This is a genomic window from Candidatus Blastococcus massiliensis AP3, from assembly GCF_000582785.1.
GTDB classification, from domain to species: domain Bacteria; phylum Actinomycetota; class Actinomycetes; order Mycobacteriales; family Geodermatophilaceae; genus Blastococcus; species Blastococcus massiliensis.
Map to the genome: position 1 here is coordinate 805,865 of NZ_HG931173.1, position 54,529 is coordinate 860,393.

59 protein-coding genes, 2 tRNA genes, 1 pseudogene and 1 riboswitch are annotated in these 54,529 nt (G+C 74.7%); of the genes and pseudogenes, 33 read left to right on the forward strand and 29 right to left on the reverse strand.

What is annotated here, in order from left to right:
- The first annotated feature begins 67 nt into the window (after window positions 1–67).
- On the forward strand, window positions 68–1,576 hold the full coding sequence (locus tag BN344_RS20115) for a cobyric acid synthase (RefSeq protein WP_040337916.1): 1,509 nt from the start codon (window positions 68–70) through the stop codon (window positions 1,574–1,576).
- A gap of 12 nt (window positions 1,577–1,588) precedes the next feature.
- Here the strand turns inward: BN344_RS20115 and BN344_RS03895 are convergent, their stop codons facing one another.
- Together BN344_RS03895 and BN344_RS03900 are read right to left on the reverse strand one after the other, a co-directional pair.
- Window positions 1,589–2,344 carry a maleylpyruvate isomerase family mycothiol-dependent enzyme gene (locus BN344_RS03895; protein WP_040337053.1) on the reverse strand — a complete coding sequence of 252 codons (756 nt, stop codon included), beginning with the start codon at window positions 2,342–2,344 and terminating at the stop codon, window positions 1,589–1,591.
- 16 nt (window positions 2,345–2,360) lie between these two features.
- On the reverse strand, window positions 2,361–3,005 hold the full coding sequence (locus BN344_RS03900) for a TetR/AcrR family transcriptional regulator (RefSeq protein ID WP_051515527.1): 645 nt from the start codon (window positions 3,003–3,005) through the stop codon (window positions 2,361–2,363).
- Window positions 3,006–3,122: 117 nt separating this feature from the next.
- A riboswitch (adenosylcobalamin (AdoCbl) riboswitch) is annotated at window positions 3,123–3,215 on the forward strand.
- Window positions 3,216–3,280: 65 nt separating this feature from the next.
- Here BN344_RS03900 and BN344_RS03905 point away from each other — a divergent pair.
- From BN344_RS03905 to cobA, 12 genes and pseudogenes are all read left to right on the forward strand, one after another.
- On the forward strand, window positions 3,281–4,756 hold the full coding sequence (locus BN344_RS03905) for an ATP-binding protein (RefSeq protein WP_231486483.1): 1,476 nt from the start codon (window positions 3,281–3,283) through the stop codon (window positions 4,754–4,756).
- Window positions 4,757–4,814: 58 nt separating this feature from the next.
- Window positions 4,815–5,066, forward strand: a pseudogene (locus BN344_RS20570) (VWA domain-containing protein); the annotation flags it as partial.
- A 64-nt stretch (window positions 5,067–5,130) separates the two neighbouring features.
- Window positions 5,131–5,319 (forward strand): vWA domain-containing protein, encoded by a 189-nt coding sequence (locus tag BN344_RS20575; protein WP_231486639.1) that lies wholly within the window; start codon window positions 5,131–5,133, stop codon window positions 5,317–5,319.
- A 1-nt stretch (window position 5,320) separates the two neighbouring features.
- Window positions 5,321–5,935 carry a cob(I)yrinic acid a,c-diamide adenosyltransferase gene (gene cobO / locus BN344_RS03910; protein ID WP_040337054.1) on the forward strand — a complete coding sequence of 205 codons (615 nt, stop codon included), beginning with the start codon at window positions 5,321–5,323 and terminating at the stop codon, window positions 5,933–5,935.
- Window positions 5,932–7,323, forward strand: a complete 1,392-nt coding sequence (locus BN344_RS03915; RefSeq protein WP_040337918.1) for a cobyrinate a,c-diamide synthase — start codon at window positions 5,932–5,934, stop codon at window positions 7,321–7,323. Before cobO ends, BN344_RS03915 begins: the two co-directional genes overlap by 4 nt.
- On the forward strand, window positions 7,310–8,002 hold the full coding sequence (locus tag BN344_RS03920) for an energy-coupling factor ABC transporter permease (RefSeq protein ID WP_040337055.1): 693 nt from the start codon (window positions 7,310–7,312) through the stop codon (window positions 8,000–8,002). Before BN344_RS03915 ends, BN344_RS03920 begins: the two co-directional genes overlap by 14 nt.
- A complete protein-coding gene (locus tag BN344_RS03925) occupies window positions 7,999–8,307 on the forward strand; it encodes an energy-coupling factor ABC transporter substrate-binding protein (RefSeq protein WP_051515528.1) in 309 nt (102 codons plus the stop codon). The genes BN344_RS03920 and BN344_RS03925 overlap by 4 nt, the downstream gene beginning before the upstream one ends.
- A complete protein-coding gene (gene cbiQ, locus BN344_RS03930; RefSeq protein ID WP_051515529.1) occupies window positions 8,304–9,041 on the forward strand; it encodes a cobalt ECF transporter T component CbiQ in 738 nt (245 codons plus the stop codon). Before BN344_RS03925 ends, cbiQ begins: the two co-directional genes overlap by 4 nt.
- Window positions 9,038–9,883 carry an energy-coupling factor ABC transporter ATP-binding protein gene (locus BN344_RS03935; RefSeq protein ID WP_040337056.1) on the forward strand — a complete coding sequence of 282 codons (846 nt, stop codon included), beginning with the start codon at window positions 9,038–9,040 and terminating at the stop codon, window positions 9,881–9,883. The genes cbiQ and BN344_RS03935 overlap by 4 nt, the downstream gene beginning before the upstream one ends.
- Window positions 9,880–10,245 carry a cobalamin biosynthesis protein gene (locus BN344_RS03940; protein WP_040337057.1) on the forward strand — a complete coding sequence of 122 codons (366 nt, stop codon included), beginning with the start codon at window positions 9,880–9,882 and terminating at the stop codon, window positions 10,243–10,245. Before BN344_RS03935 ends, BN344_RS03940 begins: the two co-directional genes overlap by 4 nt.
- Window positions 10,242–11,285 (forward strand): Rv2231c family pyridoxal phosphate-dependent protein CobC, encoded by a 1,044-nt coding sequence (gene cobC, locus BN344_RS03945; protein WP_040337058.1) that lies wholly within the window; start codon window positions 10,242–10,244, stop codon window positions 11,283–11,285. The genes BN344_RS03940 and cobC overlap by 4 nt, the downstream gene beginning before the upstream one ends.
- Window positions 11,282–12,472, forward strand: coding sequence for a uroporphyrinogen-III C-methyltransferase (cobA, locus tag BN344_RS03950; protein WP_051515530.1), 1,191 nt, complete (start codon window positions 11,282–11,284; stop codon window positions 12,470–12,472). Before cobC ends, cobA begins: the two co-directional genes overlap by 4 nt.
- On the opposite strand, the gene BN344_RS03955 is transcribed toward cobA, so the two are convergent.
- Together BN344_RS03955 and BN344_RS03960 are read right to left on the reverse strand one after the other, a co-directional pair.
- Entirely contained in the window at window positions 12,462–13,022 is a 561-nt protein-coding gene (locus tag BN344_RS03955; protein ID WP_081788344.1) for an FKBP-type peptidyl-prolyl cis-trans isomerase, read from the reverse strand. The genes cobA and BN344_RS03955 overlap by 11 nt on opposite strands.
- 91 nt (window positions 13,023–13,113) lie before the next feature.
- Window positions 13,114–14,439 carry a methyl-accepting chemotaxis protein gene (locus tag BN344_RS03960; RefSeq protein WP_040337059.1) on the reverse strand — a complete coding sequence of 442 codons (1,326 nt, stop codon included), beginning with the start codon at window positions 14,437–14,439 and terminating at the stop codon, window positions 13,114–13,116.
- A gap of 110 nt (window positions 14,440–14,549) precedes the next feature.
- On the opposite strand from BN344_RS03960, the gene BN344_RS03965 reads away from it, so the two are divergent.
- Window positions 14,550–14,771, forward strand: a complete 222-nt coding sequence (locus BN344_RS03965; RefSeq protein ID WP_040337060.1) for a hypothetical protein — start codon at window positions 14,550–14,552, stop codon at window positions 14,769–14,771.
- Here BN344_RS03965 and BN344_RS03970 read toward each other — a convergent pair.
- The 9 genes from BN344_RS03970 to BN344_RS04010 form a co-directional block, all read right to left on the reverse strand.
- Entirely contained in the window at window positions 14,768–15,385 is a 618-nt protein-coding gene (locus BN344_RS03970; RefSeq protein WP_081788345.1) for an ABC transporter ATP-binding protein, read from the reverse strand. The genes BN344_RS03965 and BN344_RS03970 overlap by 4 nt on opposite strands.
- Window positions 15,385–16,185, reverse strand: a complete 801-nt coding sequence (locus BN344_RS03975; protein WP_051515531.1) for an ATP-binding cassette domain-containing protein — start codon at window positions 16,183–16,185, stop codon at window positions 15,385–15,387. Before BN344_RS03975 ends, BN344_RS03970 begins: the two co-directional genes overlap by 1 nt.
- On the reverse strand, window positions 16,182–17,036 hold the full coding sequence (locus BN344_RS03980; protein WP_040337062.1) for an ABC transporter permease: 855 nt from the start codon (window positions 17,034–17,036) through the stop codon (window positions 16,182–16,184). Before BN344_RS03980 ends, BN344_RS03975 begins: the two co-directional genes overlap by 4 nt.
- Complete coding sequence (locus tag BN344_RS03985) at window positions 17,033–18,124, reverse strand: ABC transporter permease (RefSeq protein WP_197022223.1); 1,092 nt, start codon at window positions 18,122–18,124, stop codon at window positions 17,033–17,035. Before BN344_RS03985 ends, BN344_RS03980 begins: the two co-directional genes overlap by 4 nt.
- Window positions 18,112–19,719 (reverse strand): ABC transporter substrate-binding protein, encoded by a 1,608-nt coding sequence (locus tag BN344_RS03990; protein ID WP_040337063.1) that lies wholly within the window; start codon window positions 19,717–19,719, stop codon window positions 18,112–18,114. Before BN344_RS03990 ends, BN344_RS03985 begins: the two co-directional genes overlap by 13 nt.
- A 98-nt stretch (window positions 19,720–19,817) precedes the next feature.
- Window positions 19,818–21,407 (reverse strand): GTPase, encoded by a 1,590-nt coding sequence (locus tag BN344_RS03995; RefSeq protein ID WP_040337064.1) that lies wholly within the window; start codon window positions 21,405–21,407, stop codon window positions 19,818–19,820.
- Window positions 21,404–23,107: a P-loop NTPase family protein gene (locus BN344_RS04000; RefSeq protein ID WP_040337065.1), complete on the reverse strand. Its 1,704-nt coding sequence runs from the start codon at window positions 23,105–23,107 to the stop codon at window positions 21,404–21,406. Before BN344_RS04000 ends, BN344_RS03995 begins: the two co-directional genes overlap by 4 nt.
- 92 nt (window positions 23,108–23,199) lie before the next feature.
- The gene (locus tag BN344_RS04005) at window positions 23,200–24,003 is read right to left on the reverse strand and encodes a crotonase/enoyl-CoA hydratase family protein (RefSeq protein WP_040337066.1); all 804 of its coding nucleotides are present in this window, start codon (window positions 24,001–24,003) and stop codon (window positions 23,200–23,202) included.
- 49 nt (window positions 24,004–24,052) lie between these two features.
- On the reverse strand, window positions 24,053–25,201 hold the full coding sequence (locus tag BN344_RS04010; protein WP_243736166.1) for an acyl-CoA dehydrogenase family protein: 1,149 nt from the start codon (window positions 25,199–25,201) through the stop codon (window positions 24,053–24,055).
- 109 nt (window positions 25,202–25,310) lie between these two features.
- Here BN344_RS04010 and dapA point away from each other — a divergent pair, with 109 nt between their 5' ends.
- Together dapA and BN344_RS04020 are read left to right on the forward strand one after the other, a co-directional pair.
- Window positions 25,311–26,213: a 4-hydroxy-tetrahydrodipicolinate synthase gene (gene dapA / locus BN344_RS04015; protein ID WP_040337067.1), complete on the forward strand. Its 903-nt coding sequence runs from the start codon at window positions 25,311–25,313 to the stop codon at window positions 26,211–26,213.
- A gap of 107 nt (window positions 26,214–26,320) precedes the next feature.
- Complete coding sequence (locus BN344_RS04020) at window positions 26,321–26,563, forward strand: hypothetical protein (RefSeq protein WP_040337926.1); 243 nt, start codon at window positions 26,321–26,323, stop codon at window positions 26,561–26,563.
- A 10-nt stretch (window positions 26,564–26,573) separates the two neighbouring features.
- Here the strand turns inward: BN344_RS04020 and BN344_RS04025 are convergent, their stop codons facing one another.
- From BN344_RS04025 to BN344_RS04045, 5 genes are all read right to left on the reverse strand, one after another.
- Window positions 26,574–27,086, reverse strand: a complete 513-nt coding sequence (locus BN344_RS04025; RefSeq protein ID WP_040337068.1) for a hypothetical protein — start codon at window positions 27,084–27,086, stop codon at window positions 26,574–26,576.
- 74 nt (window positions 27,087–27,160) lie between these two features.
- Entirely contained in the window at window positions 27,161–27,442 is a 282-nt protein-coding gene (locus BN344_RS04030; RefSeq protein ID WP_040337069.1) for a ubiquitin-like small modifier protein 1, read from the reverse strand.
- A 10-nt stretch (window positions 27,443–27,452) separates the two neighbouring features.
- Window positions 27,453–28,532, reverse strand: coding sequence for a sialidase family protein (locus BN344_RS04035; protein ID WP_040337070.1), 1,080 nt, complete (start codon window positions 28,530–28,532; stop codon window positions 27,453–27,455).
- Window positions 28,533–28,588: 56 nt separating this feature from the next.
- On the reverse strand, window positions 28,589–29,062 hold the full coding sequence (locus BN344_RS04040) for a hypothetical protein (protein ID WP_040337071.1): 474 nt from the start codon (window positions 29,060–29,062) through the stop codon (window positions 28,589–28,591).
- 88 nt (window positions 29,063–29,150) lie between these two features.
- Window positions 29,151–30,323, reverse strand: a complete 1,173-nt coding sequence (locus tag BN344_RS04045) for a L,D-transpeptidase (protein ID WP_040337072.1) — start codon at window positions 30,321–30,323, stop codon at window positions 29,151–29,153.
- 208 nt (window positions 30,324–30,531) lie between these two features.
- Between BN344_RS04045 and BN344_RS04050 the strand changes: the two genes are divergently transcribed.
- The 5 genes from BN344_RS04050 to BN344_RS04070 all read left to right on the forward strand — a co-directional run bounded on the left by BN344_RS04050 (window position 30,532) and on the right by BN344_RS04070 (window position 34,104).
- Window positions 30,532–30,607 (forward strand) — tRNA-Lys (locus tag BN344_RS04050).
- Window positions 30,608–30,731: 124 nt separating this feature from the next.
- Window positions 30,732–31,835 carry an NAD(P)-binding domain-containing protein gene (locus BN344_RS04055; RefSeq protein ID WP_040337073.1) on the forward strand — a complete coding sequence of 368 codons (1,104 nt, stop codon included), beginning with the start codon at window positions 30,732–30,734 and terminating at the stop codon, window positions 31,833–31,835.
- Between the two features lie 123 nt (window positions 31,836–31,958).
- Window positions 31,959–32,885 (forward strand): ABC transporter ATP-binding protein, encoded by a 927-nt coding sequence (locus BN344_RS04060; protein ID WP_040337074.1) that lies wholly within the window; start codon window positions 31,959–31,961, stop codon window positions 32,883–32,885.
- Entirely contained in the window at window positions 32,882–33,712 is an 831-nt protein-coding gene (locus BN344_RS04065; RefSeq protein ID WP_040337075.1) for an ABC transporter permease subunit, read from the forward strand. Before BN344_RS04060 ends, BN344_RS04065 begins: the two co-directional genes overlap by 4 nt.
- 50 nt (window positions 33,713–33,762) lie before the next feature.
- Window positions 33,763–34,104 carry a hypothetical protein gene (locus BN344_RS04070; RefSeq protein WP_040337076.1) on the forward strand — a complete coding sequence of 114 codons (342 nt, stop codon included), beginning with the start codon at window positions 33,763–33,765 and terminating at the stop codon, window positions 34,102–34,104.
- Here BN344_RS04070 and BN344_RS04075 read toward each other — a convergent pair.
- Window positions 34,064–35,269 (reverse strand): MFS transporter, encoded by a 1,206-nt coding sequence (locus BN344_RS04075; RefSeq protein ID WP_231486485.1) that lies wholly within the window; start codon window positions 35,267–35,269, stop codon window positions 34,064–34,066. The two genes, BN344_RS04070 and BN344_RS04075, sit on opposite strands and share 41 nt — an antisense overlap.
- 54 nt (window positions 35,270–35,323) lie before the next feature.
- Here BN344_RS04075 and BN344_RS04080 point away from each other — a divergent pair, with 54 nt between their 5' ends.
- The 3 genes from BN344_RS04080 to BN344_RS04090 are packed head-to-tail and all read left to right on the forward strand — an operon-like array spanning window position 35,324 to window position 38,788.
- Complete coding sequence (locus BN344_RS04080; RefSeq protein WP_040337077.1) at window positions 35,324–35,860, forward strand: DUF488 domain-containing protein; 537 nt, start codon at window positions 35,324–35,326, stop codon at window positions 35,858–35,860.
- A 10-nt stretch (window positions 35,861–35,870) separates the two neighbouring features.
- A complete protein-coding gene (locus tag BN344_RS04085) occupies window positions 35,871–36,470 on the forward strand; it encodes a biliverdin-producing heme oxygenase (RefSeq protein WP_040337078.1) in 600 nt (199 codons plus the stop codon).
- A complete protein-coding gene (locus BN344_RS04090; protein WP_040337928.1) occupies window positions 36,467–38,788 on the forward strand; it encodes a SpoIIE family protein phosphatase in 2,322 nt (773 codons plus the stop codon). The genes BN344_RS04085 and BN344_RS04090 overlap by 4 nt, the downstream gene beginning before the upstream one ends.
- Before the next feature lie 31 nt (window positions 38,789–38,819).
- Here BN344_RS04090 and BN344_RS04095 read toward each other — a convergent pair whose 3' ends face one another.
- From BN344_RS04095 to BN344_RS04105, 3 genes are all read right to left on the reverse strand, one after another.
- Window positions 38,820–39,083 (reverse strand): hypothetical protein, encoded by a 264-nt coding sequence (locus BN344_RS04095; protein WP_040337079.1) that lies wholly within the window; start codon window positions 39,081–39,083, stop codon window positions 38,820–38,822.
- 11 nt (window positions 39,084–39,094) lie between these two features.
- The gene (locus BN344_RS04100) at window positions 39,095–39,868 is read right to left on the reverse strand and encodes an SDR family NAD(P)-dependent oxidoreductase (RefSeq protein WP_040337080.1); all 774 of its coding nucleotides are present in this window, start codon (window positions 39,866–39,868) and stop codon (window positions 39,095–39,097) included.
- A gap of 80 nt (window positions 39,869–39,948) precedes the next feature.
- Window positions 39,949–40,785 carry a polysaccharide deacetylase family protein gene (locus BN344_RS04105; RefSeq protein ID WP_051515534.1) on the reverse strand — a complete coding sequence of 279 codons (837 nt, stop codon included), beginning with the start codon at window positions 40,783–40,785 and terminating at the stop codon, window positions 39,949–39,951.
- A gap of 267 nt (window positions 40,786–41,052) precedes the next feature.
- Between BN344_RS04105 and BN344_RS20980 the strand changes: the two genes are divergently transcribed.
- Window positions 41,053–42,843, forward strand: a complete 1,791-nt coding sequence (locus tag BN344_RS20980) for a sensor domain-containing diguanylate cyclase (RefSeq protein ID WP_155858740.1) — start codon at window positions 41,053–41,055, stop codon at window positions 42,841–42,843.
- A gap of 34 nt (window positions 42,844–42,877) precedes the next feature.
- Here BN344_RS20980 and idi read toward each other — a convergent pair whose 3' ends face one another.
- The gene (gene idi / locus BN344_RS04115; RefSeq protein ID WP_040337081.1) at window positions 42,878–43,405 is read right to left on the reverse strand and encodes an isopentenyl-diphosphate Delta-isomerase; all 528 of its coding nucleotides are present in this window, start codon (window positions 43,403–43,405) and stop codon (window positions 42,878–42,880) included.
- Window positions 43,406–43,485: 80 nt separating this feature from the next.
- Here idi and BN344_RS04120 point away from each other — a divergent pair, with 80 nt between their 5' ends.
- Genes BN344_RS04120 through BN344_RS04135 form a run of 4 tightly spaced genes read left to right on the forward strand, consistent with a single transcriptional unit; the run spans window position 43,486 to window position 47,054 of the window.
- Window positions 43,486–44,331, forward strand: a complete 846-nt coding sequence (locus BN344_RS04120) for an alpha/beta fold hydrolase (protein ID WP_040337931.1) — start codon at window positions 43,486–43,488, stop codon at window positions 44,329–44,331.
- A gap of 4 nt (window positions 44,332–44,335) precedes the next feature.
- Complete coding sequence (locus BN344_RS04125) at window positions 44,336–45,703, forward strand: MFS transporter (RefSeq protein ID WP_040337082.1); 1,368 nt, start codon at window positions 44,336–44,338, stop codon at window positions 45,701–45,703.
- Window positions 45,700–45,891, forward strand: coding sequence for a helix-hairpin-helix domain-containing protein (locus BN344_RS04130; RefSeq protein WP_040337083.1), 192 nt, complete (start codon window positions 45,700–45,702; stop codon window positions 45,889–45,891). Before BN344_RS04125 ends, BN344_RS04130 begins: the two co-directional genes overlap by 4 nt.
- 44 nt (window positions 45,892–45,935) lie before the next feature.
- Complete coding sequence (locus BN344_RS04135; RefSeq protein ID WP_040337084.1) at window positions 45,936–47,054, forward strand: NAD-dependent epimerase/dehydratase family protein; 1,119 nt, start codon at window positions 45,936–45,938, stop codon at window positions 47,052–47,054.
- A gap of 5 nt (window positions 47,055–47,059) precedes the next feature.
- On the opposite strand, the gene BN344_RS04140 is transcribed toward BN344_RS04135, so the two are convergent.
- Both BN344_RS04140 and BN344_RS04145 read right to left on the reverse strand, forming a co-directional pair.
- Entirely contained in the window at window positions 47,060–47,770 is a 711-nt protein-coding gene (locus tag BN344_RS04140) for a PaaI family thioesterase (protein WP_051515536.1), read from the reverse strand.
- Window positions 47,763–48,917, reverse strand: a complete 1,155-nt coding sequence (locus BN344_RS04145) for an acyl-CoA dehydrogenase family protein (RefSeq protein WP_040337085.1) — start codon at window positions 48,915–48,917, stop codon at window positions 47,763–47,765. The genes BN344_RS04140 and BN344_RS04145 overlap by 8 nt, the downstream gene beginning before the upstream one ends.
- A 163-nt stretch (window positions 48,918–49,080) precedes the next feature.
- On the opposite strand from BN344_RS04145, the gene BN344_RS04150 reads away from it, so the two are divergent.
- Window positions 49,081–49,962: a DUF559 domain-containing protein gene (locus BN344_RS04150; protein WP_166518182.1), complete on the forward strand. Its 882-nt coding sequence runs from the start codon at window positions 49,081–49,083 to the stop codon at window positions 49,960–49,962.
- A gap of 73 nt (window positions 49,963–50,035) precedes the next feature.
- On the opposite strand, the gene BN344_RS04155 is transcribed toward BN344_RS04150, so the two are convergent.
- Window positions 50,036–50,890, reverse strand: a complete 855-nt coding sequence (locus BN344_RS04155; RefSeq protein WP_040337934.1) for an aldo/keto reductase — start codon at window positions 50,888–50,890, stop codon at window positions 50,036–50,038.
- A 59-nt stretch (window positions 50,891–50,949) separates the two neighbouring features.
- Between BN344_RS04155 and BN344_RS04160 the strand changes: the two genes are divergently transcribed.
- Window positions 50,950–51,525 (forward strand): histidine phosphatase family protein, encoded by a 576-nt coding sequence (locus tag BN344_RS04160; RefSeq protein WP_040337086.1) that lies wholly within the window; start codon window positions 50,950–50,952, stop codon window positions 51,523–51,525.
- A gap of 13 nt (window positions 51,526–51,538) precedes the next feature.
- Here the strand turns inward: BN344_RS04160 and BN344_RS04165 are convergent, their stop codons facing one another.
- Window positions 51,539–52,654, reverse strand: a complete 1,116-nt coding sequence (locus BN344_RS04165) for an EAL domain-containing protein (protein ID WP_040337087.1) — start codon at window positions 52,652–52,654, stop codon at window positions 51,539–51,541.
- 127 nt (window positions 52,655–52,781) lie between these two features.
- On the opposite strand from BN344_RS04165, the gene BN344_RS04170 reads away from it, so the two are divergent.
- Window positions 52,782–53,402, forward strand: a complete 621-nt coding sequence (locus BN344_RS04170; RefSeq protein WP_040337088.1) for a TetR/AcrR family transcriptional regulator — start codon at window positions 52,782–52,784, stop codon at window positions 53,400–53,402.
- A gap of 12 nt (window positions 53,403–53,414) precedes the next feature.
- Here BN344_RS04170 and BN344_RS04175 read toward each other — a convergent pair whose 3' ends face one another.
- Window positions 53,415–53,909: a DUF427 domain-containing protein gene (locus tag BN344_RS04175; protein WP_040337089.1), complete on the reverse strand. Its 495-nt coding sequence runs from the start codon at window positions 53,907–53,909 to the stop codon at window positions 53,415–53,417.
- A 3-nt stretch (window positions 53,910–53,912) separates the two neighbouring features.
- A complete protein-coding gene (locus tag BN344_RS04180) occupies window positions 53,913–54,143 on the reverse strand; it encodes a DUF3618 domain-containing protein (protein WP_040337090.1) in 231 nt (76 codons plus the stop codon).
- Window positions 54,144–54,232: 89 nt separating this feature from the next.
- Between BN344_RS04180 and BN344_RS04185 the strand changes: the two genes are divergently transcribed.
- Window positions 54,233–54,313: transfer RNA gene (locus tag BN344_RS04185), tRNA-Leu, on the forward strand.
- The last annotated feature ends 216 nt before the right edge of the window (window positions 54,314–54,529 follow it).

Below are 54,529 nucleotides of genomic sequence, written 5' to 3' on the forward strand. Positions count from 1 at the left end.
TCTCCCGCGCGGTCTGGCTCGGCGCGGCGGCGCTCGCGGTGGCCGCCCGCCTGACCCGGAGCCGGTCGTGAGCGGGTCGCTGCTGGTCGCCGGGACGACGTCGGACGCCGGCAAATCGGTCGTCACCGCGGGCATCTGCCGCTGGCTGGTGCGCCAGGGAGTCTCGGTGGCGCCGTTCAAGGCGCAGAACATGAGCAACAACTCGATGGTCACCCCGGACGGCGCGGAGATCGGGCGGGCCCAGGTCATGCAGGCGGCCGCGGCACGGGTGGAGCCCGAGGCGGCCATGAACCCGGTCCTGCTCAAGCCCGGCGGCGACAACTCGAGCCAGGTCGTCGTCCTCGGCCGGGCTGTCGCCGACGTGACCGCGCTGTCCTACCGGCCGATGAAGGCCGCGCTGCTCGAGCAGGTGCTCAGCAGCCTGGCCGACCTGCGCTCGCGGTTCGACGTGGTGGTCTGCGAGGGCGCGGGCTCCCCCACCGAGATCAACCTGCGCGCCGACGACATCGCCAACATGGGCCTGGCCACCGCTGCCGGGCTGCCCGTCCTGGTGGTCGGCGACATCGACCGGGGCGGGTTGTTCCCCGCCCTCTACGGCACCGTCGCGCTCATGCCGCCGGCCGACCAGCGCCTGGTCGCCGGGTTCCTGGTCAACAAGTTCCGCGGCGACGTCCGCCTGCTCGAACCGGGACTGGTCGAGCTCGAGCGGCTCACCGGCCGCCCGACCCTGGGCGTGCTGCCCTGGCTGGGCGGGCTGGAGCTGGACGTCGAGGACTCCCTCGGCGTGCCCCGGGGCGGCACCCTCACCGCGCCGCCGCACGGCGAGGACGTGCTGCGCGTGGCGGTCGCCCGGCTGCCCCGGCTGTCGAACTTCACCGACCTCGACGCGCTCGCCGCCGAACCCGGCGTCCTGGTCCGCTACGTCACCCGGGCCGAGGAGCTCGCCGACGCGGACCTGGTCGTGCTCCCGGGCACCCGGTCGACGGTCGCCGACCTGGCCTGGCTGCGGGAGACCGGCCTGGCCGAGGCGGTCCGCCGGCACGCCGCCGCCGGCGGCCCCGTGCTCGGCATCTGCGGAGGGCACCAGATGCTGGCGCGCTCCATCACCGACGACGTGGAGTCCCGGGCCGGCACCGTCGACGGGCTGGGTCTGCTGCCCACCGACGTCCGCTTCGCCCCGGAGAAGACGCTCGGCCGCCCCTCGGGGTCGGCACTCGGGCAGCCGGTGCGTGGCTACGAGATCCACCACGGGGTGGTCACCGTCGACTGGGACTCCGGCGCCCCGGCCGCCGAGCCGTTCCTGGACGGCGCCCGCGCCGGGTCCGTGGCCGGGACGACCTGGCACGGGGCGCTGGAGAACGACGGGTTCCGCCGCGCCTTCCTGACCGAGGTCGCCGGCACCACCGGCCGCCGGTTCGTGCCCGCCCCGGACACCGACTTCGCCGCGGTCCGCGAGGCCCGGCTGGACCGGCTCGGCGACCTCGTCGCCGAGCACGCCGACACCGCGGCGCTGTGGCGGCTGATCGAGACCGGCGCCCCGCCGGACCTGCCGCTGCTGCCGCCCGGCCGGAGCTGAGAGCGGACGAGGTCAGAAGGGGACCTGCTGCGCGAGCAGCCCGGTCCCGCTCCCCCGACCCGACAGCACCCGGCAGAACTCGACCGCGTCGAGCTCCAGCTCCTCTCCGCCCGTTCCCGACGACCACCGGCCGCCGGCCGGGCCGGTGAGGACCAGCCGGTAGGGCCGGCCGTGGCGCTGGGCCCACTCGGCGACGACGTCGGCGACCAGGACCCCGTCGTGCTCGGGGGTGAGCTCCAGCTCGCGGCCGGTTGCGCGGCACACGTCGACGCGGTGCATCCAGACGTCGCGGGTCAGGACCACGTCGAGCAGGAAGCCGATCCGCCAGTACTCGCGGATGTCCCCCATGACCTGCTCCTCGGGCAGCTTCGCGCGGCCCACGAGCCGGGACATCCGGCGCCGGCCACGCACGGCGCGGGGCGTGGTGGCCTCGAGGGCGGCCACGATCGCCGGCCCGTCGAGACCGGCGTGCATGCGCACCTGCACGTCGGTCAGGGCGTCGATGCCGCCGCCGGCCTTGCCGGCCAGCCGCTGCTGGCGGGCCATCTCGCGCACCGAAGCGGCCATCTCCGCCATCCCGAGCACGTGCGCGGCCATCGCCGCGACGTCCCAGCCGGGACAGTCCGTGGACCGGTTCCAGTCGTCCGCCGACAGGTTCCGGAGGACGGCATGAATGCGTGCGTACTCGGTGGCGGCGAGCCGGTAGGCGGTGTCCCCGTCCAGGGCGGCGGTCCGCGGGCGGGAACGGGCAGGAGCAGGAGCGGTCACGACGGACCTCCTCGGATCAGCTGGCGGATGGGTTCTCTCGGTGATGGCGCAGCCACATGTCCATGACGTCGGGCAGGACCGTGGTGAAGGTGCCGGTCTCGAACGGTTCGCCGGGCGCGTTCGACAACTGCTGGGAGATCACCCCGCCGACCAGCGCGGTCCAGGTGCGGTAGGCGCGGTCGATGTCCACGTCCGCGGCGAGGTGCCCGGCGTCCCGCAGCCGGACCAGGAGCGCGCGGGAGTCGGCGTCCAGTTCGAGGGCCGGCGCGTACGCGCGCGCCGAGGGCGCGAACCCCGGCACCGGACGCCAGAACATGAGCGCCGAGTGGGCCGGGTGCTCGACGGCCCAGCGGACCAGGGCGGCCGTGCCGCCACGCAGGGCGGCGATCGGGTCGGCGTCCTCCCCGGTCGCCCCGGCCTCCTGCAGCGTCTCCCGCAGGGCGCGCCACCCGCGCTCGAAGAGGGCGTCGTAGAGAGCTTGCTTGCCGTCGAAGTATCCGTAGAGGGACGGCGGGCGGACGCCCATCCGGCGGGCCACCTCGACGAGCGTCAGCCCGGCGGCGCCGTGCTCCGCCATCACCTCGACCGCGACCTCGAGGACCTGCTCGATCGTCTCCTGCCGTCGCCGCTGCCGGCGGTCCAGGGGTGCCACTCCGGTCATGGCATCGACCTTCTCCTAATGCCATTAGGAAGTCAACAGGGTCTTAGGTGATCGTCGGCCGGACCCGGCCCGGTCGTTGCCGCCGCCAACGCCTCGTGGTCTCATTGCGCCGCCACACGCGACGGCAGTGGAGGAAGCCCGGTGAGATTCCGGCGCGGTCCCGCCACTGTGAGCCGGTTCTCCGGTTAGTCAGGAACTCCCGCCGTCGCGCTCCTGCCACCTCCGGGCGTGGACACCCGGGGAGAGGACGCGTGACCCGTGCGCCGTGTTCGCACTTGACCTACCCCTTCAGCGCCGTCGTCGGCATGGACGACATGCGGCTGGCCCTGCTGCTCAACGCCGTCTCCCCCGCCGTCGGCGGCGTGCTGGTGCGCGGCGAGAAGGGCACAGCGAAGTCGACGGCGGTCCGCGCGCTGGCCGCCGTGCTGCCGCCGGTCGCCGTCGTGCCGGGCTGCGGCTTCGCCTGCGACCCGGCCGCACCTGACCCGGCCTGCCCCGACGGGCCGCACGAGCCGACCGTGGACGGCCCGGTCCGCCCCGCACGGCTGGTCGAGCTGCCCGTCGGCGCCTCCGAGGACCGGGTCGTCGGCTCGCTGGACCTCGAGCGCGCGCTCACCGAGGGCGTGAAGGCGTTCGAGCCCGGCCTGCTGGCCGCCGCCCACCGCGGCGTGCTCTACGTCGACGAGGTCAACCTGCTGCACGACCACCTGGTCGACCTGCTGCTGGACGCCGCCGCGATGGGCACCGCCTACGTCGAGCGCGAGGGGATCTCCGTCCGGCACGCCGCCCGCTTCCTGCTCGTCGGGACGATGAACCCCGAGGAGGGCGAGCTGCGCCCGCAGCTGCTCGACCGGTTCGGGCTCACCGTCGAGGTGGCCGCGCCGCGCGACCCCGCCGAGCGCGCCGAGGTGGTGCGCCGGCGGTTCGCCTCCGACGCCGACCCGGCCGGGTTCGCCGCGGCGTGGTCGGCCGAGGAGGGCGGGCTGGCCACCCGGATCGCCGACGCCCGCGCCCGCCTGCCGCACGTCGTCCTCTCCGACGCCGCGCTGCAACAGGTCACCGCGGTGTGCGCCGCCTTCGACGTGGACGGCCTGCGGGCCGACCTGGTCACCGCCCGCGCGGCCATCGCGCACGCCGCCTGGTGTGGCCGCGTCGAGGTGACCGAGGACGACGTGCGGGTGGCCGCCCGGCTCGCCCTGCCGCACCGTCGCCGGCGCAACCCGTTCGACGCCCCGGGGCTCGACGAGGAGACGCTGGAGCAGGCGCTGTCCGACAGCCGTCCGGACGACGACCCCGACCCCGACGGCGACGGCCCCGACGGCGACGGCCCCGACGGCGGCCCCCCTGAGGGCGGCCCCCCTCAGGGCCAAAGTGGCCATTTTGGCCCCTCCTCGGAGGAGGACGGCGGCGGCGGCGGCGAGCCGACGATGGCGCCACGCGGCGAGGGCGGCGGCCACGCCGACGCCTGCCCCCGCACCGGACCGGGCCGCGGCCGCTCCATCGGAGACGTTCCGGGCCCGGCGGCTCGAGGTGCCGGGCATCGGCGCGGGCGCGGCCGGCCGGCGGTCGCGCGCCCGGTCCGAGCGCGGGCGGGTCGTCGGCTCCACGCGCCCGAGCGGCAGCGTCACGAAGCTGCACCTGGCCTCCACCGTCCTGGCCGCTGCGCCGCACCAGCGGGCGCGCGGCCGCACCGGCCCGGGCCTGCGGCTCGCCCGCGAGGACCTGCGGCAGTCCGCGGTGGAGGGCCGTGAGGGCAACCTCGTGCTCTTCGTGGTCGACGCCAGCGGCTCGATGGGGTCGCGGGCGCGGATGGGCGCGGTCAAGGGCGCCGTCCTGTCGCTGCTGATGGACGCCTACCAGCGCCGCGACAAGGTCGGGCTGATCACCTTCCGCGGCGCCACGGCCGACCTCGTCCTCCCGCCCACGTGGTCGGTCGACGCCGCCGCGGCACGGCTCGCCGAGGTGCCCACCGGAGGCCGGACGCCGCTCGCGGCCGGGTTGCTCCGAGCGCACGAGGTGCTGCGCATCGAGCGCATCCGCGACCCGCAGCGCCGCCCGCTGCTCGTCGTCGTCACCGACGGCCGCGCCACCGGGGGGCGTGGCGGCGCCTCCCTCGCCGAGGCGCATGCCGCGGCGCGGCTGCTCGCTGCCGCGGGGGCTGGCCGGCGTCGTCGTCGACTGCGAGTCGGGGCCGGTGCGGCTCGGGCTGGCCGCCGGACTGGGCGCCGTCCTGGGCGGGCCGACGATCCCGATGGGCGAGCTGGCGGCCGACGGCCTCGCGGCGACGGTCCGCGACGCGCGGAAGGTGGCCTGAGGTGCCCCGAGGGCAGGTCGAGAGCGTCCCTGCGGACGGCCTGACCACACGGCAGCGGCGCAACCGGGCACTCCTCGTGGTGCACACCGGCGAGATGAAGGGCAAGTCCACCGCCGCGTTCGGCATGGCGATGCGCGCCTGGAACCAGGGCTGGTCGATCGCGGTCTACCAGTTCGTCAAGAGCGCCAAGTGGAAGGTCGGCGAGGAGAACGCGCTGACCGCGCTCGGCCGGCTGCACGAGCAGACCGGCGACGGCGGTCCGGTCGTCTGGCACAAGATGGGTTCCGGCTGGAGCTGGTCGCGCCGCGCCGGCACCGAGACCGATCACGCCGCCGACGCCGCCGAGGGCTGGGCACAGATCAAGCGCGACCTGGCCGCCGAGGCACACCGGTTCTACGTGCTCGACGAGTTCACCTACCCCATGAAGTGGGGCTGGGTGGACATCGACGACGTGGTCGAGACCCTCACCAACCGCCCCGGGACCCAGCACCTGGTGATCACCGGGCGGGACGCGCACCCGGCGTTGGTCGAGGCCGCTGACCTGGTGGTCGAGATGACCAAGGTCAAGCACCCGATGGACGCCGGCCAGAAGGGCCAACGGGGGATCGAGTGGTGACCGTGCCGCGGATCGTCGTCGCGGCACCCACCAGCAACGCCGGCAAGACCTCCGTCGCCACCGGGCTCATCGCGGCGCTCGCCGCCCGCGGGCTCACCGTCTCGCCGCACAAGGTCGGCCCCGACTACATCGACCCGGGCTACCACGGGCTGGCCGCGGGCCGGCCCGGCCGGAACGTCGACCCCTGGATGGTCGGCGAGGAGCGCATCGCCCCGCTGTTCCTGCGCGGAGCGCTGCACCCGCGGCCGGCCGACCTCGCCGTCGTCGAGGGCGTCATGGGCCTGTTCGACGGCGCCAGCCACCCCTCGGTCGAACCGGGCTTCTCCTCCACCGCGCACGTCGCCCGGCTGCTGCGGGCACCGGTCGTGCTCGTCGTGGACGGCTCGTCGCAGGCGCGGTCGGTGGCGGCGCTCGTGCACGGGTTCGCGACCTTCGACCCCGGCGTCCGGCTCGGCGGCGTCGTCCTCAACCGGGTCGGCAGCGACCGGCACGAGGCGATCCTCCGGGAGGCGCTGGCCGCCGCCGGCGTGCCGGTGCTGGGGGCGGTCCGCCGGATGGAGCAGCTGCACACCCCGTCACGGCACCTCGGGCTGATCCCGGCGGCGGAGCGGTCGGACGCCGCGCTGGCCACGGTCCGCCGGCTGGGCGAGGTGGTCGCCGCCTCGGTCGACCTGGACGCCGTCCTGGCCCTGGCCCGCTCCGCTCCCCCGCTGGACGCCCGCCCATGGGACCCCTCGGCCGAGGTGACGCCCGTTCCCGGCCGGCCCCGGATAGCCGTTGCCGGAGGGCCGGCCTTCACCTTCGGCTACGCCGAGAACACCGAGCTGCTGGAGGCGGCCGGCGCCGAGGTCGTGACCGTGGACCCGCTCCGCGAGGAGTCGCTGCCTGCGGGCACCGCCGGCCTGGTCGTCGGCGGCGGCTTCCCGGAGCTGCACGCCGCCGAGCTGTCGGCGAACGAGTCCCTGCGCGCCGACGTCGCCGCGCTCGCCGCCCGCGGCGCCCCGGTCGCCGCCGAGTGCGCCGGGCTGCTCTACCTGGCCCGCGACCTGGAGGGCCTGCCGATGTGCGGCGTGCTGGACGTGGCGACGGCGATGTCGCCCCGGCTCACCCTCGGCTACCGGGCCGCGGTCGCCGTCACCGACTCGGTGCTCGCCGCGGCCGGCACCCGGGTGCGCGGCCACGAGTTCCACCGCACGCACGCCGACCCACCGTCCGGCGCGGCCGGCGCCTGGCGGTGGTCGGGAGACGGCGCGGAGGGCTTCGTCGCCGGCGCCGTGCACGCGTCCTACCTGCACCTCCACTGGGCCGGCAGCCCGCAGCTCGCCCAGCGCTTCGTCGCCTCCTGCGTCACCGCCGAACGATCGGAGAACGTCCGTGCACATCGCTGAAGGTTTCCTGCCGGCGGGTCACGCGGCCGGCTGGACGATCGCCGCCGCCCCGTTCGTCGTGCACGGCGCCCGGGCCGTGGTGAAGGAGGTGCGGGAGAACCCGGAGTCGACGCTGCTGCTCGGCGCAGCCGGCGCGTTCACCTTCGTGCTGAGCGCCATCAAGCTGCCCTCCGTCACGGGCAGCTCCAGCCACCCGACCGGCACCGGTCCCGGGGCCATCCTGTTCCGGCCACCGGTGATGGCACTGCTGGGAACGGTCGTCCTGCTGTTCCAGGCCCTGCTGCTGGCGCACGGCGGGCTGACCACGCTGGGCGCCAACGCGTTCGCGTTCGCGGTGGTCGGCCCGTGGGCCGGGTACGGCGCCTACCGGCTGACCCGGGCCGCCGGAGCCGGGCTGCTTCCGGCTGTCTTCGTCGGCGTCGCCCTCGCCGACCTCGCCACGTACGTCACCACCTCGGCGCAGCTGGCGCTGGCATTCCCGGACGCGGAGAGCGGCCTGGCCGGCGCCCTGGTCAAGTTCCTCGGCGTCTTCGCGGTCACGCAGGTCCCGCTGGCCATAGGGGAGGGACTGCTCGGCGTCCTGCTCTTCCGCGTGCTCACCGTCAACGCCCGCCCGGAGCTCGAGCGGCTCGGCATCCTGAAGTCCGCTCCCCTCGTCCCTTCCGGAGGTGCGGCATGACGCGCCGCACGCTGGTCAACGCGCTGCTCGTCTTCGCCGTCGTCGCGCTCTTCGCCGTTCCGCTGCTGGTCGACGGCGGCACCTCCGAGTACGGCGGCACCGACGCCGCCGTCACCGAGGAGCTCGAGGCCGACGGCTACACCCCCTGGTTCGACTCGTTGTTCTCCCCCGCAGGTGAGGTCGAGTCCGGGCTCTTCGCCCTGCAGGCCGCCCTCGGCGCCGGCGTGCTCGGCTACGTGCTCGGCCGGCTGCGCGGCCGGCGGGCGGCGACCCCGGCGATCCCCACAGGAGCCGGCGCGCAGTGACCGGGCTGGCCGTCGACGACGCGGCGTGGGCCAGCGCGTGGCGCCGGCGCGCGCCCGGCGACAAGCTGCTGCTCTGCGGCGGGCTCGTCGTCAGCGCCCTCGTGCTGCCGGCCTGGCCGGGCAGCGTGCTGGTCGGCGTCGTCGCGGTCCTGCTCGCCGTCGGCCCGGCGCAGGTGCCCGCGCGGATCTTCTTCCGGGCGGCGCGCTGGCCGCTGGCGTTCATCGCCCTCGGCGCGGTCACCGCCGTGGTGCAGATCGGCAGCGGCGGGCCCGGCTGGGCGCCGGACGCCGCGGCGCGCGCCGGCTCGCTCGTCGGGCACGCGCTGGCCGGGAGTGCCGCTGTGCTCCTGCTCGCGACGACCACACCGATGTCCGATCTGCTGCCGGCGCTGCGCCGTGCCCGGGTGCCCGACGCCGTCGTCGACGTGGCCTCGGTCGTCTACCGGCTGCTCTTCGTGCTGCTCGGCAGCCTGCACACCATCCGCGAGGCGCAGGCGGCGCGGATGGGGTACTCGTCGGTGCGCCGGTCCTACCGCTCCTCGGGAGCCCTCGCCGCTGCCGTGCTCACCCGTTCCTGGGACCGGGCCCGGAGGATGCAGGAGGGCCTGGCCGGTCGCGGCATGGAGACCGGGCTCCGGGTGCTCCCCGAGGTGCTGCCGTCGTCGCGGGTCTTCCTCAGCTGCTCGCTCACCGGTCTCGCCTCCATCGCCGCCACCTCCGCGGTGATGGCATGAGCCACCGGACGCTCGCCGCCACCGGGCTCGTGGCCGGGTACGAGCGAGGCCGTCCCGTGCTCGACGGCGCCTCGCTGACCGTGCCGGCCGGCCGGCGGCTGGCGCTGCTCGGCGCCAACGGCTCGGGCAAGACCACCCTGCTGCGGTGCCTGTCCGGCGCGCTGCGCCCGACGGCCGGCGCGGTGACCGTGGACGGCAGCCCCGTGGCGTACTCCCGCGGGGGGCTGCGCACGCACCGGCAGACCGTCCAGCTGGTCCTGCAGGACCCCGACGACCAGCTGTTCAGCGCCTCGGTGGCCCAGGACGTCTCGTTCGGTCCGCTCAACCTGGGTCTCGACGAGGCGGAGGTGCGCGCCCGGGTGGCCGAGGCGCTGCACCTGCTCGCCGTCGACCGGCTGGCGGGGCGGCCGACGCACCAGCTGTCCTACGGCGAGCGCAAGCGGGTGGCGATCGCCGGCGCGGTCGCGATGCGCCCCTGCGTGCTGCTGCTCGACGAGCCCACCGCCGGCCTCGATCCCTCCGCCGTCGCCGGGACGCTCGCGGCGCTCGCGCGGCTGCAGGACAACGACTCCACCGTGGCCATGAGCACCCACGACGTCGACCTGGCGTTGCGGTGGGCCGACGAGGTCGCGGTCGTGGTCGACGGGCGCGTCGTCCAGGGGACCCCCGAGCTGCTGCTCGCCGACGACGACCTGCTCGCCCGCGCCCGGCTCGACCGGCCCTGGGCGCTGACCGTGGGCACCCGGCTGCGCGACCTCGGTCTGCTGCCGGCCGGGCCCCTGCCCCGGGACGCCGCGGGCCTGCTCGCGGTGCTGCCCGACCGCCCCGGGGTGCCGACGTGATCACGGTCGGGATCGGTGCGCGGTCGGGGGTGAGCGCCGGGGAGGTGCTCGCCGCGGTCGACGCGGTGCTGCCCGCCGGCGCCGGCGCCGGCGACGTGCGGGTGGCGACCCTCGACGCACGGGCGCAGGAGCCCGGCCTGCGGGAGGCGGCCGCCGCGCGTGGCTGGCCGCTGGCCGGCCACACGGCGACCGCGCTCGCCCGGGTCCGGACCCCGACGGTGTCGGCCCGGGTGGCGGCCGAGGTGGGCACCGGTTCGGTGGCCGAGGCCGCAGCCCTGGTGCACGGCGGCTCGCTCGTGGTCCCCAGGACGGTGTGCGGCCGGGTGACCGTCGCGGTGGCCTCCGGTGCGCCGGCCCCATGACCGACCTCCACCACCACGGTGACGCCGAGCTGGGCCCCGGCCTGGTCGACCTGGCCGTCAACGTGCGCGCCGACGCCCCGCCGCCCTGGCTGCGCGCAGTCCTGCACGAGTCGATCGACGCCGTGGCGGCGTACCCCGATCCCGGCCCGGCCCGGACGGCGGTCGCCGCCGCGCACGGCCGCCCGGTCGACGAGGTGCTCCTGACCGCGGGCGCGGCCGAGGCCTTCGTCCTGATCGCCCGTGCGGTGCGCCCCCGCCTCGCAGCCGTCGTCCACCCCTCGTTCACCGAGCCGGAGGCGGCGCTGCGCGCGGCCGGGCACCCGGTCGTCCGGGTGGGGCTGCGCGCCGAGGACGGCTGGCGGCTCGACCCGGCCGCCGTGCCCGAGGAGGCCGACCTCGTCGTGCTCGGCAACCCGACGAACCCCACCTCCGTGCTGCACCCGGCAGCCGATGTCGCCGCCCTCGCCCGTCCGGGCCGTGTGCTCGTGGTCGACGAGGCCTTCGCCGACACGGTCCCGGGGGAACCGGAGAGCCTCGCCGCCCGGCGAGACGTCCCCGGGTTGCTCGTCGTCCGCAGCCTGACCAAGACGTGGGGGCTGGCCGGCCTGCGAGTGGGCTACGCGCTGGCCGACGCGGCGCTCGTCGCGCGCCTGGCGGCCGCGCAGCCCCACTGGCCCGTGTCCACGCCGGCGCTCGCCACGCTGACCGCTTGCACCACCCCCGCGGCGCGGGCCGAGGCCGAGGCAGCCGCGCGCGACCTCGACCGCTGGCGGGCCGCCCTGGTGGCCGGCCTGCCGCCCTCCGTCGTCCTCGAGGGCCGACCGCGCTCGTCGTTCGTCCTGCTCCGCGTCCCCGACGGGGCGCGGGTGCGGGCGCTGCTCCGGGACCGGGGCTGGGCGGTGCGCCGCGGCGACACCTTCCCCGGCCTCGGCCCCGACCACCTGCGGGTCGCGGTGCGCCCACCCGAGGTCTCCGCGGCCTTCACCGCCGCCCTCGCCGACGTCCTCCCGCCCGCCCCGCTCCCCGAGGAGGTGCCATGAGCACCGCGCCCCTCCCCTCCACCTCCGCGACGCTCCACCCGGTCGGTCTCCGGCTGCAGGGCCGCCGGGTGGTCGTCGTCGGCGGCGGGTCCGCCGGGTACCGGGCGACCGCCGGGCTGGTGCACGCCGGTGCGTCCGTGACCGTCGTCAGCCCCGCCGTCGTCCCCGCGCTCGAGGCGATGGCCGGCTCCGGCGCGCTGTCGTGGGTCCGCCGTCCCTACGCAGCCGGCGACCTCGCGGACGCCTGGTACGCCGTCGCCGCGACCGGGGATCCGGCGGTGGACGGGGCCGTCGCCGACGACGCCGAGCGGGCCCGGGTCTTCTGCACCCGCCCCGGCGCCCCGGAGACGTCCAGCGCCCAGCCCGCGCCCACGGACGCGGAGGACCCGCCTCGGCCCGAGCGCGGGGCCGGCCGGGTGGTGCTCGTCGGCGGTGGCCCGGGCGACCCGGGGCTGATCACGGTGCGCGGCCAGCAGGCGCTGTCGAGGGCCGACGTCGTCGTCGTCGACAACCTCGGCCCGCGCGCCCTGGTGGCCGGGCTCCGGCCCGGCGTCGGGATCGTCGACGCCTCGAAGCTGCCGCGCGGCCGCGCGATGCCCCAGGAGGAGATCAACGCCCGGCTGGTCGAGCACGCGCGGGCCGGCCGGCTCGTGGTCCGCCTCAAGGGCGGCGACCCGTTCGTGTTCGGGCGGGGCATGGAGGAGCTGGTGGCCTGCACGGCCGCGGGCGTGCCCGTCGAGATCGTCCCGGGCGTGACCAGCGCCGTGGCCGTCCCGGGCCTCGCCGGTGTCCCCGTGACACACCGGGGGCTCACCCACGAGTTCGTCGTCGTCTCGGGTCACGTGCCGCCGGGACACCCCCTGTCACTCGTGGACTGGTCCGCGATCGGCCGCCTGCGCGGCACGGTCGTCGTCCTCATGGGCGTCGAGAACGCCGCGGCGATCGCGGCCGCCCTCGTCGAGCACGGCAGGCCACCCGGCACCCCCGTCGCCGTGGTGACCGACGGGACGACGGCGACGCAGCGCACGGTGCGGACGACCCTCGAGCACCTCGGCACCACGATGCGCGACGAGGACGTCCGCCCACCCGCCGTCTGGGTGGTCGGCGAGGTCGTCCGGCTGGCCGCACAGGACGTGCCGGCCCCTGCCGACGCGTCCTGTGCGGCTCAGCGGACCGTCAGGGGCTGACCTCGACCAGGTCCAGTACGAACACCAGGGTCGAGCCGCCGGGGATCGGGCCGCGGTCCTGGTCGCCGTAGCCGAGCTCGCTGGGGATCGTGACGATCCGCCGGCCGCCGACCTGCATGCCGGTGATCGCCTGCTCGAAGCCGGGGATGACCATGCCCTGCCCCACCGGCACGGGCAGCGGGCGGCCGGGCGCGCCGCCGCTCCAGGACGCGTCGAACTCCTCGCCGGTCTCGTAGAAGGTGCCGACGTACTGGACCGCGGCGGTCGTCCCCGCGACGGCCTCCGCGCCGGTCCCGACCACGACGTCGCTGATCACCAGGCCGCAGGGCGGCGGCGCGTCGGACCCGGGAACCTCGGGCTTCACCGCGAGGTCGGCGGAGACCCCCGGTGCCGGCTCGGCGGTCGCCGGCCTCTCCTCGCAGGCCTGCGTGGTGGGCGCGGCCGTGCTGTCCGCGGGCGACTCCGCGTCGTCGTCGCTCCCGCCGCAGGCGGCCAGGGAGACGGACATCGCGACGGCGAGCAACGCCCGCGAGGCGGTACGGCGGAACATCGGGTCACTCCTGGCGAGCAGCGCTCGGGTAGGGCTCTGGAGCCGGTTGGGGGGCGGCCGGTCGCACCGCCCCGGCCATCGTCCCAGGCGGTCACATCTCGCTGACGATGCGCTGCAGGTCGTCGGCCATCGCGGTGGCCGCCCGGGAGGCACCGGAGATCGCGTCCTGCGCCTGCATGGTCGAGGCGCTCTGCTCCTCGACCGCGGCCGCGATCGTCGCCTGCGTCTCGACCACGCCCGCGATGACCTCCTGCACCTGGGCCAGCGCGCTGCCCGCGGCCTCGACGTCGCCCCGCACGGCGTCGACGACGCGCCGGATCCGCTCGGTGGCCTCCGCCGTCTCCGACGCCAGGTCCTTCACCTCGCCGGCCACGACGGCGAACCCCTTCCCGGCCTCACCGGCGCGGGCGGACTCGATGGTGGCGTTGAGCGCCAGCAGGTTGGTCTGGTCGGCGATGGTGGAGATGCTGCCGGCGATCTGGTCGATCTCGGCCATGGTCGTGGCGAGCCGGGCGACGGTCTCGGCCCCTTCCCGCGAACCGGCGCTCGCCGCGTGCGCGGTGCTCGTCGCGGTGCCGGCCGCGGTGGCGATCTCGTCGATGGCCGCGCTGAGGGCGGCCATCACGTCGGTCGCCGTCCCGACGTTCTCGTCCAGGCGCCGTCCGGCCTCCAGCAGGGAGGCGAGCTTCTCCTCGACCATCGCGGCCCGCTCCTCGCGGTGCGCCAGGGCAGCGGCCGCCTCGTCCGCGGCGCGGGCACGCTCCTCGGCCAGTTCGCCCTGGGCCCGCGCCTGCGCGACGGCCTGCTCCTCGGCGCGACGCTGCTCGGCGCGGCGGCCGCGGTCGGCCTCCTCGGTGAACTTCCAGCCGTAGGCGAGGAAGACCGCCTCGGCCAGCAGGAAGACGGCGTGGAGCAGGGCGAACGCGATCGGGTTCTCGTGCGCCTCGTGGGTCGAGAAGACCGACTCGGGCATGGCCAGGCTCATGACGGCGTGGTGCACGGCCACGAAGAGCACGGCGAGGATGAACGGCGTCCACTGCTGGTAGAGCGCGACGAGGGCCAGCAGCGCGTAGAACCAGATGTGCAGGTCGGTGAGCCCACCACCGACGTGCACGAGCACGTCCGCGCCGATCATCAGCCCGAGGCTGACGGCGCTGGCTCGTGCCACCTGGGGTCGGAGGGTGAACCCCAGGACGAGCAGGAGCACGATCACGGCGAGCTGGCCCCACAGCAGCCAGCCGCCCACCCCCCGGTACAGCCCCAGGGCGGCCAGCACCGGCGGATGCACCGCCAGGACGCCGGAGATGACGCGGTGCCTGGGGAGGAAGGCGCGCTCGTCGAGACGGGCGCCGCGCGGGATGGCGGCCCAGAAGCCGGTGCGCCCGCGGTCCGTCGGTGCTGCGAGGGAGGTCGTCACTGATGGACTATCGGCGCTCCGGCGGATGAATTGACCACAACCGATGTAGTCGTTCCATCGTTTCCGTCGTCCGGTGCATCCGGACGCACCGGTCCGCACGAACACCGGTCGTGGACCCGCGCCAGTGGATCCTGCAGCCCCTCGTGGATGCCGGACTGCCTCCCCAGACCATCGCCGATCTGCTGTTCCGCCTGAGCTTCGAGGCCGTGGCGTCGGACGGCACACTGGCCGGCGGAGCGCATGCCGTCGTCGACGGCCGGCCCGCTCCGGTCCGTGCCGCCTGGGTGGAGACGCTCAGCCGGATGATCGCGGCGGCGGAGCTGACCTCCTAGGAGGGTCGCTCCTCCACCGGCGACGGCGTCCAGTCCAGAACCCGGCCGGCGACGGCGTCCAGCAGCGGCCGGTCGTGCGAGACGGCCAGGACGCCGATGCCCGCCTCGCGGCAGCGCTCGAGGAGCAGCGTCCAGATCCGCGCCTGGGTGACCGCGTCGAGGCTCGCGCTGATCTCGTCGGCCACCAGGTAGCGGGGTCGTGCGAGCAGCGCCCGGGCGAGGTTGACGCGCTGCAGCTCGCCGCCGCTGATCTCGTGGGGGTACCGGTCCAGCCAGGCCGCGGGCACGAGCCGCTCGTCGGCCGCTCCGGCGTCCGCGGCGGCCAGGATCCGGCGCACCGTCCAGCGGGGATCCATGGCGCGCTCGGGGTGCTGGAGCACCAGTTGCACCGGGTGCGGCGCCCGGCGCGAGCGCGGCACCTCGCCGTCGACGGTGACCCGGCCCCGGTCGGGCCGCGCGTGACCGGCGAGCAGCCGGCCGAGGGTGCTCTTGCCACCACCGCTGGGCCCGCACAGCCCGACCACCTCGCCGGCCTCGACCCGCAGGTCCACGCCCGCGAGCACCCACGGCCGGTCGGCGGCGTAGCGGAACCAGAGCTCCTCGGCCTGGAGCATCAGACGCCCTCCACCACACGGAAGCCGTTGCCCGGGAGCGCCTGCCAGAGCGCTCGGGTGTACGGGTGGCTGAGCGCGGCGCCGTCGCCGGTGAAGGCGGCAGGGTCGGCGACGTCGACGGTGCGCCCGTCGCGGGCGATCACCACCCGGTCGGCCACCTCGAGCGCCGCACTCAACTCGTGGGTGATGAGCACGACGGCGCTCCCGGCGTCGGCCATGCCGCGGAACCCCTCGAGCGTCGCGCGGACGTCGGCGGGCGGCAGCCCGGTGGTGGGTTCGTCGGCGAACAGCACCCGTGGATCGGCCATGGTGGCCATCGCGACCAGCACCCGTCGCGCCATGCCGCCGGAGAGCTCGTGCGGGTAGCGGCGCAGCACCTCGGGCCCGAGGCCCCGCCGTTCGAGGGCCTCGGCGGCCCCGCGCCGCGGATCGCGGTGCCCGGTCAGTCGCGCCGAGCGCCGCACCTGGCTGCCGACGGTGCGGAGCGGGTCGAGGAAGCTCGCTGCCTGCGGCAGCAGCGACATGCCTCGGCCCGCGTGCCGGCGGCGGCCGGCGGGGTCCAGCGGGTCGCCGTCGAGCAGCACCTCCCCGCGCTCCAGGGCGTTGGGCGGCAGCAGCCCGAGGACGGCGTGGGCGAGCAGGCTCTTGCCCGCGCCGCTGGCACCCACCAGGGCGACGACCTCGCCGGCCGCCACGGTGAGATCCATGCCGGTCAGGGCGTGCACGGTGCGCCGCCGCAGCCCCCGCTCGTACTGGAGGAAGTCGACCTCCAGCCCCCGCACCTCCAGCACCGCGCTCACAGGTGGTGGCTCCGCGGATCGAGCAGGGCCCGGGTGTTGTTGCCGATCGTGTCGACGAGCTTGACGACGACCAGCAGGCACAGCCCCGGCAGGACGGCGAGCCACCACGCGCCGGCGGTGAGGTAGCGCATCGACTCGGCCAGCAGGATGCCGATCGAGGGCTCCCCCGGGTCGACGCCCAGGCCGAGGAACGACAGCGCCGCCTCGTGCAGGATCGCGTGCGGGAAGAGCAGCACCGTGCCGACGAGGAAGTGCCCGGTGAGATGACCGGCCAGGTGCCTGCGGGCGATCCAGGCCCGGCCGTGGCCCTGCTGCCGCGAGATCGCGACGTAGTCCGACGACATGACCTCGCGCGCCCGGCCGCGCAGCACGCGGGTGAGCGTGGGCCAGTGCGTCAGCGCGACGGCCACGATCACGGCGTCGGTCCCGCCGCCCAGGGCGAAGGCGAGCAGGATCAGCAGCACCAGGTGCGGCAGGGCGAGGAAGAGGTCGACCAGCCAGCCGACGGCCCGGTCGACGACGCCGCCGAACACCGCCGCCAGGCATGCCAGCACCAGGGCGATGGCCGCGGAGACCACCGCGGCGGTCACGCCGACCACCAGGCTCAGCCGCAGGCCGGCCAGCGTGCGCGCGAGCATGTCCCGGCCCAGCCGGTCGGTGCCGAACCAGTGCTGGGCCGAGGGCCCGAGGTTGCGGTCGGTGAGGCTCGTGGTCTGGGCCGGGTCGGCGGCCAGCCCACCGGCCACGACCACGCCCACCACGACGGCGAGCGCGACGCCGACGTACCAGAGGGTGCGGCGGCGCCGGTCGAACCGCGGCCCGCGCCGCACCGGCTCGAGGACGGCGGTCATCGGGTGCCCTGACCGGCGGGCTGCGGGGCGGGCAGGGGGTCCGGTGCCAGCAGCGGTTCGGCCGGCTCGCCGCGGCCCCAGCGGGGGCGGCGGGCCCGACCGAGGTCGCGGGTGACCCGGGGGTCCAGGCGCGCGTGCACCAGGTCACCCGTCTGGTTGCCGACGAAGACGAACACCGTCGTGAACAGCGCGATGCCCAGCAGCAGCGGCACGTCCTGGCCGAGCGCGGCCTGCGTCGTGGCCGCGCCGAGGCCGGGATAGGAGAACACCTGCTCGGCCAGCACCGACCCGCCGAACAGCTCCCCCAGCGAGGCGAACTGCAGCAGGACCGCCGGCGCCGCGGCGTTGCGCAGCACCGAGTGCACGACCACGCCGCGGGTCGACTCCCCCTGGGCGCGGGCGAAGGCGACGTGGTCGCTGGCCATCGCCTCGATGACGGCGTGGCGCGTGTGCAGGACGACGGGCGCGACGCCCACGACCGAGAGGGTGAGCGCGGGCAGGACCAGGTGGTGCAGCCGGTCCAGCAGCGTGACGTCGTCGGCCAGCACGCCGACCGGCGCCGCGCAGCAGACCGGCGTCCAGCCGAGCGACACGGAGAAGACGTAGAGCAGCAGCAGGCCGACCCAGAACGTCGGCGCCGAGGCCAGGGTGTACGCCCACCAGCAGACCGCACGGTCGGTGAACCGCCCCTGACGGACACCGGCGAGCACCCCCAGCGCGAAACCGACGATCCCCGAGAGGACCCAGGCGGTCGCCATGAGTGCCAGGCTGGTCAGGAAGCGCTCGCCGATGACCTCGGTGACCGGCTGGTTGACCGTGAGCGAGCGGCCGAGATCGCCCTGGGCGACGTTGCCGAGCCACGCGGTGAAGCGCTCCAGCGGGGGGTCGCCCAGCCCCCACCGCTCGGCGATCTGCGCCCGCTGCTCGGGCCCGATCGCGGCGACGTCACCACCCACGTAGGCGTCGACCGGGTCCACCGGCGAGTTCACCATCAGGGCGAAGGACGCCGTCGCCACGGCCGCCAGCAGCAGGACCAGCCGGACCAGGCGCCCGGCCAGCCCCCGCATCGCGCGGGTCAGCAGCTCCACTGCCAGCCGGCGATCCCCGCCGTGATCGGCCAGCCGTGGCCGTGCGGCTCGATCCGCGGCTCACCGATGTCCAGGCACTCGTCGACGAAATAGGTGTGGTCGAGGTTGACCAGCCACGCCCACGCGGCGTCCCCGGAGGGCCCGAAGCCCGTGTCCTCGCCGTCGTACTGGGCGGCCCGCCAGTGCCGGTTCGCCTCGTCGGGGTCGGTCGCCGTCATGGCCGCCTCGAGCTCGGCGTCGACGTCCGGGTTCGCGTAGAAGCCGGGGTTCCAGGACTCCACCCCGGCCTGGCTCGAGGAGTAGAGGTTGTACATCTCGGTCGGGTCGAGGCTGCCCCAGCCGAAGAGGACCGCGTCGGAGTGCATGCGCGCGTAGATCGCGTCCCAGCTCTCGCCCTGCGGCGTGATGTCGACGCCGATGGGGGCGACCATGTCGGCCACCGAGAGCGCCAGGTCCTGGCGCAGCGAGTCCGACGCCGGGTAGAGCAGCGCGAACGACGCGCGGACGCCGTCCTTCTCCCGCACGCCGTCGCCGTCGGAGTCGGTCCAGCCGGCCTCCTCCAGGAGCTCCTCGGCGGCCTCCGGGTCGGCGTCCTCGATGGCGGACTCCGGCTCGTGCCAGGGCAGGCCGTCGACGGGACCGGTGGCGGGTGAGCCGTGGCCCTCCAGGACGCCGTCGACCAGTGCCTGCCGGTCGACGGCGAGGTTGATCGCCTGCCGGACGGCGAGGTCGGAGGTGACGTCGTTGCCGATCGGCGCACCGTCGTCGGTGGTCTCCCCGGTGTCGGGGACGTACGGGAAGGTGATGCCGCGGTTGTCCACCGACTGCACCGGGACCAGCCGCATGCCGGGCACCTGGGTGCCGGCGAGCTGGGCCGGCACGGCGGCCATGTCGAGCTGGCCGGCCGATGCCGCGGCGATCGAGGCGTCCTCGCCGGTGAACTGGAAGACGATCCGCTCGAAGGCGGGTGCCGCGCCGTAGTAGTCGTCGTTGCGCTCGACGATGAGCTGCTGGCCCTGGTCCCACTGCACCAGCTCGAACGGTCCGGAGCCCACCGGGTTGCGCGCGTAGTCGGGCCCGTGCGCGTGCTCGGGGACGATGCCGAGGCCGATCAGCCGGTTCACGAAGGTGCTCTGCGGACGCTCGAGCCGGAGCTCGACGGTGTCGTCGTCCACGACCACGGCCTCGCGCAGGGCGGTGACGTCGGTGAGGCCGCCGCTCTCGCTCGCCGTCGTGAACGTGTAGGCGACGTCGGAGGCGGTCACCGGCTCGCCGTCGCTGAACCGGGCGTCGGTCCGGAGGTCGACGGTCCACACCAGCCCGTCGTCGCTGATGGACCACCCGGTGGCCAGGTCGGGCACGACGTCGAGGTTCGCGTCCCGGGTGAGCAGCGTGGACTGGAACAGCGGTGACCCGTACCGGCCCCAACCCAGCGTCGGGTCGAAGCCGTCCTCCGGCTCGCCGCCGATCGCCAGGCGCAGTTCGCTGGGAGCTGCCGCGACCGTCTCCGGGCCGGCGTCGGCGCACGCGGTGAGGGCGACGGCCAGCACGGCGGCGACCGCGACCGGCCGGCCGTACGTCGTGGCTGCGCGCATGCGGGATCCCTCCGTCGACCTGGGATCCCGACTCTATTGCAAACCACTTGCAACAAGCCGGGCCGGTGCTCCCGGACTGCGCAGACAGGGCGCGCGGATCAGCCGCCGGCGCGGGCGACGGCGGCGCAGAAGGTCCGCACGTCCTCGACCGTCTCGTCCAGCGGCGCCAGCACCTCGACCCGGGCCACCTCCGCCACGCGCGCGGTGAGCCGCGCCTCCGCCCGGCGTCGTCGTCGCCGCGCACCCGCGCGCACGAAGGGCCGGGCCAGGACGGCGAGCAGCGCTCCCCCGAGCAGGCCCGCCACCAGCAGCAGCGTGGGCACCGGGATGCCCTCGACGTCCGGCAGCGGCAGGACGTCGCCGAGCTGCAGCCAGCCGAGGACACCCAGCACGAGCAGCCAGACCGCGCCGACCAGCGCACCGGCGAGCAGCAGCCACTGCAGTCCGCCGACCGCGCGCTGCCACAGCGGCACGCGGCCCGGACCGAGGTCCGTGCCGGTCACCGCCTGGTCCAGCCGGTCGGCCAGACCCGACTCCGCCCGGTCCGCGGTACGCCGCAGCTCGTCCCGCCAGGCCTGCGGCAGCCCCTCGCCGGCTGCGGCGCGGACGCGGCGCAGCGCCGCGGTCATGGCGGCCTGCTGCACCGCGCCCGCGGCCGGCAGGGAGGAGCGCGCCCGCTCGTCCCCCAGGTGCAGTCGGCCCAGCGGGTCAGGGCGCAGCTTGCGGACCCAGCGCAGCGGCGGCCACCCGGTGCGCGCCGAGCCGTCCCGCCGGGCGGAGCGCTCGACCGCCGCAGCGACCACCGGCACGCCTGCCGCGTCCGCGAGGGCACCGGCGAGCTCGGCCTCGGCGGCGCCCCCCGCCGGCGAACCGGCGTCACCGTCGGGGCAGTGGACGGCGAGCGCCGCGGCCGTCGCCCGCACGTCGGCGGTGAGGCGCTCGGTCGCGGCCTTCCGTGCGGTGACGCGACGGGTCAGCTCGGCCTGCAGGTCGAAGAGGCCCGCGCCGGTGCGGGCCGAGGTCGCGACGATCGGGGTGTCGGCGAGCCCCTCGCCGTCGAGCAGCCGGCGCAGATCGGCCAGACACGTGGCGGCCGCCTGCTCGTCGAGTCGGTCGATCTGGTTGAGCACCACGACGAGCACCCCGGCGTGTCCGGCCATCGGCGCCAGGTACCGGTCGTGCACCGCGGCATCGGCGTACTTCTGTGGATCGAGCACCCACACCAGCACGTCGACGAGCTCGACCAGCCGATCGACCTCCAGCCGGTGCTCGAGCCGGACGCTGTCGTGGTCGGGCAGGTCCAGCAGCACGAGCCCGTCCAGCCCCGGGTCGGCGTCGGCCACCCGGTGCCGCCGCGGCACCTCCAGCCAGTCCAGCAGCCGGTCGGCGTCGGCCTCGCCCCAGACCGAGGCGTGCGCCACCCCGGTGGTCGGCCGGCGCACCCCCGGCGTGCTCACCTCGGCGCCGGACAGCGCGTTGAAGAGCGTGGACTTGCCGCTCCCGGTCGCGCCGGCGAGCGCGACGACCGTGGCGTCGCCCAGGGCCTCCCGCGCGCCGGCCTTGGCCAGCAGCGTGCGGGCGTGGGCGATGTCGGGCACGTCCAGCCGCTCCTCGGCCACCTCGACCGCCTCGCGCAGCGCGGCCAGCCGCTCCCCCAGCGGCGCTCCGCCGCGATCCCGCCGCCTCATCGCTGCGCCCGCCGGGCGGCGTCCAGCTCGGCGGTCGCGGCGCGGAGCTCCTCGACGTCGCCCGGCTGCGGTGCGGCGGCGTCGACCAGCTCGTCGAACCGTGCCCGTTCGAAGGTGAGCAACCGGTCCGCCCGCTGCTCGAGGTCCGCCCGCGCACGGGCGGCGAGGGCCCGCACCGCGGAGTCGCCGAACACCGCCTCGAGCACCCGCTGGCCCACCGCCGTCGTCCCGCCGGCCACGGCCACCTCGCCACCGGTGAGCCCGCCGGTCGAGGCGAACACCGCGACCATCACCACGGCTCCGGCGCCGTTGACGCCCCACGAGTAGGCCCGTGCGCGGGTGCGTTTGTCGGCACCCTCGCTGCGCACGAGGTCCAGGACCGCCCCCTGCCAGTCGCGCACCTCGGCGGCGGCCGCGTCCGGGAAGTCCGGGGAGGCCGCCTCCAGCTCCTGCTGCCGGCCGGTCAGCAGAGCCGGTCCACCGGCGGTGGCACGCCACGCCGTGACGGTCCGCTCCGCCGCCTCGTCGGCGGCGTCCCGCAGGAGCACCTCCACCCCGGACTCCAGCGCCTGCTGCACCCCGACACCGGCCGACGGGCGGCCGGTGAGCGTCGCCGTGAGCCGGTCGCGCAGCCGCCCGACCTGCCCCTGCAGAGTGCGCATCCACTCCCCGGTGCCGACGAACTCCTGCCACCGGGCGAGCACCTCGCCCCGCAGCAGCGCACCACTGGCGACGCCGTCGGACACCGTCGTGCCCGCCTGCGCGTAGGCCGCCTCCGCGGTCTCGCGCAGGGCGGTCGCGGCGGCTGCCTGCCGGGCCACGCCCTCGGCCACCCCGTCGACCCGCGCGCCGAGGCTGTCCAGCGCGCCGGCGAGCGTCTGCCGGACGACGGCGGCACGTTGCTCCTGGTCGGCCGCCAGGCCGTGCAGCCACGTGCGCAGCGGGCCGACCTGGTCCTCGGGCAGGTAGCCGTCGACGAGCGGCCGTTCCTCGACGACGAACAGCCGGGCCGCCTCCAGCCCCGCGCTGCGCAGCATGCCGCCCAGATCGGCGGCGATCTCGCCGGCCGCCTCCGGGGGCACCCGGTCGAGGACGACGGCCAGCGCGGTGCCTCGCTCCTGCGCCGTGCGCAGCAGCTCCCACGGAACGGCGTCGGCGTAGCGGGCCGCCGTCGTCACGAACACCCACAGGTCGGCCGCCGCGAGCAGCTGGCCGGCGAGCTCGCGGTTGGTCTCGACCACGGAGTCGACGTCGGGGGCGTCGAGGACCGCCAACCCGGCCGGCAGCGCGTCGCTGACCACGAGCCGCAGGCCGCCGGTGACCTCGCCCTCCCCGGTGGTCCGCGCCAGGCCGGGCAGCACGCGGTCGCCGGCGAACGCGGCTCGGTCGGCCGGCGAGCAGACGAGCACCGGTGCGCGGGTGGTCGGCCGGAGCACGCCGGCGGTGGTGACCGGCGTGCCGAGCAGGCTGTTGACCAAGGTGGACTTGCCGGCCCCCGTCGAACCCCCGACCACCGCGAGCAACGGGGCATCGAGGTCACGCAGCCGCGGCAGCAGGTAGTCGTCGATCTGGTCGACGACGGCGCGGGCCGACCGGCTCGCCTCGTCCCGGCCGGGGACGTCGAGGTGCAGGGGTGCGGCGGCCAGGAGGTCGCGGAGCGCCTGCAGAGCGTCGGGCAGCCGCAGCGCAGAGGTGCTCATGACCGGCATACCTGCCCCCGGGAAGGCGCGCTCACCCGTGGGTGGACCACCCCTGCTCTATCGAGGCTGGAGGCTGGACCCGGCGGCCGACGTCAGCCGGCCGTCCACTGCGGGGGCCGCTTCTCCGCGAACGCCCGCATGCCCTCGGCGGCGTCGTTCGAGGTGAACAGGCGCCCCATCTCCTCGCCCGAGCGCTCCCACAGCTCGGCCTCCGCCGGCCGGTCGCCGTCGAAGAGCCCGAGCGCGAGCCGCTTGCTGGCCTGCACCGCGAGCGGGGCGTTGGCCGCGATGACCTCGGCGAGCCTCATCGCCGTCGGCACCACGTCCGCGGCCGGGACGACCTCGTTGACCAGACCCCAGCGGAGCGCCTCCGCGGCGCTCATCGGTTCGCCGGTGAGGACCAGCCGCATGGCCACCTTGCGGGGCAGCTGTTCGGGCAGCCGGAAGACGCCACCGGCCGCGGCGAGCAGGCCACGCTTGACCTCCGGCACGCCGAAGGTGGCGTGCTCGGCGGCGACGACCAGGTCCGCGGCGAGCGCCAACTCGGTGCCTCCGCCCAGCGCCGCACCGTTGACCGCGGCGATCACGGGGGTGCTCGTCGGGTGGCGCACGACGCCGGCGAAGCCGTAGTGCTCGCGGCCCGGGACGATCGCCCGCTCGCCGCGCGCGAGTGCCTTGAGGTCGGCCCCGGCGGAGAACGCCTGGTCCCCCGCCCCGGTGAGCACGACGCAGCGGATCTCCGGCTCGGACTCCGCCGCGTCGAAGGCATCGGCGAGCCGGGTGGCGACGTCGAGGTCCAGGGCGTTGCGTGCCTGCGGCCGGTTGATCGTGACGAGCAGGACGTTGCCGGCCCGCTCGGTGAGGACGGTCGGAGCGGGCTGATCGGGGGTGCTCAACTGCTGGCCTCCAGGGCGGGACGACGGGGGCGAGGTGCGGCGCGCGACCTCAGACACCCAGCGAGCGGCCGACGATCTCCTTCATGATCTCGGTCGTCCCGCCGTAGATGGTCTGGATGCGCGAATCGAGATACGCCTTGGCGACCGGGTACTCCAGCATGTAGCCGTAGCCGCCGTGCAACTGCAGACACCGGTCGATGACCCGCTTCTGCAGTTCCGTCGTCCACCACTTGGCCATGGCGGCGTCCTCGGCGGTGAACCGGCGAGCGTTGTGCTCGAGGATCGCCTTCTCGAGGTAGGTCTCGGCGATGGAGACCTCGGTGTGCATCTCGGCGAGTTCGAAACGGGTGTTCTGGAATTTCCCGATCGGCTTGCCGAACGCGGTGCGGTCCTTGCAGTACTGGACAGTGAGGTCCAGCAGGATGCGGGCGGAGGCGACCGCGCCCGCGGCGATGGACAGCCGCTCCTGGGGCAGGTTCTCCATGAGGTGGAAGAAGCCGTGCCCCTCGGTGCCGAGCAGGTTGGCCGCCGGCACGCGGACGTCCTCGAAGAACAGTTCCGCGGTGTCCTGCGCCTTGAGGCCCACCTTCTCCAGGTTCCGGCCGCGCTCGAAGCCGGGCATCCCGCGCTCGACGACCAGCAGCGAGAAGCCGCGGGCCCCGGCCTCGGGGTCGGTGCGGCAGACCACGATGACGAGGTCGGCGTTGATGCCGTTGGTGATGAACGTCTTGGAGCCGTTGAGCACCCACTCGTCGCCGTCCCGGCGGGCCGTCGTCTTCAGGCCCTGGAGGTCGGAGCCCGCGTGCGGCTCGGTCATGGCGATCGCGGTGATGATCTCGCCGCTGACGACGCCGGGCAGCCAGCGCTGCTTCTGCTCGTCCGTGCACAGCCCGGTCAGGTACGGCGCGACGACGTCGTTCTGCAGGGTGAAACCCAGCCCGCTGGCGCCGGCCCGGCTGATCTCGGCGGAGAGCACGGCGTTGTAGCGGAAGTCGTCGATCCCACCGCCGCCGAACTCCTCGGGCACGTCCATGCCGAGCAGGCCCTGCGCGCCGGCCTTGAGCCACACGGAGCGGTCGACCACCCCGGCGGCCTCCCAGTCGGCCTGGTGGGGAACGGCCTCCTTGGCGAGGAAGTCGCGCACCATCGCGCGGAACGCCTCGTGCTCGGCTTCGTAGAGCGCGGACTGCACGGCCACCCCCGGGGGTCGGAGAACGCCTCCGGCCGGAGGCTGCGGTCAACATAGCGGTCAGCTCTGACCGCACTGAGTCCCCGGTCACACCGTGGACAGCCAGTAGGTTCCCCCCATGCCGGGACCTTCCGCCGAACGCCCCTTCGGCGCGCTGCTCACCGCGATGGTCACACCGATGACCGACGACGGAGCCCTGGACCTGGACGCCGCCGCACGTCTCGCCGTCCACCTCCTCGACTCCGGGCACGACGGCCTGGTGGTCAACGGCACCACCGGCGAGGCGCCCACGACGTCGGACCAGGAGAAGGCCGACCTGGTGCGTGCGGTGGTCGAGGCCGTGGACGGCCGCGGGGTCGTGCTGGCCGGCGCCGGCTCCTACGACACCCGGCACGCGGTCGGCCTGGCGCGGCAGGCCGCGGCCGCCGGCGCCGACGGACTGCTGGCCGTGACCCCGTACTACTCGCGCCCCTCGCAGGACGGCGTGGTCGCGCACCTGACCGCCGTCGCCGACGCCACCGACCTCCCGGTGATGCTCTACGACGTCCCGGCCAGGACCGGCCTGCGACTGGACCCGGACTCGCTGCGCCGGCTCGGCGAGCACCCGCGCATCACCGCGGTGAAGGACGCGACGGAGGACCCGGCGGCCGCTCTGCGGCGGATCGACGACACCGGACTGGCCTGGTACTGCGGCGACGACGCCATGCTGCTGCCGTTCCTCTCGGTGGGCGCCGTCGGGCTGGTGAGCATGGCCGGGCACCTGGTCGGCGACGAACTCGCGCACGTCATCGCCCTGGCCGAGGGCGGTGAGCCGGTGCGGGCCCGCGAGGTGTTCCGCTCGGCACTGCCCGCCATCGACGTCATCTGCGGCTCGCGCAACGGAGCGCTCCGCTCGAAGCTCGCGCTGACCCTGCTGGGGCTCATCCCGAGCGCGGCCATGCGGCTCCCGCAGCTCCCGGCCGGCGAGGCGGAGATCGCCGAGGTCCGGGCGGCTCTCGCGGTGGCGCTCGGCCACCGGTAGCAGATCCGACGTCGCGATCCGCGACGGGCGGGACGGGTGTGACGGGTGCGCCGAACACGCACCCGGCGGTGCTGGCCCCGGGGCGCGATGGCTCGGACCCTGACGTCATGACCAGCGTCTACGCGTACGGCACAGCCCACGCGGTCGTGATGGTCGGCGCCTTCGGGGCGAACGGGCTCCAGCCCCGCCAGATCGGACCGGCGCACGCCACGATCGGTCGGGTGGCCGGACAGAGCCGCAAGGCGCTGTGCGGCGCCTACGTCTCCATCGACGAGCAGCTGCCGTGGCCGCCGGAGGGCTACGAGGACCAGCAGCTCTGCGCCGCCTGCGCCGAGCTCGCCGCTCTCTGACGCTCCGGCGCTATTTCTCGACGGACTCGACGAGCTCGCACTCGCCTCCGTAGTCGATCCAGGGAGCGCCGTCGCTCTCCGCACCGGGGCTACCGAAGAACACGAACCGTTCGCACTCGTACCGGACCCATCCGTGTCCGCCGGAGGGCGGGGCCCCGGGGAACCGCTCACCGACGATCTCGTAGCGACCGTCGCCGAGCACGCGGAAGTGCGCGCGGATGGACTCCCCCTCGTCGCCGTACGAGGAGTGGGTCAGCTCGGCCGGCCGGCCGGCGTCGAAGGCCTCCCGGAAACAGGTGCGCGCCTCCAGGTTGGGATAGCCCTCGGTGGACGGCTCGTCGACCCCGCAGCTCGGGAGTTCCCGCCGCTGGCCGTACCACGACGGTGCCTCGACGGGATCCCCGCCCGCCGTCTCCGTGCTCGGACTTAAGGCTGGAGCGGGGATGCGCTCGACGGCGTCGTCGGTACCGCAGGCGGCCAGGCTGAGACACAGTGCGGCGGTCAGGGAGAGAAGGCGACCCATGCCCTTGAGACGCTTCCAGCGGTTCGATCCGCTGCACGGCGCCCCAGCCCGCTCCACGCACGGAGCCTGACGGCTCAGCCGCCCGCGACCGACGGGAGTACCTGCACCTCGGCGCCGTCCGCTACCGGCGTGCCCAGACCCCCCGCGAAGCGCACGTCCTCGCCGTCGACGTAGACGTTCACGAACCGGCGCACGTTCCCCGTCTCGTCCCGGATCCGGCGGCACAGCACCGGGTGCTCGGCGGCGAGCGCATCGAGGACGGCGGCCAGCGTGCCGCCCTCAGGCTGCAGCTCGAGGTGACGGGCCCCGCCCGCCAGTCCGGCGAGAGCACCGGGCAGCAGCACCTGGACGCTCATCGTCGGCCCCTCACGGCAGCCGGTAGGCCCGGACGGCGAGGACGTCGGGCAGGTGGTCGACGACGAGGCCGAACGTGTCCCCCTCGTCCGCGCTGGCGTAGACGCAGCCGTCGCGCGTGCCGACGTAGACCCCGGTCGGGTCGTTCCCGTCGACGCAGAACGCGTCCCGCATGACCGCCGTCCAGGCGGCGTCGGGCAAGCCGGCGGACGACTCGGTCCAGGTCGTACCGGCGTCGCGGGTGCGGTGCACGCGCAGCCTCCCGTCCGGCGGAACCCGCTGCATGTCCGCCACGAGCGGCACCACCCAGGCAGTGCCGGGGGCGCTCGGCGACGCGGCGATCGGGAACCCGAAGTCGGCCGGGAGCCCGTCGGCGATCGACATCCACTGCCGGCCGGCGTCGTCGGTGCGGAAGACCCCGAAGTGGTTCTGGGCGTACATGCGGTCGGGGTCGGCCGCGTCGACGGCGACCTTGTGCACGCACTGGCCGTACTCGGGCGGCTCCGGCAGGAACGGGGCGGTGATGCCGCGGTTGCGCGGCTCCCAGCCGTCGCGGCCGTTCTCGCTGACGTAGACGCCACCGGTGCTCATCGCCACGGTGACCCGGTCGGTAGCCGCGTCGGGCAGCACGGTGTGCACCGCTCCCCCACCGCCGCCGGGCTCCCAGGTCGGCCGGTGCGGGTGGTCCCACAGTCCGCGGACCAGCTCGAAGTGACAGCCGCCGTCGGTGCTGCGCCACAGCGACTGCGGCTCGCAGCCGGCCCACACGACGTCGGGTCGGTCGGCGGTGTCGGGGCGCAGCTGCCAGACCCGCAGCAGCGCGGCCTCGGCGTCCTCGGGGAAGCGGATGCCGCCGTGCTCGGTCTCCTGCCACGTGGCGCCGAGGTCGTCGGACCACATGACCGTCGGGCCCCAGTGCCCGTACTGGATGCCGGCGAGGATCCGCGGCTGCGGACGGCGGGTGTCGACGCAGACGGCCGCCACCTCCTGGGCCAGCAGGTGCGGCCCGTCGACGGCCCAGGTGCGCCGGTCGTCGCCGCTGCGGGCCAGCCACAGCCCCTTGCGCGTCCCGATGGCGAGCAGATCTGTCATGGCGCCCCTCCGATGTCGACGGTCCTCGATCATTGGACCGCCCGGAGGGGCAGAAGTCAGCGGCGTGTGGCGCCGCCGGTTCCCTGCTCGTCGCCACGGGGCGCCTGGGTGGCATCCGGCTGCACCGTGTCCTGGTGGTCGGCGTGCCGGCCGGCGGGAGCACCGTCGTCCCTCGACGTGTCGCCGCGGGCCAGGTCGGGGGCTGCCTTGTGGGCACGGGCACGGAGATCCTCGGCCGCCGAGCGGTTCTCGTCGGCGCTGGCAGCACGCTCGCGGGCCTGCTGCTCGGCGAGGGCGGCGCGCTCCTGCACCTCGGCGAGCTCCCGCCTGGCGTGGGCCGACTGCTCCTCGGCCATCGCCTGGTCCTTGTCCGCGCGGGCGGAGCGGATCTGCGCCTCCTGCAGTTGCTCGCGGGCCTGCTCGCGCTTGCGGGCGCCGGTGACCCGCGACCGCTTGCTCAGGAACAGCACCAGCAGCGCGATGAGCGCCACTGCGACGACGACGAGTACGACGATGAGCCAGGTATCCATGGTGCGCCTCCCTCGGTTGCCGGGAGGGATGCCCGACGGCCGCAGACAGGAAACGCCCGTGACCTGCCGGAACTCCAGCGGCCGCGGCTCACTTGAGCGCGCTGCCGGCCTGCCACTCGTCCCACGGGATGGTCCAGTCGGAGATGTCGCCGTCGGCCTCGGAGAGGGCCGGGCCGATCGAGTTCTTGATCTCGACGACGTCGCCGGGCTGCGAGAAGTCGAAGAACCAGGCCGCCCGCTCCGTGGAGAGGTTGATGCAGCCGTGCGAGACGTTGCTGTTCCCCTGCTGCGCCACCGACCACGGAGCGGCGTGCACGAACTCGCCGTTGTTGGACAGCCGGACCGCGTACTCGACGGGGGTGCGGTAGCCGTTCGGGCTGTCGACCGGGACGCCGTAGGTGCTGGAGTCCATCACCCGGTCGCGGTTGAGCTCGGTGACCACGTGCGGCCCGTTCCGGCTCGGGAACTCGGGGCCGCCCGCGCTCATCGGGAAGCTCTGCACCAGCCGGTCGCCGTCGTACACGTCGAGCGTGAACGTCGAGGCGTCGGCGATGGAGACGTGCCTGTCCCCGATGCTGAACTCGATCGTGCGGTCCTTCTCGCCCCAGACGCCGTCGCCGAAGTCGACGCCGTACAGCTTCGCGTCGAGGGTGACGTCGATGTTCGCCGGCCAGTACTTCGACGGCCGGAAGTGCACCTCGCTGTCGTTGAGCCAGCTCCAGACCCCGTCGGTCGGCGTGGAGCTGGTGACGACCAGGTGGCTCTCGACCGCGGCCTTGTCGGTCACCGGGTCGTCGAAGTAGACGCGGATCGGCATGCCGACGCCGACGGTCGTGCCGTCGAGCGGTCCGATCGACGGCGTGGACAGGGTCGTGGGCGTGACGGTGGTGAAGGTCGTCGACGCCTCCGTCGCCTCGTCGGCCGAGTTCGTGGCGGTCGCGGTCAGCGTGTACGTCGTGCCGTAGGCGAGCGGGGCCTCGGGCGTCCAGACCTCGGTGCCCGAGTCGCCCCCGGGGGCCTCCTCGACCGCACCGGCGACGGGCGCACCCGCATCGTCGACCACGGTGACGCCGGCCAGTTCGCCGTCGCTGACGGAGATCTCCAGCGGGGTGACCGGGGAGACGTCGGCGGCGCCGTCCTCCGGAGCGAGCGCGACCTGCGGCGCGGCGCTGCCGGCCGGGTCGCTCCCGGCGTCGTCCCCACTGCATCCGGCCAGGAACACCAGCGTCCCCGCGGCCAGGACTGCGGCTGCTCGTCGCACCTCGCGCCCCCCTCACCAACCGGCACCGAAGGCGATGGGTGCACGGAGACTCCAGTGTCCACGGTTCGCCCACACCACGGCCCCGACGTGCGCAAACGCACGCCGAATCGGTATCGGGCGGAGTGTGGCGAGGCCCTCCCCCTCACCCCGCACCGGCGGGGAGGCGCGCTGGTATCGTTCTCCCTCGTTGCCCGGCCAGCCGGGCGACGCGCCATTAGCTCAATTGGCAGAGCAGCTGACTCTTAATCAGCGGGTTCGGGGTTCGAGTCCCTGATGGCGCACCACCCCGACGCGGGCCGGTCCTCGAGGACCGGCCCGCGTCGTCGTTCAGGGGTGGGCGTACCGCCACGTGCCACCGCGTCCGGGTGGCGGTGGAAGGACCCGGGGTCCGGATCGGTTGATCCAGGGGTGAGCAGCACACCGGCACCCCGCGACGTCGACGTCGTCGTCATCGGTGCCGGTCAGGCCGGGTTGTCGACCGCCTACGGCCTGCTCCGCCAGGGCTTCCCCCCGCACACGGGGTTCGTCGTCCTCGACGCCGAGGCCGCGCCGGGCGGCGCCTGGCAGCACCGCTGGGACTCCCTCACCCTCGGCACCACCCACCGGGTGCACGACCTGCCCGGCCTGCCCTTCGTCCCCGACGACGGGACCGCGCCCGCCGTGGAGGCCGTCCCCACCTACTTCGCCGAGTACGAACGCCACTTCGACCTGCCGGTGCTCCGGCCCGTACGCGTCCGAGCCGTCCGTCGCACCGCCGACGACCGGTTCCGGGTCGAGAGCGACGCCGGCACCTGGACGGCCCGCGCGGTGGTGAACGCCACCGGTACCTGGACCCGCCCGTTCGTCCCCCGCTACCCCGGCCAGGAGACCTTCCACGGCCGCCAGCTGCACACCGTCGACTACCGCTCCCCCGAGGCGTTCCGCGGGCAGCACGTCGTCGTCGTGGGTGGCGGCTCCTCGGCCACCCAGCTGCTCGGGGAGATCAGCCGGGTCGCCTCCACCACCTGGGTCACCCGCCGCGTACCGGTCTGGCGGGACGACGAGTTCGACGAGGACGCCGGTCGCGCGGCCGTGGCCCTGGTCGAGGAGGCCGTCCGCGAAGGCCGCCGGCCGGGCAGCGTCGTCGGCGTCACCGGGCTGTCCACGAACACGCCCTACATCCGGGACGCCCTCGACCGCGGCGTGCTCGACCGGCTGCCGATGTTCGACCGGATCACCCCCGACGGCGTCGAGTGGGACGCCACGGACACCTCCCCGGCCCGGTCGGTCCGGGCCGACGCCATCCTCTGGGCGACCGGCTTCCGCGCCGCCGTCGGCCACCTCGCCCCGCTGCAGCTCCGGTCGCCCGGCGGCGGCATCCGCATGGACGGCACCTCCGTCGCGGGCGAGCCCCGCATCCACCTGGTCGGCTACGGCCCGTCGGCGAGCACGATCGGCGCCAACCGCGCCGGGCAGTCCGCCGCCCGTCAGCTGCGCCGACTGCTCCGGCCGGAGCTCGCCCGGCCCGCCTGACGGGGGCATGCCCGTAGGGGACTGTTCAGGGTGCGTTCAGGGCGCTCCCCGATGTGCCGGACACCCGTGCGCCGCCAGGCTTCCAGCCATGACTTCACCGATCTCGCACACCGGGGCGCGGCCATGATCACCGCCTCCGGACTCACCAAGAAGTACGGCGCCAAGACCGCCGTCGACGGCGTCTCCTTCACGGTCGCGCCGGGTCGGGTGACCGGCTTCCTCGGCCCCAACGGCGCCGGCAAGTCGACGACGATGCGCATGGCCCTCGGCCTCGACCGTCCGACGGCGGGCAGCGTGACGGTCAACGGCCGCCGCTACCAGGACTCCCCCGCCCCGCTGCGGGAGGTGGGCGCCCTGCTCGAGGCACGCGCCCTGCACCCCGGCCGCTCCGCGCGCGACCACCTGCGGTGGCTGGCCGCGAGCAACGGCATCCCGCGTACCCGGGTGGACGAGGTGCTCGGGCTGGTCGGCCTCGAGAACGTCGCCGACACCCGGGTCGGCAAGTTCTCCCTCGGGATGGGCCAGCGGCTGGGCATCGCCGTCGCGCTGCTGGGCGACCCGCCGGTCGTCGTCCTCGATGAGCCGGTCAACGGGCTGGACCCGGAGGGCATCCGCTGGGTGCGCAACCTCGCCCGCCGGCTGGCCACCGAGGGCCGCACCGTGTTCGTCTCCAGCCACCTGATGTCGGAGATGGCACTCACCGCCGACCACCTGCTGGTCATCGGCCGCGGCCGGATCCTCGCCGACTGCTCGATGCCCGACTTCATCGCCGAGCACGCCGCCTCCTACGTCCGGGTCCGCACCCCCCAGCGCGGCCAGGTCGCCGACCTGCTGCGCGGCGCCGGTGCCGAGGTCACCCCGGTCGACGGCGAGCTGCACGTCCAGGGCATGGACGCCGCGGCCGTGGGCGAGCTGGTCGGCGACAAGGGCCTCTACCTGCACGAACTGACCCTGGTGCGCTCCTCCCTCGAGGACGCCTTCATGACCCTGACCGCCTCGAGCGTCGAGTACTCCGCGCGCGAGGCCGACCCCGCCGGAGCCTCCCGATGACCGTCACCGCCACCAGCAGCACCGTCGCGCTCGACCCGAGACGCAACGTGCCCGGCCCCCGCCCCGGGTTCGGCTCCACGCTGCGCGCCGAGTGGATCAAGTTCTGGACGGTCCGCTCGACCATGTGGTCGACCGTGATGCTCTTCGTCCTCGGCGCGGGGCTGACCGTGCTGATCTGCGCCACCAACGCGGAGTGGCTGGCCAGCAGCGAGGCCGACGAGCACCCCGGCTCGTTCATCACCTTCGGCATGACGTTCGCCCAGATCACCGCGATCGTGCTCGGCACGCTGGCCGTGACCAGCGAGTACGGCACCGGCATGATCCGGGCGACGCTGGCCGCGACCCCGCGCCGGGGCGCGGTCCTGGCCGCCAAGGCCCTGGTGCTCAGCGCGACGCTCCTGGTCGCCGGCACCGTGACCGCCTTCGCCGGCTACTTCGGTGGTAACTGGTTCCTCGAGAACGAGGGCGTCGGCCTGGCCCTGAGCGACGACGGAGTGCTGCGGTCGATGTTCGGCAGCGGCCTCTACATGGCCGGCCTCGGCCTGCTGGCGGCCGGCGTCGGGCTGCTGGTGCGGCACACCGCGGCAGCACTGTCGACCGTCCTGGCCCTGGTCTTCGTCATCGGCAACATGGTGTTCCTGCTCCCCGGCGCCTGGGGCGACTGGGCGGGCAAGCTGATGCCGGGCAACGCCGGATCCCCGATCGCCGCTCCGGTGTCGTTCAACCCCAACCTGCTGGACCCGTGGGTCGGCTTCGCGGTGTTCGCCGCGGAGGTCGCCGCGGTCCTGCTGGTCGGCTACCTCACCTTCCGCCGCCGGGACGCCTGATCCCCCACCCACCTGTCCCCCGGCCAGCCCGGCCGGGGGACAGTGGTGTCGTGACGTCTTCCGATCCGGCCGCCGACGGGCGGCGCCGCGCCGACGAGTTCCTCACCCTGCTGGCCGCGGGCGACCCGGCCGCCGACGCGCTGCTCGAGGAGCTCACCGAGGTGCGCGACCTCGTCTTCCTGGGCGCCGGGCTGACCGCGATCGCCCGTGCCGAGGGGCGGGCGCTGCCCACGGCACAGCGCGCCCAGGCGAGCACCCGCCAGGTGGGCCTCGGTCAGCTGCGCGACTCCTCGCGCGGCGACGTCGAGGGGCTGCGTACGTGGCTGCGCCGGTCGGGCGAGGAGATCCTGTTCATCCGGTCGCTGCACGCCGCCGGTCGCGCCTCCGGCTGACCGCCCGGCTGGGGCGGGCCGCCGTGCCGGCCACGGGCAGCAGCGCGGCGAGCACGGCCGCCACGACGACGTAGGTCCAGTCCAGACCGATGCCGGCGGCCACCACCCCGAGCGCGAGCGCGCCGGTCGCCGTCCCGGCGTCGAACGAGGCGTTCCACATGGCGCTCGCCGCCGTCGCCCCGTCGTCGCCGGCGCGGACGAAGGAGCTCAGCAGCGTCAGGTTCTGGATCGCGCCGTAGCCCGCGCCGAACACCGCCGCCCCGACCAGCACCCACGCGTCGCCGGCGACCAGGCCGGCCGCGATCACCACCATGCCCACCGCCGCCGTGGCGAGACCCAGCGGCAAGAGCCACCGGAGTCCCACGCGGTCGGCGAGCGTGCCCGCGCGCCAGCGGGCCACCGCGCCGGTGGCGCCGAAGAGCAGCAGGGCGACCGTCACGAGCACGCCGTCGGGGCGCTCGATCGGCAGGAAGGTCACCACGCCGCCGCCTGCCAGGGTGACGGCGAACAGCACGAGCGACGGCGCGAGTGCGGCCAGCACCCCCGCACGGTTCGCCCCCGCCGCTCCTGCGGCCGGCTGCGCCGCCACGGAGCGGACGAGCAGCGGCACGAGCGGCACCCCGAGCAGTGGCGAGGCGCTGAGCCAGGCCAGCCAGCCCACCGAGTCCCCGAGCACCAGCGCCACGCCGGCCGGCACCGCCACCAGGTTGGTGAGCGCGATGGCCAGGCCGTACAGCCCGATGGACTCGCCGCGCCGCCCCGGCGGGGCCACCTGCGCCGACAGCGTGGCGCCGAGCACGGTGAGGACGGCGAACCCGGCGCCACGGACGGCCGACAGCGCGGAGATCGATGCCATGCCGTCGTCCAGCACGTAGAAGGGCGAGGGCACACCCATCGCCACCAGACCGACGATTAGCACCGGCCCGACCCCGAACCGTGCGGTCAGGGCGGGGATCGTCGCCTGCACGGCGATCGTCACGCCCAGGAAGACGGCGGTGACCACGCCGGCGGTGCTCGCGGCCGCGCCCCCCGACACGGCGTACACCGGCAGCGAGGCCAGGGTGAGCGAGTAGCTGAGGAAGCCCAGGGCCGTCACCCCGAACAGGGCCTGCATGCCGCGGAGCCGCCACAGCGACGTCCGCCGCTCCACGCCCGTCCCGCCCACGCCCCGAGCATGACGGCGCGTGCCGCCGCCGTCCCGACCGGGTAGGCAGGTGCCGTGCCACTGCTGACGGTGGGCCACGGCCCGCGCGACCGGACCGCCCTGGGTGCGGCCCTGACGCAGGCCGGTGTCGAGGTCGTCGTCGACGTCCGCCGTTTCCCCGGCAGCCGGGTCAACCCCGACGTCCGGCGGGAGGCGCTCGAGGAGTGGCTCCCCGCGCTGGGCATCGGCTACCGCTGGGACGCCCGGCTCGGCGGCCGGCGCAGCCTCCCCGCCGGCGAGCCGGTCGAGGACGGCTGGTGGACCGTGACCCAGTTCGCCGCGTACGCCGCGCACACCCGGACGCCGGAGTTCGCCACCGCGCTCGACGAGGTGCTCGCCGAGGCGGCGGACGCCACCGTGGCGGTGATGTGCAGCGAGAGCGTCTGGTGGCGGTGCCACCGGCGGCTGATCGCCGACGTCGCCGTCCTGACGCGGGACGTGCCGGTCACCCACCTCATGCCCGACGGCCGGCCGGCACCGCACCGCCCCTCCGCGGGCGCGGTGCTCGGGGACGACCGGTTGCTCTCCTGGCCCGCCGAACCTGTCGCCTAGTCTCGACGCGATGCTCGGGGAAGAAGACGTGCTGCGGCTGCTGCGCACCGGCACCGCGGCCGAGCACGACGACGTCGAACGCACCCTCGACCTGCTCGACCCGTCGCTGAGCCGGGCGCGGCTGGCGCACGTGCTGGACCTGATGCACGGCTTCTGGCGGGCCGCCGAGAGCGGGCTCGACCGGTGGGCGGACGCCTTCCCCGTCGACGCCGGGACGGTGGCGTGGCCGCGCCGCCGCCGCGCGGAGCTGTTCGCAGCGGACCTGCGGGCCCTGGGGACCGCGGCGTCCGCGCCGCTGCCGCAGCTCCCTCCGGTGCCCGGCACCGACGAGGCACTGGGCCGCATGTACGTGCTCGAGGGCTCCACCCTGGGCGGCGTCTTCATCGACCGGCACCTGGCCGGCCTGCTGGACCTGGCCGGTGTCCGCGTGCGCGCCTTCTCGCCCTACGGCGAGGAGACCGGCGCCATGTGGGCGGCGTTCCGGCGGGCCACCCGTGCACGTGTGGCCGGCGGCGGCGACAGCGCGACGATGCTGGCCTCGGCCCGCACGACCTTCGCCGCCCTGGCCGACTGGTGCCGGCCCGCCGCGGTGCCGGGCGTGCGGGCATGACCGGCGCCGGCCCCGACATCGAGTTCCTCGCACCGGGCACGCCGATCGACCTGACCAACTGCGAGCGCGAGCCGATCCACGTGCCCGGGAGCATCCAGCCCCGCGGCGTCCTCGTCGTCGTGAGCGACCCCGACCGCGTCGTCCAGCAGGTGTCGGAGAACCTCGCGGAACTGACCGGCGTCCCGTGGGACCAGGCACTGGGCCGCCCGCTGGCCGACGTCCTGGGCAAGGCCCCGGCCGCGGAGGTGATCCGCTCCTCCGGCGCCTTCGGCGATCTCCGCGAGCGCAACCCCGTCGAGCTCGTCCTCGACGTCGCGGGCGAGAGCGTGCCGTTCGACGCGATCCTGCACCGCACGGTGATCCCCGGCGACCTGCCCACCTCGAGCCTGGTGGTCGAGCTGGAACCGGCGCGCGGGCCCCGGCCGTTCTCCTTCCCGAACACCTACCAGGCCGTCCGCGGCACCATCGGCGAGCTCAACCGGGCCTCGTCGCTCCAGGAGCTCTACGACATCACCGCCCAGGCGGTGCGCACCCTGACCGGCTTCGACCGCGTGATGGTCTACCGCTACGACGCCGACTACAACGGCGAGGTCGTCGCCGAGGCGCGCTCGCAACTCGTGCCCAATTCCTTCCTGGGGCTGCACTACCCGGCCTCGGACATCCCCGCCCAGGCGCGGGCGCTGTACGAGAAGAACTGGATCCGGCTGATCTCCGACGTCGACTACGAGCCCGCGGTGCTGCAGCCGACGGCGCACCCGGTGAGCGGGGAGCCGCTGGACCTGACGTACTCGACCCTGCGGAGCGTCTCGCCGATCCACATCGAGTACTTGAAGAACATGGGCGTGCGCGCCTCCATGTCGATCTCGCTGCTGCGCGACGACACGCTCTGGGGCCTCATCGCCTGCCACCACTACAGCGGCCCCCACGCCCCGCCGTACGCCACCCGCGCGGCGGCGGAGTTCCTCGGCTCGACGCTCTCCCTGCGGCTGGTCGACCGCGCCGAGGAGGACGAGGTGAGCAGGGCGCTGCGGGCCCGCTCGACGCTCACCCGGATGACCGCGGCCACCCTCGACGAGGACCGTGCGCTCACCGACTCGCTCCTGGGCTCCCCCGGCCTGCTGGACCTCGTGCCCGCCGACGGCGTCGCGGTCCGCCTGCAGGGCCAGGCCGGCAGCAGCGGGACCCCCCTGCCGCCCGGGGTCGCCGACGCGGTGGTCGCGTGGGCCGCGAGCCACGGGGACGACGTCGTCGCGACCGACTCGCTGCGGCGCGACGCCCCGCTCCTCGCCACTCCGGTCGAGCCGGCCTCCGGCGTCCTGGTGCTGCCGCTGCCGGAGCGCCAGTACGTGCTCTGGTTCCGCGCCGAGGCCGTGCGGCACATCGACTGGGGCGGCGACCCGCACAACAAGGCGATCGCCGAGCAGGAGGGCGACGAGATCCGGCTGAGCCCCCGCAAGTCCTTCGACCGCTGGCGGGAGACCGTGCGCGACCGGTCGGACCCGTGGACCTCCGCGCAGGTCGCCGAGGCAGGAGAGCTGCGCACCCACCTGCTCGAGGCGCTCTACGCCCGCTCCCGCAGCGTCGTGCGCGCGGCGGAGACCCTGCAGCGCAACCTGCTGACCGAGCCGGTACCGCCCGCGGGGTGCGATCTCGCCGTCCGATACGTGCCCGCCGCCCGCGAGGCCCAGGTCGGCGGCGACTGGTACGACGTGTTCGACCAGTCCGACGGCTCGACGGTCCTGGTGATCGGTGACGTCGCCGGCCACGACACCCGCGCGGCGGCGACCATGGCCCAGCTTCGGGGACTGCTCCGGGGCATCGCCTACGCCGGCAGCGCCGGCCCGGCCGCCGTGCTCGGCCAGCTGGACGCGGCCATCGACGGGCTCGGTCTGGGCGCGCTGGCCACGGTGCTGGTGGGCCGGCTCGAGCACGCCGCACCCGGCTCCGACGACGGCCGCACGCGGGTGCGCTGGGCCAGCGCCGGGCACCTGCCGCCGCTGGTGTGCGACCGGAGCGGCGCCGTGCAGGTCCTCGACACCCCACGCCCCGGGCTGATGCTCGGGGTGGACCCGAGCCGGCCGCGCGCGGAACACGAGCTCGTCCTCGAGCCCGGCGGCACGCTCCTGCTCTACACCGACGGCCTCGTCGAGCGGCGCGACCAGGTCTTCGACGACGGCGTCGCGCGGCTCGCCGGTGCGCTCGGCGACCTGGGCGGGCGCCCCGTCGCCGAACTGTGCGACGAGCTGCTGGCCCGCCTGCTGCCGCCGCGCGTCGAGGACGACGTCGCGCTCCTGGCCCTCCGGCTCCACGAGCGCTGACCTCCTCCTCACCCGGGTGTGGCCGCGCGGGTCAGTCCTGGCCGGGGGCCTCGAAGCGCGGTACGAGCCCGTCGTCGGGCGGACCGCCGGAGGCCGGGAGCGGTCCCTCGTCCTCGGCGGCCCGGACCTCGGCGATGACGGGCTCGGACCGTCCGACGTCGCGCTCGAGGGCGGCGAGCAGCCGCTCCTCGCTCGGCGACAGGTCACCGGGTCCGAGATGGCCGCCGTGCCCCGCCTCGGGGCCCGTCGCCATGGCGGTGTCGGGGGTGGGGTCCTGCGGATCGGGCACGGTCATGCGCTGCCTCCTCATCGGGGGAAGTTCGGCTCGAGTCGCGGCACGATCTGCATCTCGGGGACGAACGCCGAGGGATGCAGCAGCACGAGGGTGCGCACCATCTCGGCCACGGCCGACGGCGGCATCATCAGGTGGGACGGGATGCCCCACTGCTCCATCATCGGCGTGTCCATCGCGGCCGGGATGACCGACTGCACGCGGCACGGGAAGGGCCGTTCGCTGCCGTCGGGCTGCCGCACGGCCTTCTCCCGCAGCTCGCGCTGGATGCACCTCGTCCCGTTGAGGAACCCGGCCTTCGACCCGTTGTAGGCGATGGCACCGCTGCCGGAGGTGATCGCCGACAGCGACACGATGTGCACGACGTCGGCGGTGCGCCCCTCCGGCAGGTGCTGCACCCGCTTGGTGAACTCGCTGGTGAGGAAGACCGGTCCCTCGAAGTTCACCGCCTGCACCCGCCGGTAGTCGGCGAGGTCGATGTCGGTGATGTAGCCCGGCCGGTCGATGCCCGCGACGTTGACCAGGATGTCGAAGCTGTCGCCGTGCCGGTCGAACAGCCCGGCGACCGCGGTGCGCCGGCTCTCGTCGTCGGTGACGTCCAGGGCGACGACCTCGGCCGAGCCCCCGGCGTCGGCCACCAGGCCCCGCGTCGCCTCGCTGCCCGCGGCGTCGATGTCCGCGATCGCCACGTGCGCACCGGCCTCGGCCAGGGCCACCGCGGTGGCTCTCCCCAGCCCGCTCGCACCGCCGGTGACGAGTGCGACGCGCCCCTTCAGCGGCTCCTCCATCGGTCCCCCACGTGACGCTCCGGTCGGTTCCCGACAGCCTCGCCGAGAACGTCGTCGACCGCAGGTCGGAGCGGGTCGGGTCAGCGGGGGACGCGGCCGGTGGCCACGACGCCCTGGAAGAGCGGCGGGGGCGGGGCCCAGGCGTCGGCCAGGGTCACCGTGCGCAACCCGCGTTCGCGGATCAGGTCGAGCAGCTCGCCGTAGACGGTGGTGACCGTCCGGTGGTTGGCGTGCCCGACGACGATCGTCTGCGCGGCGAACCATTCGCGGGCGTACCCGACGAGCTCGGGCCCGGTCAGCACCCGCGAATCGCCCAGCGTGCCGTTCCACATCGCGATCGTCGGATGCCCGCAGTCGGCAGCGATCCGGTCGGTGCGCTCGTCGCGGGCACCGAACGGCGGCCGGAAGAACGGGGTCTCGCGGACGCCGAGGGTCCTCCGCAGGAAGTCCCGGTTGCGGGTGATCTCCTCGGCCACCTCGGCGTCGGTGAGCCGGGTCAGGTCGGGGTGGGACCACGTGTGGTTGCCGAAGGCGATCTGCCCGGACTCGGCGAGCGGCCGGAGGACGGCGGCGTTGTCCTCCCACGACCGGTACCGCCCGTTCGGGAAGAAGGTCAGCCGGACGTCGGCGTCGACGGCCAGGGCGGCGAAGGCTGCGACGACCTCGGAGTTCGTGCCGTCGTCGATGGTCAGCGCCAGCCCGTTCCCCTCACCCGGGAGCGCCGTGACCACCCCGGTCGGCGGCGGCAGCGCCGCCGGCGCCAGGGGTGCGGTGGCGGCTGCCGGCGACGGCGGAGCGGGTGCAGCGGCCGGGGCGGGCGTGGTCTCCCCTGCTCGCGTCCCGGTGACCGCGCCGCGAGCAGTGGCGGCCACGGCCAGACCGGCCGCGAGGGTGAGCAGGAACTCTCGTCGCTCCACGGCGCGACGCTAGGCAGGCGCGGGAGCCCGTCCGGGCAGGCGCACGGCGACGCGCCGGGCCACCTCGCAGCGTCATCTCGCGGCAACGTGACGTCACCGATCGGGTCACCTCCGGTATCCGCGAGAATCCGTCGAGTAACCCTGGAGGGTGGAGTCACTCCAGCGATCGCACGAGCACGCTTCAGCAATCCCGCGGCTCGGCCGAAGCGACGAGGGACGCACCACCACGTGCGGACCTGGAGCGAGACGATCGAGAGAGGTGCGGGTGTGCTGGGTCTCCGAAAGCCCCGCCTCGGCGTCCCGTGGGCGATCGTGGTGCTCACGGCGTGCGTGGTCGCCATCGCGGCGGCGCTGTTCGTCGTCGGCGTCCGCCCGCTGTCCGGAGCACCGACGGCACTGACCCTTCCGTGGGTGTTCTGGGTCGCCACCTTCCTGGTCGCCGAGACGCTGGTGGTCAACGTCCAGTGGCAGCGCGAGGCGCACATGTTCTCCATGGGCGACCTCGTGCTCGCCGGCGGCCTGCTCCTGGCGACGCCGCGCGACCTGGTCGTCGCCCAGGTCGTCGCCTGCGCGGTCCTGCTGGTCGTCCAGCGCCGCCAGCGTGGCGTGAAGCTGGTCTTCAACCTCGCCGTCTGCGCGCTCAACGCCTCCCTGGCCACGACCGTCTTCGCCGCCCTCGCCGGGACGACCGGGACGTGGGACTGGCTGGCGGCGCTCCTCGCCGTCCCGCTCAGCACGGCCGTGGGCGACCTGTTCATCGTCGCCGCGATCGCCATCTCCGAGGGGCGTGCCGAACTCGCCCCCTTCGTCGAGATGTTCACGCTCTCGGTGCCGTTCAGCCTGGGCTCGGCAGCCTTGGGGGTGGTCATGGCCCGGTCCGCCGTCAGCGATCCCGCGTCGCTGGCGCTCCTCACGGTGCCGACGCTGCTCATCGTCGCCTCCTATCGGGCCTACACCGGCGCCCGCGAGCAGCGGGAGAACCTCCGCGTCCTCCACGAGGTGACGTCCCTGCTGCACACCAGCGGCGACAGCGAGGAAGCGCTCGGCCACTTCCTGGACTCCGTGCGCTCGGCGTTCCGCGCCGAGATGGCCGAGCTCGTCCTGCTGGGGCCGGCGGATCGTGAGGGCGCCACCGTCAGCCGTAGCCGTGAGGGCGCCGAGGCCGTGGTCATGGCGCCCCTCGACGACCACGAGGGTCACCGCCGACTCGTGCACCTGGCCACCGCCTCGGGAGCCCTCACCTCTCGCACCGGCACGGGCCCGGTGCAGCACCTGGCCCGCTACATCTCCGGCCGCGGGATGAAGGACGCCATGGTCGCCGCGCTGCGCACCGAGGACCGCGTGCACGGGCTGCTGCTCGTCGGCGGGCGCTTCGGCGACAGCACGACCTTCAGCTCCAGCGACCTGGCCCTGCTCGACACCTTCGCCCGCCACGTCGCGACGACGCTGGAGCGGGGCCGCCTGGAGGAGAACCTGCGCCAGGTCACCGACCTCAAGGAGCAGCTGCGTCACCAGGCCCTGCACGACCCGCTCACCGGACTCCCCAACCGGACGCTGATCCTGGACCGGGTGCGGCAGGCGGTGGACAGCGCCCGGCGCACCGCGATCTGGCCCGCCGTCCTCTACCTCGACCTCGACGGCTTCAAGCAGGTCAACGACACGTTCGGTCACGAGGCCGGCGACGTCCTGCTGCGCACCGTCGCCGACCGGCTCCGCAGCTGCCTGCGGCCCGGCGACACCGCTGCGCGCATGGGTGGCGACGAGTTCGTCGTCCTGCTCGACGGGCCGATCGACCGGGTCGACGTCGTCGGCGTCGTCGACCGGATCCGCGCCCAGCTCGACCTCCCCGTGGTCCTCGCCGGCGACGTCGTCACGACGGTCGGCGCGAGCATCGGCGTCGCGCTGGGGGGCGAGACCGTCGCCGACGCCGACGCCCTCGTGCGACAGGCCGACAGCGCGATGTACACGGCCAAGCGCGCCCCGGACGTCCGCTTCCTCGTCCACGAACCCGCCCAGGACGTCCAGGTCGCGCGGACGGGCCCCGCCGCAGCGAACTAGCCGGAACGCCCGGCCTGCTCACCGCGGCCGACGGTCACGCCGGAGGAAGCAGGCCGGCGTCCTCGATCATCCGCGCCTGCTCCCGACACCAGGGCGACCACGCGTCGCCCTCGGTCTCCTGGCGACGCCGGAACGCCGCCCAGTCGAGCACCTCCCACTCACCGACCTCGGTCGGGTCGGGGGCGGGCGAACCGGTGAAGCGGCCCAGGTAGACGGGGCAGATCTCGTTCTCCACGACACCGAGGAACTCGGCGCGGTACCGGTAACCGGGCAGCGCCGGACGGATGTCGCTCACCTCCAGGCCCAGCTCGAAGTCAGCGCGCCGGGCGATGGCGGCGCCGTCGTCCTCGTCCGGCCCGGGATGGCCGCAGACGGTGTTGGTCCACATGCCCGGGAAGGTCTGCTTGTCCGCGGCGCGCCGGGTGACCAGCAGCCGGCCGTCGTCGTCGAACAGGTACGCCGAGAAGGCGCGGTGCAGCGGTGTCTCCCCGTGGTGGACGAGCGGCTTGGGCATGGTGCCGATGGACCGGCCGGACTCGTCGACCAGCACGATCAGCTCCATGCCTGCTTGTCTCCTCACCGGTGGACCCTTCGGGCGCCGCTCGTCACGACAGTAGAGCCGTTCTTTGGCACAGTCGCGTGGTGGACAGCTTCCGCCGTGACGGCCTCACCTTCGACGTCCGCGATGCCGGGCCGGACGACGGCGAGCCCGTCGTCCTCCTGCACGGCTTCCCGCAGGACTCCGCCGCCTGGGACCGGGTCGCACCGGCCCTGCACCAGCACGGCCTGCGCACGCTGGCGCCCGACCAGCGCGGCTACTCACCCATGGCCCGCCCGCGAGGCCGCGCGCACTACCGCCTCCGCGAGACGGTCGGCGACGTGCTGGCCCTGCTGGACGCCGCAGGCCTCGAGAGCGCCCACGTCGTCGGGCACGACTGGGGCGGCATCGTGGGCTGGGGGCTGGGCGCCTGGCACCCGGACCGGGTGCGCACGCTGACCGCCCTCTCCGTCCCCCATCCCGCCGCGATGTCCAAGGCGCTGGTCACCAGCGACCAGGGACTCCGGTCCCTCTACATGGGCCTGTTCCAGGTGCCGGTGCTGCCCGAGCGGATGCTGCTCGCCGGCGACGGCGCGGTGCTGCGCCGGCTGCTGCACAGCGGCGGCCTGACGGACGACGTCGTCGACCACTACGTCCGCCGCATGCAGGAGCCGGGCGCCCTGTCGGCCGCGCTGGGCTGGTACCGGGCGCTGCCGTGGACGGGTCGCGACCCGGTGGGCAGGGTCCGCGTGCCCACGCTGCACGTGTGGAGCACCGGCGACGCCTTCCTCGGCCGGACGGCGACCGAGGCCACCGAGCGCTTCGTCGACGCCCCCTACCGGCTGGAGGTGCTGGAGGGGGTGCCGCACTGGATCCCGGAGCTCGCCGCCGAGCGCGTCGCCGAGCTGGTCACCGCGCACGTGCGCACGGTCGGCCGCTCGGCAGACTGACGGCATGACGGCGACGGCGTCCCCGACCACCCGGGCCGAACGGCTCGACCGGCTGCCCTTCACCCGCGAGCACGGCCGGCTCGTGTTTGGCTCGGGGCTGGGCTGGGCCCTCGACGCCATGGACGTCGGGCTGATCTCGTTCGTCCTCGCGGCGCTGGCCGCCCAGCAGCAGTGGGGGGTCACGGACTCCGAGCTGTCCTGGATCGCGTCCATCGGGTTCGTCGGCATGGCCCTGGGCGCCACCCTCGGCGGGCTGCTCGCCGACCGGATCGGCCGGCGCCAGGTCTTCGCGCTCACCCTGCTGGTGTTCGGCCTGGCCACCGGCGCCGCCGCGCTGTCCTGGTCGGTCGGCGCGCTCCTGGTCTTCCGCTTCCTCATCGGGCTGGGCCTGGGCGCCGAGCTGCCCGTGGCCTCGACGCTGGTCAGCGAGTTCGCCCCCGCACGGGTGCGCGGCCGGGTGGTCGTCTGGCTCGAGGCGTTCTGGGCGCTCGGCTGGACCATGGCGGCACTGGTCGGCTTCTTCGTCGTCCCGCGCAGCGACGAGGGATGGCGATGGGCACTGGCCATCGGCGCGCTCCCGGCGCTCTACGCCGCCGTGGTCCGGTTCGGGCTGCCAGAGTCGGTGCGCTTCCTCGAGACGCGCGGCCGGATCGACGAGGCGGAGGCCGCGGTACGGCGGTTCGAGCAGTCGGCCGGAGTGGCCGCGGTCGAGTCGCCGCTGCCGGAGCCGGTCGCCTCGCCCGGCCCGAGAGCGCTCTGGGCAGCCGGCACCCGGGCCAGGACCGCGGCGCTCTGGGTGGTCTGGTTCAGCATCAACTTCGCGTACTACGGCGCCTTCATCTGGCTGCCCACCCTGCTGGTCGCGAACGGCTTCACGCTGACCAAGTCCTTCGGCTACACGCTGGTCATCACGCTGGCCCAGCTGCCGGGATACGCCGTCGCCGCGTACCTGATCGAGAAGTGGGGCCGCCGGCCGACGCTGGCCACGTTCCTCGTCGGCTCCGCCGTGGGCGCCGGGCTGTTCGCCGCGGCCGGCAGCGACACCACCATCCTGCTCACCGGCATGGTGCTGTCCTTCTTCAACCTCGGCGCGTGGGGCGCGCTCTACGCGGTGACGCCGGAGGTCTACCCGACCGTGCTGCGCGCGACCGGCGCCGGGGCCGCGGCAGGATTCGGCCGCCTGGCGTCGATCGCCGCACCGCTGTGCGTGCCACCGCTCGTCGACGCCGGGGGCAACGGACTGGTGTTCGGCACGTTCGCGGCCTTCTTCACCCTCGCTGCCCTGGCGACCTGGGGCCTGCCGGAGCGACGGGGCCAGGCGCTCGACCAGGAGTCGCTGGCCCCCTCGGCCGGCCGGGAGGTGGCGCGATGACCGGCTCCCCCGACCTGCCGCCCATCGGCGCGCCGGCGACCGGTGCGCTGCGCGCGGCCGGCTACACCCGGCTGGACCAGCTCGCCGGGGTCCCCGAGCGGGAGCTCGCCCGGCTGCACGGGGTGGGCCCCAAGGCGCTGCGCATCCTGCGCGAGGCCCTCGCCGAGCGCGGACTCTCCCTCGGCTGACCGCGCCGCCGGTTGCTCGCGGGGCGTCCGGGTAGCGGCAGGTCATGGCTGAGTTCTCCCCGGGACACCTGCAGGGCGCCACCGTCGCGGTCACCGGCGCGAGCGGCAACGTCGGGACGGCGCTGCTGCGGCGGCTGACCCGGCCCGGCAGCGGCGTCGCGGAGGTGCGCGGGCTGGCCCGCCGGGTGCCGCCCGAGGTGGCGCCCTACGACGGCGTCCGGTGGTTCTCCGCCGACCTGGGGGACCCTGCCAGCGACGCCGTCCTGGCGGAGTTCGTGGACGGCGCGGACGTCGTGATCCACCTCGCCTGGGCGCTGCAGCCCGGACGCGAGCCCGACCGGCTGCACAAGGTGAACGTCGACGGCTCCTGGCGGGTCGCCCGGGCAGCCAGCGCCGCCGGCGTGGAGCAGTTCCTGCACATGTCCTCGATCGGCGCGTACGCCGCGGGCGCCGTCGGCCGGCGGGTGACCGAGGACTGGCCGACCACCGGCATCCCGAGCTCCCAGTACAGCCGGGACAAGAGCGAGGCCGAGCGCGTCGTGCGCCAGGTCCTCGCGCACCGGACGCCCACGGTGCTGTCGGTCGCGCGGCCCACGCTGGTGCTCCAGCCGGAGGCGGGCAGCGAGATCGGCCGCTACTTCCTGGGCCCGCTGGTCTTCGCCCTCGCCCGGCAGGTCCCCGGCGCGCTGGCCCGGCTGCTGCCCCTCCCCCTCCCGAACCTGGCGGTGTCGTTCGTGCACTCCGACGACGTCGCCGACGCGCTGGAGCGGATCGTCGACCGCCGGGTGCCCGGCCCGTTCAACATCGCCGCCGAGCCGGTGCTGGACGCTGCCGGCATCGCCGAGGCGCTGGGCACCCGCCGGATCCCGGTGCCCGCTCTCGCCCTGCGCGTGCCCCTGCAGGCTGCCTTCACCGCCCACCTCGTACCCACCGAGCCGGGCTGGCTGGACATGGGCACCTCGCTGCCGGCCATGGACACCACCCGCGCCCGCTCGCTGCTGGACTGGACGCCGGCCCACCGCGGTGACGAGGTGCTGCGCCAGTTCGTCGCCGCGCTGGGTGCCGGCACCGGAGGACCCGGCGCGCTGCTGCGCCCGGCGTCCGGGCCCGAGCTCGATCCGGCCGGCGACCCGGCGAACGCACCGGGACCTCGCGCGAACTGAGCGCCTCAGCCGTCCGAGGAGGTGGACGTCCAGGCGCCGATCGCCCGGCCGGTCTTCGCGAAGACCTCCGAGGCCCGCTCGGGACGCAGCGCGATGAGCAGCGCCTCACCCTCGGCCAGCGTGGTCTCCGGATCGTCCTCGGCCACCAGACGGGCGGTCGCGGTGGCGCGGCGCCCCTCGACCTCGACCAGCTCACCGGTGGCCAGCAGCGGGATGCCGAGCCGGGCCGGCCGGCGGTAGGTGATCGTCAGCTTGCCGGTCAGCCCGCCGTGCCCGGCGCCCCGGGCCGCGCGCGCCAGTACGTGGTCCAGCAGGGTGGCCACGACGCCGCCGTGCACCAGCCCGGGCGGGCCCTCGTGCTGCTTGCCGACGGTGACCCGGCCGGTGCAGCGCCCCTCGCCGGGGAAGTCCTCGACGACCAACGGCGGCGCGACCGGGCTGCCGGGACCGTAGACCGGGCTGAACCAGCGCTCGCCGGTCGCCGGGTCGTCCACGGTCGCGATCTCGTGCAGCTCGCGCAGGTCCGCCGACAGCAGGGCGGTCAGCTCCCGGGCCGCCCGGGTGGCCTCGGCCAGCCGGTCGAGCGGCACCTCGGTGCGGACGGCGGCGTCGACGAGCTCGCGCAGCGCCGCACCCAGCTCCCCGACGGCGTCGCGGCGGACCGCCCGCTCCTCCGGGCTGAGCAGACGGTCCGGCGGAGCTTCGTTCTCAGCCACGCTGCATGCCGGCCTCGCGCAGCAGCGCGCCGCCGATGATGACCCGCTGCACCTCGCTCGTGCCCTCGTACAGGCGGAACAGGCGGGCGTCGCGGTAGAAGCGCTCGACCGGCGTCGTCCGCAGGTAGCCCATGCCGCCGTGCACCTGGACCGCCTTGTCGACCGAGCGGCCGACCATCTCGGTGCAGAAGAGCTTGGCCGACGAGGGGCCGACCGAGGTGTCCTCACCCGAGTCGTACCGGGCGGCGACGTCGCGCACCAGGCTGCGTCCGGCGACGAGCTCGGCGTGCATGTCGGCGAGCATCGCCTGCACGAGCTGGAAGCGGCCGATGGGCGCCCCGCCCTGCTTGGCGGTGGCGGCGTAGGCGACCGACTCGTCGAGCACCCGCTGGGCCATGCCGACGCAGAGCGCGGCGATGTGCAGCCGGCCGCGGGAGAGCACGGTGAGCGCCTTCGCGTAGCCGCGCCCCTCCTCGCCGATCAGCGCCTCGGCGGGCACCCGCACGTCGTCGAAGAAGACCTCGGCGGTCCAGGCGCCGGACTGGCCCATCTTCTTGTCCTTGGGGCCGACCGTGACCCCCGGCGTCGAGGTCTCCACCACGAAGCTGGAGATGCCGCGGCCACCCTTCTCCTCCGGGTTGCTCCGGGCGAAGACGACGAACAGGTCGGCCAGCGGCGCGTTGGTGATGTAGCGCTTGCTGCCGTTGATGACCCACCCGTCGCCGTCGCGGCGGGCTGTCGTCCGCAGCCCGGCCGGGTCGGAGCCGGCTTCGGCCTCGGTGAGGGCGAAGGAACCGATCAGCTCACCGGCGGACAGCCCCGGCAGGTACTTCTTCTTCTGCGCCTCGGTGCCGAACTTGGCGATGACCTGGCCGGAGATCCCGTTGTTGGTGCCGAACAGGGACCGGAAGGCCGGCGTCGTGTAGCCGAACTCCATGGCGAGCTCGACGTCCTCGCTCATGGTGACGCCGAGGCCGCCGTACTCCTCGGGGAGCGCGTAGCCGAACAGGCCCATCTCGGCGATCTGCGCGCGCAGCTCGTCGGGGATGCGGTCCTCGTCCTCGATCCGTTCCTCGAGCGGGATGACCTCCTCGCGCACGAGCTGGCGAACGGCGTCCCTGATCTGACGGAAGTCCTCGGCGTCCACGCGGTCATGGTGACGCGTGGCTCACCCCCGGGGTGCAGCGGGGTCCCCCCGTGAGCCATGCGAACTCGTGGCCATCAGCGATCGATGACCACGACTTCGCATGACTCGGCCTCCCTGTGGACGGCGCCAACGGGGGGACCCGCACCGCAGGCAGGCTCCCCGCGTGCCGACACGTCCCGTCCCACCGCGGGTCCGCGGGCCTGTGGACCGGCGTGGCGCCCTCGCGGAGGGCATCACCGACTGGCAGCTGCGGCACGCCGCCGTCCGCCGCTCGTCGCGCGACACCTACCTGCCCGAGGACGCGGACGAGCTTCAGCGCATCCACGCCGTCCTGCTCGGGGCGCCGCCGGACACGGTGATCAGCCACCTCACCGCGGCGCGGCTGTGGGGCTTCGAGGTGCCGCTCGTGGCGACAGATCCGCGGATCCACCTGACAGTGCCGCGCAGCGTGCGGCGCCGCCACCGCCGCGACCGGCGACTCCACTTCTCCGACATCCCCGCTGCGGAGACGCGCCGTCGGCACGGTGTCGTGGTCACGTCCGCGAGCCGGACCTGGATCGACCTGGCCGCCGTCGTACCACCGGCCGCGCTGCTGGCTGTCACCGACCAGATGCTGGCCCGGAGGTTCCCGAGGGACGAGTTCCCAGCGATCCTGGCGCGGTCAGCCGGACGCCGCGGCGTGGCGACCGCCCGGAGAGTTGTTCCGTGCGCCGACCCCCTGGCCGGGTCGCCGATGGAATCGGTCCTCCGCTGGCTGCTCCACGAAGCCGGACTGCCCCGGCCGGTCCTGCAGCACGTCGTACAGGACGGGGGGCGTTTCCTCGGGCAGGTCGACCTGGCCTGGCCTCATCACCGGGTGCTGGTGGAGTTCGACGGCAACGTGCACCGCGACCGCCGGGTGTTCGTCCAGGACCTCCGGCGGCAGAACGGCCTGGTGCTCGCCGGGTGGACAGTTCTCCGCTTCACCTCCGCGGATGTGCTCGGTCGTCCGCAGCAGGTGCTCGCCGCGATCCGGGCAGCCCTGTCGGCTGACCGGCCGCGGTGATGCGTCGAACCATGCGAACTCGTGGCCATCAGCTATCGATGGCCACGAGTTCGCATGATTCGTGCGCGGGCGCTCAGGCCAGCGCGTCGAGGCGGGCCATGTCCTCGGCCGAGAGGCTGAGCCGGGCGGCACCCAGGTTCTCGGTCAGGTGGTCGACCGACTTGGTGCCCGGGATCGGCAGGATGACCGGCGACTTCTGCAGCAGCCAGGCCAGCGCGACCTGGGCCGGGGTGGCATCCAGCTCGCGGGCGATGTCGGCCACCGGGCTGTCGGGCGCGGCCAGGTTGCCCGTCGCGATCGGGAACCAGGGGATGAACGCGATGCCCTCGGCGGTGGCGTAGTCAAGCACGTCCTGGCTCTGCCGGGTGGTGAGGTTGTAGAGGTTCTGCACGCTGACGATCTCGGTGATCTCGCGGGCGGCCTTCAGCTCCTCGACCGACACCTCGGACACGCCGATGTGCCGGACCTTGCCCTCCTCCTTGAGCTCGGCGAAGGCACCGAGCTGGTCGGCGAGAGGGACCTCGGCGTCGATGCGGTGCAGCTGGATGAGGTCGATGCGGTCGACCTTCAGGTGCCGCAGCGAGAGCTCGACCTGCTGCTTGAGGTAGGCGGGCCGGCCGACCGGCGTCCAGATGCCGGGGCCCTGCCGGGTCAGCCCGGCCTTGGTGGCGACGACGAGGTTCTCCGGGTACGGGTGCAGGGCCTCGGCGATGATCTGCTCGCTGACCAGGGGGCCGTAGGAGTCGGCCGTGTCGATGAAGTCGACGCCCTGCTCGACGGCGGCCTGCACGACGCGGACGGCGGCGGCGCGATCGGCCGGCTCACCCCACACGCCGGGGCCGGGCAGCTGCATGGCGCCGTAGCCGAGACGGTGGACGGGAAGGTCCCCGCCGATGGTGAACGTGTGGCTGAGCTCTGCGGTGGTCATGCCATCGGCCAGCACGCTGGAGCGAGCGAGTGTTCCCGGCGGCGTGTTCGATGGCAGGCGTGGGCGAGATCGTGGTGCTGCGGCACGGCCAGACGGAGTGGAGCCGCAGCGGGAAGCACACCGGGCTCACCGACCTGCCACTGCTGCCCGAGGGCGAGGAGCAGGCGCGGGCGGTGCGCGACCGGCTCGCGTCGCGCGCCTTCGCCGAGGTGTGGGTCAGCCCGCTGCAGCGGGCCGGACGCACCGCCGAGCTGGCCGGGCTGGTGCCGACCGGCACCGATGCCGATCTGGTCGAGCTCGACTACGGCGGCTACGAGGGCCTGACGACGGCGGAGATCGGCACGCAGCTCGGCCGCGAGTGGTCGATCTGGGCCGACGGCGCGGTGGCCGGCGACACACCCGGCGAGACCCTGGCGCAGGTGGCAGCGCGCGTGGACCGCGTGCTGCATCGGGCGCGCCCGGTCGACGGCGATGTCGCGCTGGTGGCCCACGGGCACGTGCTGCGGATCCTCACCGCGCGCTGGCTCGGCCTGCCCCCGGAGGCCGGGGCGCTGTTCGCCCTGCCGCCGGCGGCCTACGGCGTCCTCGGGCACGAGCACGGCCGGCCGGTGCTCAGCGGGTGGGGCCTGCGCTGACCTCGGGAGCGCGTCAGCGGGAGCGGGTGACCCCGACCGGCTGCCAGCGCCCCTCGTCGTCGTGCACCGGCCGCTCGTGCCGTACCGGCCGCCCGAACAGCCAGCCCTGCCCCAGGTCGGCGCCCAGAGCGGTGACCTGCTCGGCCAGCTCCTCGGTCTCGACCCCCTCGGCGACGACGACGGCGCCCAGGTCGTGGGCCAGGTCGGTCACCGCCTTCAGGACCGTCCGGGCGCCGTCGTCCGGCAGGGCCTGCACCAGGCCCTTGTCCAGCTTGACGACCTCCGGGCGGACGGTGGCCAGCAGCGACAGGCTCGACCAGCCGGCGCCGACGTCGTCCAGGGCGACCCGCCAGCCCAGCGACCGGTAGTGCTCCAGCACCGAGACCAGGTGCCCGCGGTCGGCGACGGCGTGCGACTCGACCACCTCGAAGACCAGCTGGTGCGGCGAGATGCCGGCGGTGTGCGCCACCTGTTCGGTACTGGCCAGGCAGACCTGGGGCCGCAGGATGGAGGTCGGGTTGAAGTTGACGAACAGGTCGTGGTCGCCGAGCCACGGCACCGCGCCGGCGATGGCCGACTCCCGGCCGATGCGGTCGAGCCGGTGCAGCCAGCCGGCGGACTCGGCCACGAAGAACAGGTCACCGCCACCGATCTCCCGGCCGTCGACGAGTCCGCGTAGCAGCGCCTCGTGCGCGACGACCGAGCGGTCGGCCAGGGACACGATCGGCTGGTAGGCCGACCAGAACTCTGCCTCGGCCAGGACGCCGACCTCGACGGTGACGCCCCGGCGGGCGAGCTCGACGGCGAGACTCGGTGCGGTCAGCAGGCTCGCGGTGAGCGCGGGCCCGTCGCCCGGCGGGTCGACGGCCACGCGGACCGCGTCCAGTTCCGCGGCGGTGAGCTCGCGGGCGAGCTTCTGGAACAGCCGCTCGAGCCCCGGGCCGCCCTTGGGGTCGACGACGTCGACCAGCTGGGGTGCGGTCTGCACGCGCAGACCCATTGCCTTGGCCGTCCGCGAGACGGTGGGCAGCACGTGGCCGACCGAGGTGGCCAGCAGGGCACGGGAGGCGCGGCCGGGGACCGCCCAGTGCTGCCGGCAGCCGCAGACGCTGCCGCAGAGGGTTCCCACGCCTGCAGGATGACCCACCCGGACGGGATCGTGCACGAACGCGGGGGCGTGTCCCGGATGCTCTCGTCGACGACGTCCGGCGACGGTTGTCGATCATCCGCACAGGTCGAGGATCTATGGTTCGGGCATGGCGGTTCTCTCCTCGACCGACGTCCGTCCGAGCCGTGGTGGCAGGCCCCGCGACCCGAGCCGCGACGAAGTGATCCGGGCTGCCATCCTCCGGCTGCTCGCCGACGTGGGCTACGGCGCGCTGACCATGGACGCCGTCGCGTCGGAGGCCGGCGTCGGCAAGGCGACGATCTACCGCCGCTGGCGCACGAAGGAGGACCTCGTCGTCGACACGGTCTCCGAGCTCAACGCCGCCGAGGCCGAGCCCGTCGACACCGGCACGCTCGAGGGCGACCTGCGCGCTCTCCTGCACTCGCTGGTCGCGCTGGTCAACAGCCCGGGCGGCGCCGCCACCCAGGCGCTGCTCTCCTCGATGCAGCACCACCCGGCGCTGGCCGAGGCCTTCCGCCGCGGACCGATGGCGGTGTGGCGGAGCACGTTCGACGAGATGTGGGTGCGCGCCGAGCAGCGCGGCGAGATCGGCCCTGGCTTCTCCGGTTCCGTGGTGGCGGAGGCGATCGGCGCCCCGATCGTGCAGCGCTGGCTGGTCAACGGCGAGCCGGTCGACGAGGCCTTCGCGGAGACCGTCGTCGACTCCGTCGCGATCCCCCTGCTGCGCTTCCACGGCGCGCGGATCTGACTTCCCGCTCGCTCACCAGCCGAGGGTGCCCGGCTCCCCCTTGAACGGGCCGACGACCTCGTCGGTGATCCAGCCGCCGTAGAACCCGCCGGCCTGAGGCCGGACGACCTCGCCGTCCACCGTGGCCCGCTCCACCCGCGCCGGGTAGAAGGCGATCGCGCCGGCGAGATGCTCGAAGCCCGTCGTCGGCTGCTCGTACGACCAGCCGATCGAGGCGACGCGGCGGCCGTCGACGACAGCGTCCCAGTACGTCGCCGCACCCTTCCACTCGCACCACGACCCGCCTCCCGCCCGCTGCAGCAGGTCGGTGGCCACGTCGGCCCGGGGCACGTAGAAGACCGGCGGATGGCTGGTCTCGCACACCCGCACCGCCCGCCGGGTCTCGGCGAGCACCCGCCCGCCGAACTCGACGACGACGTGGCGCGGGGTCACCTCGGCCGAGGGTGGCCGGGGGTAGTCCCAGACCGACTCCTGCCCGGGACCCACGGGATCGCGGCGGGCAGGCATCGGTCAGTCGTTGCGGTGCCGGACCCGCTGGACGACGACGAAGGTGACGAACACGCCGACGGCGCCGACGGTGGCCATCCCGGCGGGCGTCTGCAGGAAGCGCACGACGGCCTCCTGGCCCTTCGCCCGCCAGCGCTTGGGGCTCGTCCGGTAGGTCAGCTGGTCCAGCGTGGCCGCCAGCGACTCGCGGGCGGCGTCGATCTCCAGCTGGATCTGTCGGGGGTCGCGAGGCACGTCGACAGCCTGCCAGACGCAGCGCGGGACAGCCCGTCCACGGTCTGCCCCTGCACCCGGCCGGGGGACTCCTAGACTCCGGGGTCGACGCGGGAGTGGTGTAACGGCAGCCACGCCAGACTTAGGATCTGGTGCCTTCGGGCGTGCGGGTTCGACTCCCGCCTCCCGCACGACGGCGAGTCCCCCGGCGCGCGACTGCACCGCGACGCTCACGCCGTCAGAAGTCGTCGAGGGTGAGGCCGAGTTCGGCCCACGTCGCTTCACGCTCGTCGTCGGGCAGCCATTTGTGTCAGGCGCCGGCTCCGAGCCCGGCCCGCAGCGGGAGCGCGCCCTGACGTCGCCCGGCACGGCGCCCCGAGCACCCGGCGGTCGACACCTACGCTCAG

Bases quoted from the DNA above. Each gene is read 5' to 3' on its own strand.
- BN344_RS04030 (WP_040337069.1), bottom strand. From the start codon at position 27,442: ATGAGCGTCCAGGTGCTGCTGCCCGGTGCTCTCGCCGGACTGGCGGGC.
- BN344_RS04130 (WP_040337083.1), top strand. From the start codon at position 45,700: ATGACCGGCTCCCCCGACCTGCCGCCCATCGGCGCGCCGGCGACCGGT.
- cobA (WP_051515530.1), top strand. From the start codon at position 11,282: ATGAGCACCGCGCCCCTCCCCTCCACCTCCGCGACGCTCCACCCGGTC.
- BN344_RS04065 (WP_040337075.1), top strand. From the start codon at position 32,882: ATGACCGTCACCGCCACCAGCAGCACCGTCGCGCTCGACCCGAGACGC.
- BN344_RS04025 (WP_040337068.1), bottom strand. From the start codon at position 27,086: ATGGGTCGCCTTCTCTCCCTGACCGCCGCACTGTGTCTCAGCCTGGCC.
- BN344_RS04135 (WP_040337084.1), top strand. From the start codon at position 45,936: ATGGCTGAGTTCTCCCCGGGACACCTGCAGGGCGCCACCGTCGCGGTC.
- BN344_RS04095 (WP_040337079.1), bottom strand. From the start codon at position 39,083: ATGACCGTGCCCGATCCGCAGGACCCCACCCCCGACACCGCCATGGCG.
- BN344_RS04125 (WP_040337082.1), top strand. From the start codon at position 44,336: ATGACGGCGACGGCGTCCCCGACCACCCGGGCCGAACGGCTCGACCGG.
- BN344_RS04020 (WP_040337926.1), top strand. From the start codon at position 26,321: ATGACCAGCGTCTACGCGTACGGCACAGCCCACGCGGTCGTGATGGTC.
- idi (WP_040337081.1), bottom strand. From the start codon at position 43,405: ATGGAGCTGATCGTGCTGGTCGACGAGTCCGGCCGGTCCATCGGCACC.
- BN344_RS03970 (WP_081788345.1), bottom strand. From the start codon at position 15,385: ATGCTCCAGGCCGAGGAGCTCTGGTTCCGCTACGCCGCCGACCGGCCG.
- BN344_RS04060 (WP_040337074.1), top strand. From the start codon at position 31,959: ATGATCACCGCCTCCGGACTCACCAAGAAGTACGGCGCCAAGACCGCC.
- BN344_RS04040 (WP_040337071.1), bottom strand. From the start codon at position 29,062: ATGGATACCTGGCTCATCGTCGTACTCGTCGTCGTCGCAGTGGCGCTC.
- cobC (WP_040337058.1), top strand. From the start codon at position 10,242: ATGACCGACCTCCACCACCACGGTGACGCCGAGCTGGGCCCCGGCCTG.
- BN344_RS04090 (WP_040337928.1), top strand. From the start codon at position 36,467: ATGACCGGCGCCGGCCCCGACATCGAGTTCCTCGCACCGGGCACGCCG.
- dapA (WP_040337067.1), top strand. From the start codon at position 25,311: ATGCCGGGACCTTCCGCCGAACGCCCCTTCGGCGCGCTGCTCACCGCG.
- BN344_RS03980 (WP_040337062.1), bottom strand. From the start codon at position 17,036: ATGACCGCCGTCCTCGAGCCGGTGCGGCGCGGGCCGCGGTTCGACCGG.
- BN344_RS03900 (WP_051515527.1), bottom strand. From the start codon at position 3,005: ATGACCGGAGTGGCACCCCTGGACCGCCGGCAGCGGCGACGGCAGGAG.
- BN344_RS03955 (WP_081788344.1), bottom strand. From the start codon at position 13,022: ATGTTCCGCCGTACCGCCTCGCGGGCGTTGCTCGCCGTCGCGATGTCC.
- BN344_RS20575 (WP_231486639.1), top strand. From the start codon at position 5,131: ATGCCGCGGCGCGGCTGCTCGCTGCCGCGGGGGCTGGCCGGCGTCGTC.
- BN344_RS04155 (WP_040337934.1), bottom strand. From the start codon at position 50,890: ATGACCACCGCAGAGCTCAGCCACACGTTCACCATCGGCGGGGACCTT.
- BN344_RS03935 (WP_040337056.1), top strand. From the start codon at position 9,038: ATGAGCCACCGGACGCTCGCCGCCACCGGGCTCGTGGCCGGGTACGAG.
- BN344_RS03995 (WP_040337064.1), bottom strand. From the start codon at position 21,407: ATGAGGCGGCGGGATCGCGGCGGAGCGCCGCTGGGGGAGCGGCTGGCC.
- BN344_RS04175 (WP_040337089.1), bottom strand. From the start codon at position 53,909: ATGCCTGCCCGCCGCGATCCCGTGGGTCCCGGGCAGGAGTCGGTCTGG.
- BN344_RS04000 (WP_040337065.1), bottom strand. From the start codon at position 23,107: ATGAGCACCTCTGCGCTGCGGCTGCCCGACGCTCTGCAGGCGCTCCGC.
- BN344_RS04100 (WP_040337080.1), bottom strand. From the start codon at position 39,868: ATGGAGGAGCCGCTGAAGGGGCGCGTCGCACTCGTCACCGGCGGTGCG.
- BN344_RS04170 (WP_040337088.1), top strand. From the start codon at position 52,782: ATGGCGGTTCTCTCCTCGACCGACGTCCGTCCGAGCCGTGGTGGCAGG.
- BN344_RS03990 (WP_040337063.1), bottom strand. From the start codon at position 19,719: ATGCGCGCAGCCACGACGTACGGCCGGCCGGTCGCGGTCGCCGCCGTG.
- BN344_RS03925 (WP_051515528.1), top strand. From the start codon at position 7,999: ATGACGCGCCGCACGCTGGTCAACGCGCTGCTCGTCTTCGCCGTCGTC.
- BN344_RS04085 (WP_040337078.1), top strand. From the start codon at position 35,871: ATGCTCGGGGAAGAAGACGTGCTGCGGCTGCTGCGCACCGGCACCGCG.
- BN344_RS04035 (WP_040337070.1), bottom strand. From the start codon at position 28,532: ATGACAGATCTGCTCGCCATCGGGACGCGCAAGGGGCTGTGGCTGGCC.